25 protein-coding genes (2 of these 25 cut by a window edge) are annotated in these 57,671 nt (G+C 71.9%); 15 read left to right on the top strand and 10 right to left on the bottom strand.

The window, feature by feature from the left end; genetic code table 11:
• From ACFZAX_RS25660 to ACFZAX_RS25650, 3 genes are all read right to left on the bottom strand, one after another.
• On the bottom strand, positions 1-1,404 hold the 5' portion of the coding sequence (locus ACFZAX_RS25660; RefSeq protein WP_390964505.1) for a GH92 family glycosyl hydrolase. 972 nt of this gene lie to the left of the window's left edge; 1,404 of the gene's 2,376 nt are visible here — the first part of the coding sequence; the start codon lies at positions 1,402-1,404; the stop codon falls past the left edge of the window.
• Between the two features lie 167 nt (positions 1,405-1,571).
• Complete coding sequence (locus ACFZAX_RS25655; RefSeq protein WP_390964504.1) at positions 1,572-3,134, bottom strand: mucoidy inhibitor MuiA family protein; 1,563 nt, start codon at positions 3,132-3,134, stop codon at positions 1,572-1,574.
• Positions 3,135-3,142: 8 nt separating this feature from the next.
• Positions 3,143-5,173: a DUF4139 domain-containing protein gene (locus ACFZAX_RS25650; protein ID WP_390964503.1), complete on the bottom strand. Its 2,031-nt coding sequence runs from the start codon at positions 5,171-5,173 to the stop codon at positions 3,143-3,145.
• Between the two features lie 946 nt (positions 5,174-6,119).
• Between ACFZAX_RS25650 and ACFZAX_RS25645 the strand changes: the two genes are divergently transcribed.
• The 9 genes from ACFZAX_RS25645 (at position 6,120) to ACFZAX_RS25605 (ending at position 24,163) form a co-directional block, all read left to right on the top strand.
• Positions 6,120-9,884: a LamG-like jellyroll fold domain-containing protein gene (locus ACFZAX_RS25645; protein WP_390964502.1), complete on the top strand. Its 3,765-nt coding sequence runs from the start codon at positions 6,120-6,122 to the stop codon at positions 9,882-9,884.
• Positions 9,885-10,161: 277 nt separating this feature from the next.
• Positions 10,162-16,560: an RHS repeat-associated core domain-containing protein gene (locus ACFZAX_RS25640; protein WP_390964501.1), complete on the top strand. Its 6,399-nt coding sequence runs from the start codon at positions 10,162-10,164 to the stop codon at positions 16,558-16,560.
• 837 nt (positions 16,561-17,397) lie between these two features.
• Complete coding sequence (locus ACFZAX_RS25635) at positions 17,398-17,865, top strand: hypothetical protein (RefSeq protein WP_390964500.1); 468 nt, start codon at positions 17,398-17,400, stop codon at positions 17,863-17,865.
• Between the two features lie 590 nt (positions 17,866-18,455).
• Positions 18,456-19,196, top strand: coding sequence for a DUF1684 domain-containing protein (locus tag ACFZAX_RS25630; protein WP_390964498.1), 741 nt, complete (start codon positions 18,456-18,458; stop codon positions 19,194-19,196).
• 51 nt (positions 19,197-19,247) lie between these two features.
• Positions 19,248-20,768, top strand: a complete 1,521-nt coding sequence (locus ACFZAX_RS25625; protein ID WP_390964496.1) for an ABC transporter substrate-binding protein — start codon at positions 19,248-19,250, stop codon at positions 20,766-20,768.
• On the top strand, positions 20,768-21,733 hold the full coding sequence (locus tag ACFZAX_RS25620) for an ABC transporter permease subunit (protein ID WP_390964495.1): 966 nt from the start codon (positions 20,768-20,770) through the stop codon (positions 21,731-21,733). Before ACFZAX_RS25625 ends, ACFZAX_RS25620 begins: the two co-directional genes overlap by 1 nt.
• On the top strand, positions 21,730-22,605 hold the full coding sequence (locus ACFZAX_RS25615) for an ABC transporter permease subunit (RefSeq protein ID WP_390964493.1): 876 nt from the start codon (positions 21,730-21,732) through the stop codon (positions 22,603-22,605). The genes ACFZAX_RS25620 and ACFZAX_RS25615 overlap by 4 nt, the downstream gene beginning before the upstream one ends.
• Entirely contained in the window at positions 22,602-23,402 is an 801-nt protein-coding gene (locus tag ACFZAX_RS25610; protein WP_390964491.1) for an ATP-binding cassette domain-containing protein, read from the top strand. The genes ACFZAX_RS25615 and ACFZAX_RS25610 overlap by 4 nt, the downstream gene beginning before the upstream one ends.
• Positions 23,399-24,163 (top strand): ATP-binding cassette domain-containing protein, encoded by a 765-nt coding sequence (locus ACFZAX_RS25605; RefSeq protein WP_390964489.1) that lies wholly within the window; start codon positions 23,399-23,401, stop codon positions 24,161-24,163. The genes ACFZAX_RS25610 and ACFZAX_RS25605 overlap by 4 nt, the downstream gene beginning before the upstream one ends.
• Positions 24,164-24,178: 15 nt before the next feature.
• Here the strand turns inward: ACFZAX_RS25605 and ACFZAX_RS25600 are convergent, their stop codons facing one another.
• On the bottom strand, positions 24,179-26,944 hold the full coding sequence (locus ACFZAX_RS25600; protein WP_390964488.1) for an AAA family ATPase: 2,766 nt from the start codon (positions 26,942-26,944) through the stop codon (positions 24,179-24,181).
• Positions 26,945-27,396: 452 nt separating this feature from the next.
• On the opposite strand from ACFZAX_RS25600, the gene ACFZAX_RS25595 reads away from it, so the two are divergent.
• Positions 27,397-28,539, top strand: coding sequence for a helix-turn-helix domain-containing protein (locus tag ACFZAX_RS25595; protein ID WP_390964486.1), 1,143 nt, complete (start codon positions 27,397-27,399; stop codon positions 28,537-28,539).
• A 115-nt stretch (positions 28,540-28,654) separates the two neighbouring features.
• Here ACFZAX_RS25595 and ACFZAX_RS25590 read toward each other — a convergent pair whose 3' ends face one another.
• The 4 genes from ACFZAX_RS25590 to ACFZAX_RS25575 form a co-directional block, all read right to left on the bottom strand.
• Positions 28,655-29,383: a DUF1275 family protein gene (locus tag ACFZAX_RS25590; protein WP_390964485.1), complete on the bottom strand. Its 729-nt coding sequence runs from the start codon at positions 29,381-29,383 to the stop codon at positions 28,655-28,657.
• The gene (locus tag ACFZAX_RS25585; protein WP_390964654.1) at positions 29,364-29,903 is read right to left on the bottom strand and encodes a DoxX family membrane protein; all 540 of its coding nucleotides are present in this window, start codon (positions 29,901-29,903) and stop codon (positions 29,364-29,366) included. The genes ACFZAX_RS25590 and ACFZAX_RS25585 overlap by 20 nt, the downstream gene beginning before the upstream one ends.
• A 49-nt stretch (positions 29,904-29,952) precedes the next feature.
• Complete coding sequence (locus ACFZAX_RS25580) at positions 29,953-30,615, bottom strand: isochorismatase family protein (RefSeq protein WP_390964484.1); 663 nt, start codon at positions 30,613-30,615, stop codon at positions 29,953-29,955.
• A 121-nt stretch (positions 30,616-30,736) separates the two neighbouring features.
• Positions 30,737-32,617, bottom strand: coding sequence for an amidohydrolase family protein (locus ACFZAX_RS25575; RefSeq protein WP_390964483.1), 1,881 nt, complete (start codon positions 32,615-32,617; stop codon positions 30,737-30,739).
• Positions 32,618-33,107: 490 nt separating this feature from the next.
• Here ACFZAX_RS25575 and ACFZAX_RS25570 point away from each other — a divergent pair, with 490 nt between their 5' ends.
• Entirely contained in the window at positions 33,108-33,686 is a 579-nt protein-coding gene (locus ACFZAX_RS25570; protein ID WP_390964482.1) for a ferritin-like domain-containing protein, read from the top strand.
• Positions 33,687-33,820: 134 nt separating this feature from the next.
• Positions 33,821-34,543 (top strand): alpha/beta fold hydrolase, encoded by a 723-nt coding sequence (locus ACFZAX_RS25565; RefSeq protein ID WP_390964480.1) that lies wholly within the window; start codon positions 33,821-33,823, stop codon positions 34,541-34,543.
• 288 nt (positions 34,544-34,831) lie between these two features.
• On the opposite strand, the gene ACFZAX_RS25560 is transcribed toward ACFZAX_RS25565, so the two are convergent.
• Complete coding sequence (locus tag ACFZAX_RS25560; RefSeq protein ID WP_390964479.1) at positions 34,832-35,533, bottom strand: hypothetical protein; 702 nt, start codon at positions 35,531-35,533, stop codon at positions 34,832-34,834.
• 156 nt (positions 35,534-35,689) lie between these two features.
• Positions 35,690-36,598 (bottom strand): phosphotransferase, encoded by a 909-nt coding sequence (locus ACFZAX_RS25555; RefSeq protein ID WP_390964478.1) that lies wholly within the window; start codon positions 36,596-36,598, stop codon positions 35,690-35,692.
• 769 nt (positions 36,599-37,367) lie between these two features.
• On the opposite strand from ACFZAX_RS25555, the gene ACFZAX_RS25550 reads away from it, so the two are divergent.
• The 3 genes from ACFZAX_RS25550 to ACFZAX_RS25540 form a co-directional block, all read left to right on the top strand.
• Positions 37,368-37,586: an MbtH family NRPS accessory protein gene (locus ACFZAX_RS25550; protein ID WP_390964477.1), complete on the top strand. Its 219-nt coding sequence runs from the start codon at positions 37,368-37,370 to the stop codon at positions 37,584-37,586.
• Positions 37,587-38,206: 620 nt separating this feature from the next.
• Positions 38,207-52,732, top strand: coding sequence for an amino acid adenylation domain-containing protein (locus ACFZAX_RS25545; RefSeq protein ID WP_390964476.1), 14,526 nt, complete (start codon positions 38,207-38,209; stop codon positions 52,730-52,732).
• Positions 52,729-57,671, top strand: the 5' portion of a protein-coding gene (locus ACFZAX_RS25540) for an amino acid adenylation domain-containing protein (protein ID WP_390964475.1). It continues 2,680 nt past the right edge of the window; only the first 4,943 of its 7,623 coding nucleotides appear in the window; the start codon lies at positions 52,729-52,731; the stop codon falls past the right edge of the window. The genes ACFZAX_RS25545 and ACFZAX_RS25540 overlap by 4 nt, the downstream gene beginning before the upstream one ends.

Raw genomic sequence — 57,671 nt, 5'->3', positions numbered from 1 at the left:
GTACGTCGGGTTGCCGTCGCGTCCGCGGAAGAGCGACTGGTCCGCGGGGACCTCGTTGGCGTTCTTCCAGAGCGCGTCGAAGAGCCGGCGCGAGGTGTCCTTGTCGAGCAGACCACGGTTGTAGAGGTCGACGACCCAGGGGGTGACGGGGTCGCCGCTCATCACGTTGGTCTCGCCGCCGCCGAGTCCCCAGCGCGGCACCCAGCCACCGTCCTGGTAGATGTGCAGCACGGACTTCGCCATGTCGGTGGCCTTGTCCGGATTGACCAGGGCCACCAGCTGGTTCTGCGAGCGGTAGGTGTCCCAGAGCGAGAACATCTGGTAGTACGTGGAGTCCGCGCGGTGCACCTGGTCGTCGAAGCCGCGGTAGCGGTTGTCGACGTCGGAACCGATCGACGGGTGCAGCAGCGAGTGGTAGAGCGCGCTGTAGTAGGTGCGCTGGTCGGCGGTGGTGCCACCGGCCACGCGCATCCGGTTCAGCTCGTCCTTCCAGGCGTCGTGCACGCCGTTCCGCGCCGTGTCGAACGACTTCGGCTGCTCGGCCTTGCGGTTGAGGCGGGCGCCGTCCACCGAGGTGTAGGAGAGGCCCACCGAGGTGCCGACCCGGTCGCCCTCGGACGGGTCGAACGACAGCCAGGCCCCGGCGCGCCCGGTGCCACGCGTCGCTTCCCGGGCGCCCGGGGTGAGGGCGTCGTCGGTCCAGGTGCCGAACGTCGAGAACTTCCGGTCGAACTTGGCACTGAAGAAGATCCGGTAGCGCTCCTTGCCGGTCTCGCCGCAGAAGTTGCCGCCCTGGAGCCAGCCCTCGACGGTGTCGTCGCCGACCACCTTGATGTCACCGGCATAGGTGCTGCCGTTGCTCTGGCCGGTCTCGATCAGCACGTTCTCGGAGTCCGAGCCGGCCGGGAAGGTGTAACGGTGCTGGCCGGTGCGCTCCGTCGCGGTCAGCTCGGCCTCGATGCCGTTGTCGAGCTTCACGCCGTAGTAGCCCGGCGAGCGGGTCTCGTCGTCGTGGCTGAACTTGGCGCCGTACTGGGCCGGGTCGGACGAGGTGACCGCGCCGGTGGTCGGCATGAACCGGAAGTTGCCCATCGTCTGACAGCCCACGCCCGAGAGGTGCGTGTGGCTGAAACCGAGGATGGTGTCCTGGGCGTAGTCGTACGAGGCGTACTTGTTCAGCTGCGTGTCGGGGCTCAGCTGCACCATGCCGAACGGTGCGGAGGCCCCGGGGAAGGTGGTCCCGTCGCCGTTGTTGCCGATCGACGTGTCGACCAGCGTGGTGGGGTCGGCTGCGAACTTCGCTCCTTGCGGCCGGGAGTTCGCCACACCGGAGGTGGCGGAGGCCGCGACCATCGTGGTGGCGATCAACAGGACGCCGCATACGCGTTTTTTCAGCGCTTTCATCGCATTCCTCTCGTACGACAACGTTGTCAAATTCGAGCCCGATGATCTTTGCCTTTCGGGCATGGTGCCGTCAACCCGCGGACGGCTTGGTTCCGTTCCGCTTCCGGCCGGCTGCCGCGCTGCTCAGGCGCTGCCCGCGCCCTGCCCACGCCCTGCTTCCGCCGTGCTCAGATCCCGGTGACCTTGGCGCTCGCCGACACCTCGTAGACCAGGGTGACCGTGCGGTGGCCGCCGGGCGCGAGAGCGACGTCCCAGCGGGCGATGCCCTCGGCGTCGATCACGTCCGGGGCGGGGGAGCACGCGTCCTTGCGCAGGTGCACCTCCACGGCGGAGACCTCGGAGACCGGGACGCGCTCCCGGAGGGCCACCACCCGCTCGTCCCGCTCCCCGGGAGCGGAGAACCGCGACAGGTGCAGCCGCACGGTGCGGGTGACCACGGTTCGCTGGGTGATGCCGGTGGTGTCGCGGGACTCCTCGGCCTCCCTGACCACGCGGAAGTCGTCGCGGCTGCCGAAGGCCAGCTCCACGGGGCCGCCGGGGGCGGTGAAGTCCAGCGTGCCGCGGCCGTTGAACCCGCTCGCGCCGATCAGGTCCACGGGGCCGGCGAGCAGCGCGTGGCCGGAGAGGTTGTCGAACCGCACCACCTGGGTGACGAGCGGGGACAACTCCGGCGAGCAGGCGTACTCGTCGCACACGGCGGCGGTGAACGTGGAGAGCGGTACGCGGTGGGCGCGGCCGTCACCGGGGACGGAGACCCGCGCGGGCGCTCTGAGCACCCGCGTCTCGCCGCCGTCGTCCACCCCGGGGAGGCCGACCACCGGGACCGGGCCGAGCGTCGCGATCTCCTCCTCGCGCAGTTCGACCTCGACCGTGCGGCGCTCCGCCGCCGGGCGGTCCCGCAGTGTCAGCCGGTCCTCTGCCAGCCGGGGCGGTACGCCGGCCGACGCCGAACGGGCCGTCGACAGGGTCAGCGGTACGTCGGACCAGTCCTCGCCCGTACGCTGCCAGACGACCGCGTCCGTCTCCAGCGTCAGGGAGCCTCCGTCGAGCACGGCCCGGTAGGCGGGCCGCCACAGCGCACACGGGGTGAGGTGGGTCAGGCGCAGCCCGGCCGGCCCGGCCGCCGTGGCCTCCACCGTGAGTTCGACGTGGCCGACGAGTTCGGCGGGTTCCTCCTCCGTGAGGGCCATGACCCGCTCCGCTTCGGCGTGTTCCTCTTCGAGTGCGGCCAGCTCGGCCCGCACGGAGCGGAGTTGCTCCTCGCACGTGTCGCGTTCCTCGTCCACGCGGTCCAGTTCGTGGGCCCAGCGGGACGGTTCGCTCTTCCCGTGGCCGGCGCCCTCGCCGATCTCCCGCAGCAGATCGGCGGCGAGACGGCCGAGGAGGTCGAGCCGGGTGAGCAGGCGGGCGCGTCGCCGCACCAGAGCCGGCCGCTCCTCTTCGAGGGCGCGCACGCGGTGACGCAGCGGAGAGTCCTCCCCGGTGAGCGGCTCCGGTCCCCGCGGTGTCCAGGTGCGGACGATCCGTACGTCGAGGACGGTCGCGGGGTGCCGGGCGGCCAGTTCGGCGTGGAGACTCCGGTCGACGGCCAGCGCGCTGACCGGGCCGAGACGGAGCCGCTGCACCCCGGCTTCCAGGTCGAGCACGACGGCGCGCTCGACCTGGGCCCGGTCTTCGAGGCACGTGACGGCGGTGACCGGGAGGGGAAGAGAATTCGGGGCCGTGGACATGGCGGGTGTCAGCTCCTGCGGTTGCCGCCGACCAGGGACTTGCCGGTCGGGATGCGGATCTCGTAACCGCCGTCGAGGGCGGCGGTGGCTCCTGCGGGCAGGTCCAGTCGCCAGACACGGGTGCCCGGCGCGTACCGGTCGGGCCCCGCTCCGTCCACGGGCGCGGCCCAGCCGGCCCGCTCCTCGATCCGGACGTCCGGATCGGAGGTGACGGGCACCCGCTCGTGGACCTCCACGCGGACGGGGATCGGGAGCCCGTTGGCCAGTTCCACGCGGACCCCGTGGTTGAGCACGGTGGTGTTGCCGCGCAGGCCGGAGGTCGACTCGTGCAGGTTCGTACGACGGGTGACACGGACGCCCTCGGCCGGCCCGAGCCCCACCCGGCGCACACCGCCGGGTGCGAGCGTGGGCAGCGCGGCGGTCAGCAGAAACCCGTCGTCGACGGTGACCTCCACCGGCCCCGCCAGCAGCGCCTGGTCGGTGGCGTTGGAGAGCAACAGCGTCGCGTAGACGGTCTGTTCCACGGACGGCACGCAGAGGTACTCGGCGCGCAGACCGACGGGGATCTCGCCGACGGTGACGGTGTGCCAGGTGCCGTCGGACGGGACGTCGGCCCGGGCGACGGCGTCGAAGCGGTGGTCGAAGGAACCCGCAGACTCCCGGGGACGCACGGCCTGTCCGGGCGGGGGCAGCGAGGCCACCGCCTCGGCGCGGCGGCGGTGCTCGGCCACCACCGGGTCGAACGGCGCGTCGCCGAAGAGCCGGCCCCGGCGGTCGCCCTGCTCGTCGGGGCCGGAGAGGACGAGGCCCTCGTAGTCGAGCTCGGTGCTACTGGGCCGGGGAGGACCGGCGGGCGGCGACGGGGGCGGGGGAGGTGCCGCGGCCGGAGCCCGGGCGCCGGGCGCCACGGGAGCCGGGCCACCGGGAGCCCCGGCGGCCGGAGCCGCAGGCGCCGCCCCGTAGGACAAGCCTCCCGGGGCCGGGGGACCGCCGTGCTTCGCCCGGGACCGCGCCGGCGCGGACAGTGGTGGCGGGGGCGGCGGTGGGGCGGAGACGAACCCGGCCGGGGCGCCGCCGACCATCAGCGAGGCCGCCCGTGCGGTGACGGGCGTGGCCGGGCGGGGGCCCGCCGCGTCGTACCCGGAGAAGAGTCCGGCGAGCCCGGCCGGAGGCTCACGCCACCCGGCCGGGCCGGGGGAGGGCTGACTGCGGCCGATCCGGACCGAGCGGAGCCTCGGAAGGTCGGTCCGGCGCCGGAGATCAGCGGTGGCCAGAGCGATCCGCACACCGGTCCAGTCCTCGCCGGTCCGCTGGGCGACCGAGGCGCGCAGCACCAGACGGCCGCTGCCGTCGCCCTGCCGGTACGCGAGCCGGTAGGCCGGCGCCCAGACGGCGCCGGGCACGCCGTACTCCAGCTCCAACTCCGCCTCGCCGGTGCCGTCGAGGGTCAGGACCGCGCAGACCGTGGTCTCCACGCGCGCCGAGGGCCCGTCGGTCGAGGCGCGGTCGAGCCGGTCGGCGGCGACCTCCACCTCGTGCTCCGCCACGCGCAGGGCTTCCTCCAGCCCGGCGAGGCGCTGGTGCAGTCCCGTCAGGCGTTCCTCGACGAAACCGGCCAGTTCCAGCCACGCGTCGACCGGGGTACGGCGGTGCTGGGGGTCGTCGCGCTTGCGCGGGGGAGGTACCGGGCGGAGCGCCCCGACCTCCTCGATCCGGCCCAGCACGCGGTCCCGGCGCCCCCGCGCCGCCTCGCACGCGTCCCGCAGCCGCTCGACCTGGTCCCGCAGGCTCTGGGGCGTGTCCGGGCCGAGCCGTCCTGCCCCGGTCTCCACCCTGGCCTCGGTGACACGCAGCCCGGTGGCGCCCAGGACCCGGGCCCGCAACGAACCCGGATCGACAGTGCGGGGCAGCCCCGTCACCCGTACCCGGCCGTCGGGCGGGACGTGGCCCCGCGTCAGGCGGCGGCAGACCGCGCCTTGGGCGTACACCACGACCGAGTCGAGGGTCGATTCCCAGCCCAGCGTCGATTCAGCCGTCATCCGCTCCGCACCCCCGCCGTGTTCATGCCGAGCGCAGCTTACGCCGGGGCTGTCGGTGCGTCAGCGGGGATGCGGAAGGAGCGTCCGGGGCAGCGTGGTTCGTCGTCGACGAGTGCTCGCGCCGGCCGGGCGTGGAGGCTCGGCGGGCGCGGCCGGCGGGGCGAGGGCGGGGCGCTCCCCGGCGGACGGGATGGCGCCGAGCGGTGAGGGCGGCCGGGTGGCGGCATGACTTCCGTGCCGCACCGGTCGTGTGCCGAAGGCTCTGGATGGCCGTGCCAGGAATTGATCCGTCCTCCTGGCCCGAGGGCTGTCCCGCAATTCCTGCGGGGACCGCCCTCGGGCCCGTCGGCGGGAAGCCGGTCGATGTGTCGCCCCGTCGGGTAAACCGCCGGTGGCCGCGACAGGTCTTCGGGAATTCTGGTGTCGGCACGATCGCGGGTCGCGCGGGAGGGCATCGCGAAACCTTTCATGGCGCTTGTTCCGGCGCGCGGAGGTGACGCGGACACCGTGAAGAACCCGCTCCGGTGCCGTACGGGACGGAACCTTCAACACCCTCTCTCATCAGTGGATTCCGACTCCCATGCCCCTCCTTCGCCTGTGGTGGGCCATCGGCTCCGGACTTCGTTCTCCGATCCGATCCGTTCCATTCCCCGGTGCCGCCCTCCCGTCGCCGGGCGAATGGAACGCACTCCACCGGTGATTAACCCTCTCTTCTCCTGGTGTTGGCCGCTCATATCCCTTGTGGGATTCCGTGCGTGCGGATTCGGGGGTGACAATTGGTGCACCGTCGGGGGTACTCCCCATTCGTCGCATAGATCTTCTTGTCATATGCATAAAGTGCTGTTCTTATGCTCGTTGCACATGCGGGGGTGTGTGAAGTGTGACGACGAGGGGGGAATTGGTGTACGTGCGTTCGAGGAGACAGGGGCGGCCGAGGGGCTCGCTGGTGGTGCTGACTGCTGCCGCGCTCCTGCTGGGCCCGTTGCCCGGGGCGGCGTGGGCGGGCCCTCGTACCGGGCCGGTGGCCCAGGACGTCGCTCCGCCGGGTGAGGCCGCGCAGGCGTCGGCGGAAGCAGAGAAGTCCGGCGAACGGGTCGAGGTGGTGGGGGAGCGGTCGCAGGACACGACCGTCTACGCGAACCCCGACGGCTCCACGTTCACGCTGGAGCAGTCGGCGGTGCCGGTCCGGGTGGCGACGTCCGACGGTGGCTGGCGGACCCCGGACGCGACACTGGTGCGCGGGGCCGACGGAAAGGTCGCGCCGAAGGCCGCCGCCGTGGCGATGGAGTTCTCCGGCGGCGGTACGCGGGATCCGCTGGTGCGGATCGAGAAGGACGGCGCGTCCCTCGCGCTGGGGTGGCCCGGGACGCTGCCCGAACCGGAACTGGACGGGGCGAGCGCGCTGTACCGGAACGTCCTGGACGGCGTGGACCTGAAGGTCACCGCGTCCACCGAGGGGTTCCGTCACGTGCTGGTCGTCAGGACACCGGAGGCCGCCGCGCAGCCGGGGCTCGAACAGATCGACTACTCGCTGCGGACGTCGGGACTGAACGTCACCGAGAACAGCGGCGGCGGGTACGACGCCGTCGACGCCGACGGCAACTGGGTCTTCCGCGCGCCGAGGGCGCAGATGTGGGACTCCGCCGGTCCTGAGACCGCCACTCCAGCACCTGACGGGGCGATCAAGTCGACCGCCGGAGCGCAGAGTCCGGCTCGGTCTTCCGTGACCCGGGCCGGTTACGCCCAGGAGACCGCTCGCGACACGGTCCAGGACGTGGCCGAGGGCGCCGCGGCGGACTCCGGCGGTGACGGGACGGGCGTGGAGCCCGCGGCCGGTGACACGACGAAGCCGATGGACGTCTCGGTCGGTCAGGACGTGCTGACGGTCACCCCCGACGCCGGGATGCTGGCGCACACGGCGGCGGAGGACTTCCCGCTGTACATCGACCCCACCGTGTCGTGGGGCGAGGCGGAGCGGACGTTGCTGCGCTCGGACGGCTACGAGTCGTACGGCTGGGGCAACGGGGACGACGGCCAGGGCCAGGGCGTCGGCAAGTGCGGTACCTGGGGCGGGTATTACTGCGGCCCGGGGTACACGCAGCGGCTCTACTTCGAGTTCGCGCCGGACAAGCTGAAGGGCAAGCGCGTCCTCGACGCCACCTTCCGGGCGACCGAGCCGTGGGCGTTCCAGTGCGACCCGCGCTGGGTGCAGCTGTACCGGATGGGCAACATCTCCTCGTCCACCACGTGGGCGTCCCGGCCGACCGCCATCGACCTGATGGGTGACCGAAACGTGTCGGCGGGACGCGGCTCCTCCTGCGATCCGGACACCCCGGCGGCGCCCATCGAGTTCAACGACGACCCGAACGAGACGTACGAGAACCTCACCCCGACCGTGCGGGACTTCGCCGAGGGCAAGTTCTCCCGTCTCACGCTGGCGCTCAAGGCCAAGGACGAGACCGACACCTCGGCCTGGAAGCGCTTCCGCAACGACGCCGTCCTCGCCGTCACCTACGTGGGCCTGCCGGCGGTGCCGACCAACCCGGCCGTCGCCTCCTCGTGCGAGACGACGGAGGCGGACCCGAGCTGGATCTCCGACCCGACGCCCAGGTTCAGCGCACAGGTGCAGGCGGCGGCCGGAGGCGAGAGCGGAGCCGGCCTGCGGGCCCATTTCTACGTGCAGCAGAAGACCTCCGCCGGGTGGACGACCGTGGCGACCGAACCCGTCAGGCCGTCGAGCGGCTTCGTGGCGGACAACGCCACGGTCGCCGTGGACGCGCCGATCGCACTCGCGCAGAACTCGCCCTACCGGATGGCGGTGTTCACCCGCTCCTACTACAACAGCGGGGCGAACCAGATCGAGAGCCACAGCACGGTGACGACCAAGGGCTGGTGCTACTTCACGATCGACTCGACCCGGCCCAAGGCGCCTGCCGTCAGCACGCCCTCGGGAGCGGTGTACACGGTGTGCCCGGAGGACGGTGACGGGTGCGGGGCCGCGACCGGTGGGCCCGGTGCGGCGGGTCAGTTCACCTTCACCAAGAACTCCGCGGACCCCAACGTCGTGGCGTACGAGTACAAGCTCGCGACCGACAAGGCGTGGACGAAGATCTCGGCGACGACCTCGGTCACCCGGAGCGTCAAGCCCGCCCTGTCCGGTGTGCAGGTCCTCTACGTACGCGCCGTGGACAACGTGGGCACCGGTCAGTCGGGCGAGACCACCGCGGTCCGGTTCAACGTCGCCGAGGGCGAGGGGCCTGTCGGGCTGTGGCACTTCGACGACGGTGCCGCCGGCTCCACGGTGACGGTCGCGGCGGACAAGGGAACCGCGCCGGGAAGCCGGCACGATCTCACGCTGCACGAGGCCGGTGCGGGCTGGTCGTCGCTCGCTCGTCGAGGAGCGGGCGACAGGTCGCTGTGGCTGAACGACAACACCAACGCCACCCAGCAGACCGGCTGGGCCGCGGCGACGGGTCCTGTGGTGAACTCGCAGTCCTCGTTCACCGTTTCGGCCTGGGCCTACCCCACGGACGACAAGGCCTTCCGGACGGTGCTCTCCCAGACCGGCAGCGACAACCGGGGCTTCTCGCTCTACTACTCGCCCAGTATCGGCCGCTGGGTGTTCCTCATGCACTGGTACGTGGGCGGGCAGCGCCAGTACATCGGCGCCGGCGCCGACCTGTCGCCCGGCATCACCCTGAAGGCGTGGACCCATCTGGCGGGTGTCTACGACGGCGAAGCGCACACGATCAGCATCTTCGTGAACGGCCGGCGCCAGGGCGCTGCCGTCGCGGTGCCGCAGGAGGGATGGCCCACCTCGGTCGACGGCGGCTTCCAGATCGGCCGCGCCGGTGGCTACAACGGCACGTTCAACAACTACTGGAAGGGCCGTGTCGACGAGGTCGCTGCCTACCAGTCGGCACTGCCGGACGCCGAGGTCGCCAAGGTGGCCAAGCTCTTCGGCACGGACGGGAGTTCGCGGTCGACCGCGCTGGTCGCCGCCTGGCAGCCCAAGGGCAGCACCGGCACAGCGGCCCTCGCGGACACGACCAGCCTGTACGGCCGCAGCCTGCAGCTCAACGGCGGTGCGTCCGTCACGGACGACGCGATCGTGCTGGACGGGGTGGACGACTCGGTCACCGCCGCGGGGCCGGTCGTGGACGACCGGGAGTCCTTCACCGTGACCACCGAGGTCGAACCGGACACGGCCGTCCTGAACTCCAAGGGGGACGGCTACGCGGTCCAGGTCCTCGGGCAGCGAAGCGCGGACGGATCGGCCTGGGGTCTGTGGTATCAGCGGTCCGGCGTCGAGCAGTACATGGACGAGGAGACGGGAGAGCTGCTCGACCGTCCCACCTGGTTCTGGCGCTTCGGCCGTCTCAACAGCGACGGGACGTTCACCGCGGTGGACTCCGACGAGGCGGCGTCCGACGGAGCGGTCCGCCTGACCGGGGTCTACGACGCCCAGGAAGGGACGATCCGGCTGTACCTCGCCTCCACGCAGAACGGCGAGGACACCGCGTACACGGCGGTGATCGGGTCCGGTGAGCTGGCCGGGGGCAAGGGCTACGTCGGCGGCACCTGGGGTCACTACCTGGCCGGCCGGATCACGGACATCCGCGTCTGGGCAGGCGCGGCGGCCGACAGCGACCAGGTCGCCGGCCTCGTCGGTATCGCCCAGGACGACGAGAGCGACGACGTGACCGGATGAGCCGACGTGCGGCCGGTCCCCGAGACGGGACCGGCCCCACGCCCGTGCGTGTCATTTTCCGGCGCGGTCGTACGGACAGGGGATGCACCCCCGGGCGACCGCGCTCACCACGCCTGCGGCGCGACAGCCGTACGGCGCGATCTCCCGCTGCCCTCGTGCGAGGGCAGCGGTCCATTCCACTGGTTCTGTGACCCTATGGGGGCTGCTGGTGTTTGTCGGACGGGGCTCTCGCCCCAGGCTCGGGCGCGCCCTTGCCAGATACGTACTGTTCCTGGCGGTGACGGGTTCGCTGTCCGTCGTCGGCCTCACGCCGGTGGCTCAGGCGCAGGGAACCTCGCACGATCTGAAACCGCTGTGGGAGCGGAAGATCAGCAAGACCGAGGCGGTGACCGGTTTCGACGCCAAGACGGGGAGCCGGACGGCCGCTTCGGGACGGAAGCGGAACGCATCCCAGTCCGAGCAGGCGAGGATCGAGCAGAAGGCGGCCTGGCCCGGGGGCGGCGAAGGCCGTCTCACCGTGGGCGCGGCGGGCAAGACCTCCGCCACCGAGGTCGGCGGACTGCCGCTCGCCCTGCACGTACCGAAGGCACACGGGGACGGCGGCAAAGCCGCACCTGCGCTCGACGGCGGACCGGTCCGGGTGAAGGTGCTCGGCCACCGGGCGGCAACCGGCCTGGGGATCAAGGGCGTTCTTCTGACGGCTCAGGCGCCGGAGGCCGGTGCAGGGGAGATGAGCGTCGGATACGGCGCGTTCGCCTCCGCCTACGGAGGCGGCTGGTCGGGGCGGCTCGGGCTGGTCAGCCTGCCCGAGTGCGCGCTGACGACGCCCCAGGAGGCTCAGTGCCGGGTCGCCACGGAGATCGCGTCGGCCAACGACGTCTCCGCGCGGACCGTCACCGGAGCGGTCACCCTCTCGGCCGGCGTGCCCACGGTGCTGGCGCTCGCCGCGACGGCGTCGGCCGAGTCGGCGTCCGGTTCGGGTACCTACGAGGCCACCCCGCTCTCACCTGCGGCCACCTGGGAGAGCGGAGGATCCTCGGGGTCGTTCACCTGGTCCTACCCGATCGCGACACCCCCCGCCCCCGGTCCCTCCCCGTCGCTCTCCCTCGCCTACGACTCGGGCTCCACCGACGGGAAGACCGCGTCGACGAACAACCAGTCCACCCAGGTCGGTGAGGGCTTCGACCTGTCCGCGAACTCGTACGTCGAGCGGACCTACGGGTCGTGCGACGACGACGGGCAGACGGACAAGAACGACCTGTGCTGGAAGTTCGACAACGCCAGCCTGGTGCTCAACGGGAAGTCCACCGAACTGGTCAAGGACGACACCACGGGTGTCTGGCGGCTGAAGAACGACGACGCCTCCACGGTCACGCTGACCACCGGAGCCGACAACGGCGACGACGACGGCGAGTCCTGGACGGTCACGACCGGCGACGGAACCCGCTACGTCTTCGGACTCGACAAGCTGCCCGGCGCCGGCACAGAGCGCACCAACTCGGTGTGGACCGTGCCGGTGTTCGGTGACGACTCCGGCGAGCCGGGCTACGACAAGGGCAGCACGTTCGCGGACCGCGCGGTGACCCAGGCATGGCGGTGGAACCTCGACTACGTGGAGGACACCCACGACAACGCGATGTCCTACTGGTACACCAAGGAGACCAACTCCTACGGGAAGAACGGCGCGAGCACCGCGACCGCCGGCTACACCCGCGGCGGCTACCTCAACAAGCTCCAGTACGGGCAGCGCGCCGCCTCCCTCTTCTCCGGGGTGACGTCCGCCAAGGTCGACTTCGTCTACGCCGAGCGCTGCACCGCCTCCGACTGCGCCGAACTGAAGGACGCCACCGCGCCGAACTGGCCCGACGTCCCCTTCGACTCGATCTGCGCGTCGGGCGCCACCTGCAAGGCGACCGGCCCGACGTTCTTCTCCCGCAAGCGACTGACCCGCGTCGACACCTCGGTCTGGTCGGCGGGCACCAGCGCCTTCACCCCGGTGGACTCCTGGGACCTCACCCAGGAGTACCTGGACGGCGGGGACATCGGTGACTCCACCGACCAGACCCTGACGCTCAAGAGCATCAAGCGCACCGGCAAGAACGGCACCGCGATCAGCATGAACCCGGTGGCCTTCACCTACGACATGCGCCCCAACCGGGTGGACGGCGACCGGGACGACATCCTGCCGCTGACCAAGCCCCGCATCCGCACCGTCACCTCCGAGACCGGGGCCATCACCGACGTGACCTTCTCGGGCCAGGAGTGCGTGCGCGGCAGCAGCATGCCGACGGCCGAGGACAACGACACCGCCTCCTGCTACCCCCAGTACTGGCACGTCAACGGAGCCAAGGAGGCCACCGTCGACTGGTTCCACAAGTACCGGGTCACCGACGTCGTCACCAGCGACGAGCACGGCCCCGGCGAGACGATGGAGACCCACTACGCCTACTCCGGGCCCGCCTGGCACTACAACGACTCACCGTTCACCCCGGCCGACGAGCGCACCTGGTCCGTCTGGCGCGGCTACCGCGACGTCACCGTCACCCAGGGGTCCGGCTCCGGCCGGTCCAAGGTGACCTCGGTGTACCTCCAGGGCATGGACGGCGACCGGCTGCTCGGGTCCGACGGCAAGCTCGCCCCCACCGCCCGGCGCAGCGTGACCGTGCCGGGCACGGACTTCGACGCGCTGGACGTCGCGGACCAGAAGGACAGCGAGCCGTACTCCGGCGCCCTGCGCCAGCAGACCACCTACAACGGCGCCCTGCCCGTCTCGACCACCGTCTACGACCCCTGGGCCAAGAAGACCGCCACGCAGCACAAGTCGTACGCCGACACCGAGGCGTACTTCGCCCGCACCGGCAAGGAGACGGCCTACACCTACCTGACCGCCTCCGGGACCTGGCGGGGCATCTCCACCAGCACCACCTACGACGACTACGGCATGGCGACCAAGGTCGACGAAACGGGTGACACCGCCAAGACCGGCGACGAGACCTGCACCCGCACCTGGTACGCCCGTAACGACAGCCTCGGCATCAACTCCCTCATCTCCCGCACCAGGGTGGTGGGACGAGCCTGTTCGGTCGCCGAGGCCGATCTCTCCCTGCCGGCCGCCGCGGCGACCGCCGGTGACGTCGTCTCCGACACCGCCACCGTCTTCGACACCCCGAACACCACCGCGTGGAGCGCGTCGCAGACCCCGACCCTCGGCGAAGCCACCTGGACCGGCCGGGCATCCGCCTACCCGGCGGCCGTCTCCGGCAGCGAACGCAGCCCCTCGGCCTGGCAGACCCTCGGCACGTCGACCTTCGATGTGCTGGGGCGCCCGCTGATCACGACCGACGCGGGCGGCAACGCCACCACGACGACCTACACTCCCACGACCACCGGACCGCTCACGCGGACCTGGACCAAGAACCCGAAGCTGTACAGCACTTACACGTACACCGACCCGGCGCGCGGACTGACCACCCAGGTGTTCGACGTGAACGGCAACATCACCGAGACGGCCTACGACGCCCTGGGACGTACGACCGCGGTCTGGCTGCCCAACCGCAGCCACAGCGCGAACCAGAGCGCGAGCCGGGTGTTCGCGTACTCCGTGTCCAACACCGCCCCGTCCTGGTCCTCGTCGGGCACCCTGAAAGCGGACGGCACCACCTACTCCACCAGCTACACACTGCTCGACTCCCTGCTCCGTCCCGTCGAGACACAGACGCCCGGCGCGACCAGTGGCCGCATCCTGACCTACACCCACTACGACAACCGCGGTCTGGCCACCGAGACCTACGCCGACATCTACGATTCCGCCGCGCCCTCGGGCACGTACACACAGCTCGAATACGGTGAGGCACCCAGCCTCACGACCACCGGCTACGACGCGGCGGGGCGCGCCACCAGCACGACGTTCCGGGTCGGCGGCGAGCAGAAGTGGCAGACCACGACCACCTACACCGGTGACTCGACCGCCACCACCGGCCTGACCGGCGGATCGGCGACCCGCACGATCACCGACGCTCTCGGCCGCACCGTCGAGACCCGCACGTACGCGGGCACGTCGACCGCCGACAGCGAGTACAGCACCCTCACGGGCCCGGACTACAGCAGGACCCGCTTCACCTACACCCCCGGCGGCAAGCAGAAGACGGTCACCGGACCGGACGGCGCCGCGTGGTCGTACACGTACGACCTCTTCGGCCGCCAGGTCACGGCGAACGACCCGGACAAGGGCGCCACCACCACCGGGTACACGGCACTCGACCAGGTGTCCTGGACGAAGGGGGCGACCGGACAGGCCGTGATCCTGAGCTACGACGTGCTGGGCAGGGTCAGCGACACCTGGAAGGCGTCCGCGGGCGCGAACCTGGCCGACGCCTCCGTGCTCGCCGCGCAGAAGACGGCCGCCAACACGCTCACCCACACCACCTACGACACGGCCACCCTCGGCAAGGGCCTGCCCGCCGTCTCCACCCGGTACGTCGGCGGGACCGCCGGCAAGGCGTACGCGCAGAGCATCACGGCGTACGACTCCCGTGCCAACTCCGTCGCGACCAGCCTGACGATCCCGTCCGACGACGCGCTGGTGACCTCGGGCGCCCTCGCGTCCAGCACACTGAAGTTCACCTCCGCCTACAACATCGACGGCACCCTCGACCAGACCACGGAACCGGCTGCGGGCGGCCTCGCGGCGGAAACCGTCGAGCACGACTACTCCAGCCAAGGGCTGGCCACCACGCTCACCGGTGGCGGCAAGGGGATCGTCCTGAACGCGACCTACACCGATCTGGCGCAGCTCTCCACCCTCAAGCTGGGAGTCTCCGAGGCAACCGGCACCAACAAGGTCGACGTCGCCAACGGCTACGAGGACGGCACCCACCGGTTGCTGCAGACCCAGGTCCACGCGACGTCCCACGCCTACGACGCCATGAACGTCCACTACACCTACGACACCACGGGCAACATCACCCGGATCTCCGACACCACCACTCTCGGCGGCACGGCGGCTGCCGACACCCAGTGCTTCGGCTACGACGGCCACCAGCGACTGACGGAGGCCTGGACCCCCGCGAACGGGGACTGCGCCACCACCGGCCGTACCACCGCCAACCTCGGCGGCGCCGCCCCCTACTGGACCAGCTACACCTACACCGCCGGGAGTCAGCGGAACACCGAGACCACGCACACCGCCGACACCGCCACGACCACCACTTCCTGCTACCGGGGCGGCACCACCCAGCCGCACACGCTGCTCGCCACGGTCACGTCGGGCACCTGCACCGGGGCCACGGCGGAGTACGGCTACGACGCGGAGGGCAACACCACGTCGCGGCCGGACGGCAGTACCACGCAGAACCTGGACTGGGACGCCGAGGGCAAGCTGTCCCGGCTGACCGAGAACCCGGCGGGCGCAGCCCGCGCCACCGACTACCTCTACGGGGCGGGCGGAAACCTCCTCCTGCGCCGCAGCGCCGCGAGCGACGGTGAGACCGTCCTCTACCTCGGCGCCACGGAGGTCCACCTCAAGTCCGGCAAGAAGTGGGCCGCCCGCTCGTACTCCTTCGCCGGCTCCACCGTCGCGGTGCGCAGCAACCAGACCGGTTCGGAGAAGATCAGCTACCTCGCGGGGGACCAGCACGGTTCCGCCTCGGTCGCCATCGTCTCCGACACCCAGGCGCTGACGAAGCGCTACCTGACGCCGTTCGGTGCCCAACGCGGCAGCGGAGTCAGTTGGGTCGACGACAAGGCGTTCCTCGGCAAGTCCGCAGACGCCGATACGGGTCTGACCCACGTCGACGCCCGCGAGTACGACCTGCTCGTCGGCCAGTTCATCAGCGTGGACCCGGTCCTGGACACCACCGACGGGCAGAGCCTCAACGGCTACGCCTACGCCGGCAACAACCCCGCCACCTACTCGGACCCCACGGGCGAGCGCCTGGCCGACTGCGTGGGTGGATGGAACGAGTGCGGGCCCGTCCGGTCGAGCAGCGGGAACAACGGCGGCAACACCCACAACAGCCCGGGGACCGGCAGTGCCAAGGGGGGCCCGGCCTCTTTGAAGTCGACGGGCAACGATTCCCCGAGGACGCCGAATGGGAACGCGCCTTTCAACTCGCGGAAGCAGACGCCAGGCGAGTACAACTACTTCACCAACCAGGTCCTGCCCGAGTACGAAACTCTGATCAAGTTGGCCGAGGCCGCTGGGTGGAGTCTGACGGCAAAGCTCTGGAGGCACTACCGTGATGCCGACGGAACGAACTATGATGTGGACTTCAATTACCTCAAGGACGACCCCGCATTGCGCAAGGTTGTCCAGGGGCAGCTCGATGACTGGCAGGCGGAGGCTTTGACCACCTGTCGGTCGGGCGGGGCCTGCGAGTTCACGGCGGATTCCAAGTGGCTCGGCGTAGATTTCGCGGCCAAGGATAATCATTTCGGTATCGGGCACGCGCAGATCCGCGTCACTGGTGAGGCCATGTCGGACGGAAAATCTGTCGGAATCCAGTTCAACGTCCAGGTGTACAAGGACTGGAATTTCGACAAGGGGAAGACTGCTCTGGGGGTCAACTTGGGTAGATACGCGGCCATGCACGAGTATGGATACGGGCAGGATTTCGCGATGACATCGAGCAGTCCGACGTACGCCTACAACGAGGTGTACGCGAACAGCTGGGGATGACCCGACAGGTTCGACAGGTTTTCCCCGGGCCGACATGCGGATCCCGTAGTCGGCCCGGGGGCCGATTTATCATCGTCCGCCACCGGCTCGGTGGATTAGGGACGCAGGGTGAAGGTGAAGTGTGATTTTTTTTCGGCTCCTGGTCCGGCTCGGTTGCATCATCGCGTCGGCGACCGCGCCTCTGGCAATTTTCTCCTACCTCCTTTTCGGTGTTTTCGAGGCGCAGTCGGGAGTGGGCGCGCAGGACGAGGGCCGGTGGGCAGACGCACTGGAGGTCGCCCTTCCCGCAGCGGCCGTCGAGTTGGGTATCACTGTGGTCGTACTGCTCTGGGCCAAGGCGATGAGCAGTAATCCGGCCGCACGGTCCGCCCGTGTCGTAGCAGTTGCAGTGGCTGCTGTGTGCGCCAGTGTCCCGACCTCGTTCTTCGTGGGCCTGGTGGCGTGGCCCGTGGTCCTTTTGAGCTGTGTTTTGCCTGCCAGTCTCGCAGCCTCCGCCCTCATGCGGTCCTCAGTTGCAACCGCAGCACCCGGCCGAGTGTGACTCCGGAGGGCCCGAAGTAATCGGCCACGTAAAGTCTCGGATCAAAGCCATCGTGTCGATCGGTGCCGGCAAGCGCGTCACCACGTCCTGCCGCGCCGACCTTTCGGAAAGTGGAACCTCGGCAGAGGCGAGAGCAAGTACGGGGCCCCTTCGACTGGTTTGCAGATCTTCACGGGTATGGGTACGCGCAGGCTGCGGCGTGCTCGGTACCAGCAGCGAGCACGACTTCTGGCGCGGGGAGCGAAATGGGAAATCGAATCGGTCGAGTTCGGCTGGTGTGCAGAATTGTCCTGCCCGTGTTCGTCGCTGTGTCCTGCTGGGGCTGCGGTGCGACCACTCGCGCAGAGACGGGCAAGAATTCTGCAGCGCGGGATGACTCCCGTATGTACGCGGGGTGCACGCATGGGCGCAGTCTGGAAAAGGTCGAGAAAGTGTACGGTCTCGACATTCCTGACGCAGTGGCCAACCTGCGCTTCTGTGAGCAGGAGGACTGGTCGGGCTCCGAAGGTGAAATGCAGTTCGACGCATCCCGGGAGGAATGGGGAGAGTTCCTCGCCGATTCCGGTCGCCCGGGGATCGAACTGGTGAAAATCACCCCGTCGTCGGAAGGCCGGGAGTGGCAGAAGATCCCGAAGGGAGTGAAGGTGGGGTACGGAAGTTATGACAACGTGGTCGACGACTGCGACAGCAGCGTCTACATATATGTCCAGGAGCTGCACACCGACGCGCTTCGGGTGTTTCTGAAACTCGTCTGCGCGTCGTGACGGAGTACTCGTAGGCGCCGTGCGCCGCGCCACCGCGCGGCGACGGCCCACCGGTCCGACCGATGGGCCGTCGCTGCGGGACCTCGCCGACCGCTACGGCAACCCCGGTGGGCCGTTCCTGACGGACGGTCCTGGCGGTGATCGCCAGGGCCGCCCCTCCCGCCTCGCCGAAGACGATCGGGGAGAAGAGGGGCGCGATTGCGCCCGGCGCCACCGCGGTGACGCGCCCAGCGCACAGCGATGACGCGGCCCCCCGCCGGGGCGCCCCGCCGCGGGGCCCGGTCGGCTGGTCGCCGTACGCGCCCTGTCTTCTCGCTCCTCGGGACGATCCCCCGGGTGTCGATCGGGTGCTGATCCGGGAGCCGACCGGCCGGTACGCAGGAGGCGTGCAAGTTCCCTTCCCGGAAAACGGCTTGGGTTGTTCCGTCGGTGGCAGGACTGGAATGGCGGCTTCCGTGACCGGGACGGCCGTCTCACCATGTGGATCGAAGGTTTGACATTAGGGGGACTTATGACCAATAAAGGTGATGCTTTGGCCATGCATTCACCTCCTGTAGTACCGGAGGGTGAGTGCTGCCCCGCCTAGACGAATGAGTACTGCCGTGTCCGACTCCACCCCCGCCCGCGCGACCGTCGACCCGGCGGAGGCATGGGACGCCTGGCGTGCCGAGCGCCACCGTGCGCTCACCTCCCCGATGGGCAACCTCGCCCTGGTCGAGACCCGCTGGGCGCCCACGGGGGAGACCCCGGACGTGGAGGCCGCACGCGCGGACGCGCCGGACACCGTGACCGTCACCGAGGTCCGGCGCACCGACCTGGTCAGCGGCGAGCCCGAGCGGGGCCTTCGGTTCTGGGACGCCGACGCATCCGCCATCCGCGCCTTCGACCGGGTCGACACCTTCGCGTACGACCCCGCCCTGGTGCTGGAGGCCACGTACACGCCCGTCCCCGGCGCCCGGCGCGTCGCCTTCGAGCACATCCGGGACAACGGCGGCAGCCGCGACCTGGTCGTCCCGGGCGACATCGCGCTCACCTTCGACGGCCGCGACTACACTCTCAGCGCCTTCGACGACGACGGCACCCTGCTGCTCGTCTTCGGCGACCCGACCAACGGCGACTCCACCTACGGCGCCGGACGCTTCCTCTTCGTGCGGCGCACGGAGGACGAGAACCGGGTCGTCCTCGACTTCAACCAGGCCTTCGTGCCGCCCTGCGGGTTCTCCGATCAGTACAACTGTCCGATGCCGCCGCGGCAGAACCGCTTCCACCTGCCCATCGAGGCCGGCGAGAAGCTCCCCGTCTTCCGCGACGGCTTCGACGCACAGCACTGATCGCCAGTCCCCACCACCCCGCAGCTCCACGCACCGAAAGAGCCCTCACCCATGAGCACCAAGAAGAACGTCGTGTTCTCCACCGCGACCGTCGCCGCTCTCGCCGTGGCCCTGACCGCCTGCGGCGGCAACGGCGGCACCAGCGCCTCGGGCGGCGGCACCTGGAACAAGGACGCGGTCGTCAACATCGGCTCCCTCTACGAGCCGCAGAACCTCGACAACACCGCCGGCGGCGGCCAGGGCGTCACCGAGGTGCTCAACGGCAACGTCTACGAGGGTCTGTTCCGGCTCACCGACGACGGCAAGGTCGACAAGCTCCTCGCCGAGGACTACACGACCGGCGCCGACGGTCTCACCTACACCTTCACCCTCCGCGACGGCGTGAAGTTCCACAGCGGCAAGGCCCTCACCAGCGAGGACGTCAAGTACAGCCTGGAGAAGGTGCTCGCGGACGACTCCCAGTCCGCCCGCAAGAGCAACCTGGAAGTCGTCAAGGACGTCGCCACCCCCGACGCGCGGACCGTGAAGATCACGCTGTCCCGGAAGTCGGTCTCCTTCGTCTACAACCTCTCCTACGTCTGGATCATCAACTCCCAGGCGAAGAACCTGAAGACGACCGAGGACGGCACCGGGCCGTACACCCTGAACAAGTGGACCCGCGGTTCCGCGCTGAGCCTGAACCGCTTCGCCGGCTACTGGGGCGACGCCGCCGCCAACAAGCAGGTGGTCTTCCACTACTACAAGGACGCCACCGCGCTGAACAACGCGCTGCTGACCAACGCCGTGGACGTGGTCACCAGCGAGCAGTCGCCCGACGCCCTGGAGCAGTTCAAGAGCAACGGCTCCTACAAGGTCAACGACGGGAACTCCACGACCAAGCTGCTGCTGGCGTTCAACGACAAGGCCAAGCCCTTCACCGACGTCAAGGTGCGCCAGGCCGTCTCCGCGGCCATCGACGACAAGAAGCTCCTGGAGTCCGTCTGGGGCGGCTACGGCAAGCAGATCGGCTCGATGGTCCCGCCCACCGACCCCTGGTACGAGGACCTCACCTCCGTCAACGCCCACGACGTGACGAAGGCCAAGAAGCTGCTCGCCGAGGCCGGTTACGCCAAGGGCTTCAGCTTCACGCTCGACACCCCCAACTACGACCCGCACCCGACCGCCGCGACCTTCATCAAGTCCCAGCTCGCCAAGGTCGGCATCACCGTCAAGATCAACACGATCACACCCGACGAGTGGTACACGAAGGTCTACAAGAACCACGACTTCTCGGCCACCCTCCAGGAGCACGTCAACGACCGCGACCTGGTCTGGTACGGCGACCCCGACTTCTACTGGGGCTACGACAACCCGCAGGTCACCCAGTGGGTCAGGGAAGCCGAAGAGGCGCCCGACACGGCCGCGCAGACCGCACTGCTCAAGAAGGTCAACGAGCAGACCGCCAAGGACGCCGCCAGCGACTGGCTCTACCTCTACCCGCAGATCGTCGTCGCGAGCACCAAGCTCTCCGGCTACCCGCTCAACGGCCTGAACTCCCAGTTCTTCGCCTACGACATCAAGAAGACGGGCTGATGGCGCGCTACCTGCTGCGCCGGTTCGCCTTCCTCCTGGTGTCGCTGGCCCTGGCGAGCGTGGTGCTCTTCGCACTGCTGCGCATGCTCCCCGGCGACCCGGCCAACGCACTCACCTCGGTCGGCGCCAGCCCCGAGCAGATCGCCGCGGCCCGCCACTCCATCGGCTCCGACCGCCCGCTGCCCGAGCAGTTCACCCACTGGATCGCGCAGATGGCGAGCGGCGACCTCGGCACCTCGTTCGTCAGCTCGCTGCCGGTGGGCCCCGAGATCAGTGCCCGGCTCGATGTCACCGTCCCGCTCACGCTGGCCGCGTTCGTCCTCGCCGTCCTGGTCGCCGTACCCGCCGGGTTCGTCGCCGCGTACAAGCGGCGCACCTGGTACGGAGCGCTGCTCAGCGGCGTGTCCCAACTGGGCATCGCGATCCCCGTGTTCTGGCTCGGCATGATCCTCATCGCGGTGTTCGCGCTGAACGCGGGCTGGCTGCCGTCCGGCGGCTTCCCGCCGGACGGCTGGGCCGACCCCGCCGAGGCGGTCCGCGCCCTCGTGCTGCCGGTCGTGACCATCGCCCTGGTGATGAGCGCCTCGCTGATCCGCTACGTACGCTCCGCCACCCTCGACGTGCTCGGCAGCGACTACCTGCGCACCTCGCGGGCGCTCGGCTCGTCCTTCGCCCGTGCCATGTGGCGGCACGGCCTGCGCAACGCCTCGGTCCCGGTCATCTCCATCCTCGGCATCGAACTCGCCTCGACGCTGCTCGGAGCCGTCGTCGTGGAGTCGGTGTACGCGCTGCCGGGCCTCGGCTCGCTCCTCGCCAACGGCATCTCCCAGCACGACTACCCGGTCATCCAGGGCGTGCTCTTCGTCTCCACCCTCGCGGTACTCCTGATCGGCTTCGTCGCCGACCTGGTCCAGCGGATCATCGACCCGCGGCTGCGCGGCCGACTCTCGGGAGGTACCCGATGACCGGGACCGACCTGACCACCCGGGTGGCCGTCGCGGCCACCGGGGCCAAGCGGCGCTCCCGCCGCTCCGCCAACCTGATCGTCGGCTGCGTACTCGCCGGACTGATCGTGCTGCTGGCCGTGGTGTCGTTCTTCTGGCTGCCCTTCGACGCGGAGGACACCTCCGGCGGACGGCTCGACGGACCGGGCGGCGGTCACCTGCTCGGTACCGACAAGCTCGGCCGCGACCTGTTCACCCAGGTGATGACCGGCTCCCGCATCGCCGTCGAGGCCGGACTCGGCTCGGTGGCCGTCGCCGCGCTCATCGGGATCACCCTGGGCGTGCTCGCCGCGTTCGCGCAGGGCTGGCTCGACGACACGTTCTCGGCGCTGCTGGACATCCTCATCGCCTTCCCGACGCTGCTGCTGGCGATGCTCATCGTCGCCGCGCGCTCGGCGACGCTCAGCTCGGCGGTCCTCGCGATCGGCCTGGCGCAGAGCGCGGTCGTGGCGCGTCTGGTACGCGTCCTCGTCAAGCGGGTCCTGGCACGCGACTACATCACCGCCGCCCGCACCTCCGGCACCTCCTGGCCGCGCACGGTCCTCTCCCACGTGCTGCCCAACATCTGGCCCACCCTCGTGGTCAACCTCGCCCTCCAGTTCGGACTCGCGGTCCTCGCCGAGGCCGGGCTCTCCTACCTCGGCCTCGGGGCACCACCGCCCAACGCCTCCTGGGGCCGCATGCTCCAGGAGGCCCAGGCCACCTTCACCACGGCACCCGTCGGCGCGCTCGCGCCCGGCATCCTGCTCGTCCTCCTCGTCATCGGCGTCAACCTCGTCGCCGACGGCCTGCGGGACACCCTCGACCCGGCCACCCGGCGGAGGCGCGCGTGACTCTCCTCGACGTGACGGGACTGACCGTCCGGACCGAAGACGGCCGGACCCTGGTCGACGACCTGTCCTTCACGGTGGCCGGCGGTGAACGGCTCGGCCTCATCGGCGAGTCCGGCTCCGGCAAGTCCCTGACCACCCTCGCGGTGCTCGGACTGCTCCCCGAGGGCATGACCTCGGCCGGCAGCGTCGTACTCGCCGGCACCCAGACGGTGGGCACCCCCGAGAAGCGCCTCACCGAGGTCCGCGGACGGGACGCCGCCATCGTCTTCCAGGAACCGCTGACCGCGCTCGACCCGCTGATGCGACTGGGCCGGCAGGTCGCCGAACCGCTCGCCCGGCGCACCGGCCTCAAGGGCAAGCCCCTGCGCGCCGCCGTGATCGAGGCCCTCGAACAGGTCCGGCTGCCCGAACCCGAGCGGATCTCCCGCGCCTTCGCGCACGAGATCTCCGGCGGACAGCGTCAGCGCGTCGCCCTCGCGATGGCGCTCGCCTGCGAACCCAAGCTGCTCATCGCCGACGAACCCACCACCGCCCTGGACGTCTCCGTCCAGGCGGAGATGCTGGACCTGATCGACGGCCTGGTGCGGGAACGGGAGATGGCCGTGCTGTTCGTCAGCCACGACCTCGCCGTCGTCGCCAAGGTCACCGACCGGGTCCTCGTCATGAAGGACGGGCGGGCCGTCGAGCAGGGTGCGGTCCACGACGTCGTGCACGCACCGCGCGAGGAGTACACCCGCACCCTGGTCGCCAGCGCCCGGAAGCTGGAATCCGCCCTGGACCTGAGGAGCGCGCGATGACGCCGGTACTGGAGCTGAAGGACGCAGCCGTACGCTACCGGGGCTCCGACGCCGACGTGGTACGCGACGTCTCCCTCGCCGTCGACGCGGGCGAGAGCCTCGCGCTGGTCGGCGAGTCCGGCGCCGGCAAGACGACCCTGCTCCGCCTGCTGCTGGGCCTCGCCCGGCCCACGGCTGGCGCCGTCCACTTCGACGGGGCCGACCTGAATCCGCGCGACCGCGCGCAGATGCGCCGCTTCCGGCGCAGCGTGCAGTGCGTCTTCCAGGACCCCTACTCCTCGCTCGACCCCAGCCGCCAGGTCGGCGCGATCGTCGCGGAGCCGCTGCGCTCCCTCGGCCTCGACAGCCGTACGACCGCCGCGCCCAAGGTCGCCGCGGCGCTGGAGGCCGTCGGCCTCCAGGCGGACGCCGTCGACCGCTATCCGCACGAGTTCTCCGGCGGTCAGCGCCAGCGCATCGCCATCGCCCGCGCCACCGTCTGCGACCCGCGCGTCCTGCTCGCCGACGAGCCGGTCAGCGCGCTGGACGTCACCACCCGGGTGAAGGTCGTCGACCTGCTGGCCGAGCTGAAGGAGGACCGGGGGCTCACGATGGTGATGGTCTCCCACGATCTGTCCGTGGTGGCCACCCTCTGCGAGCGGACCGCCGTGCTGGAGCGCGGGCAGATCGTCGAGCAGGGCGCCACCGCCCAGGTGCTCGGCGCTCCGGCGCACCCCTACACCCGCCGCCTCATCGACAGCGTGCCGCGCCTGCCCGTGTGACCCCTGCGGGAGCGGTCAGTCACGGCCCAGCACGTCGCGGAGCTGACCGCGCGCGGTGACCCCGAGCTTCGGGAAGATCTTGTGCAGGTGGAAGCCGATGGTGCGGGGCGACAAATAGAGCCGGGCGCCGATGTCCCGGTTGGTGAGCCCGTCCGCGGCCAGTTGGGCGATCTGGAGCTCCTGGGGCGTCAGGTCGGCCGCCGCGTCAGGAGCGGTCACGGCCGTCACGGCCACGCCCGCCGCACGGAGTTCGGCGGAGGCGCGCTCGATCCACGGGCGCGCGTCGAGCCGTTCGAAGAACTCCAGGGCGGTGCCGAGCAGCGGGCGCGCCTCGGCGCTCCGCCGGTGGCGCCGCAGCCATTCACCGAAGTCCAGGTTGACCAGGGCGTGCTCGAAGGGCCACTGGACGGCGGCCGGGTCGGCGAGCGCCGCCCGGAAGTGGGCCTCGGCGCTGCCGGAGTCGGCGAGCAGGGCCCGGGCCCGGTGCAGGACCGCGTTGAGCCGGACGGAGCGTGAACCGCTCAGTGTTCCCTCGGCGGCCCTGAGGACGGTGCGGGCGTCGTCGGCCTGCCCGGCCCGCACGGCCGAGGCGGCGAGATCCGCGACGCAGTACAGGGACGCGTGGTAGTGCACGGGCAGCGGATGGAAGTCCCGGGTGAAGGTGCGCCGGTACTGCTCGTACGCCGTCGAGTGGTCGCCCTCCGCGAGGGCCGCCATGGCGAGCGCCCGCCGGTGGGCCACGTACAGGCCCGGCAGCTTGCGCAGGTCGACGGTGCGCACGGCCCGGTCGGCCCGGGCGCGCGCACCCGCGTGGTCCCCGCGCGCGGCGCGCAGCGCGGCCTGGAGGAGCGGCGAACCCACGGCCATGTAGTCCGCGCCCGCCTCCGTCGCCATCCAGAACGCCTCCTCGGCGCTGGACTGGGCCGCGGTCCAGGCACCGCTCTCGAACAGGGAGTTGGCGAGCGAGAACGCGGCGGTCGCGTTGGCGCCGGCCGTCGCGGCCCGGCGCAGATGGTCCATGGCCCGCCCCAGGAGGCGGACGGCGTGGTCCGTCTCGTCCAGCGCCCAGGCCGCGCCGCCGAGCACGATGGTGTCGGACAGCCCGCCCTCCGACACGGTTTCCAGCGCGTGGTTGAAGAGCTCCATGGCCCGGTCCCGGGCGGTGAAGGGAGCGCACGAGGCCAGCACCCAGATGCGGTCGACCTTGTGCGGTTCCCCCGCGATGAGGTCGGTGATCCGCAGGAGTTCGGTCCGGTGGAAGGGGTTTCCGGACCGGTAAGCGGGGGTCGCGGCCGTGCCCGCGGCGTCCAGGGCGAGGCCGGGGTGCTCGGCGGCCATGGATTCGGCCACCGGCAACAGATAGGCGATGGAGTCCTCGTACCGGAGCGTCACGGCCAGGGACCAGCCCGCGAGTGTGGAGGCCTGGGCGAGGACCTGCGCGTCCTCCGTCAGCGCGGCGACCCGGGAGGTGATCTCGTTCACCCACTGCGGATGTCCCCCGTGCGTGGCCGACCACGCCGCGGCGAGCAGGCGGCTCGCGCGCTGGTCCCGGTCCGGGGTGAGCTCGGCGGCGCGCTCCAGCGCCGCCGCCGCGGCCGCGTACCCGCCCCGGTGGCGTGAGCGCTCCGCGCTCGCGGCCAGGGCGTCGGCGACCTCCGCGTCCGGACCGAGCGCCGCCGCCGCGAGGTGCCAGGCACGGCGGTCGGGTTCGTCGGTGGAAGCGGCGGCGAGCACCAGATGGGCCTCGCGGCGCTCGGTGAAGGTGGCGGCCTGGTAGATCGCGGAACGTACGAGGGGATGGCGCAGCCGCACCTCGCCGCCTTCGACCCGCACCAGCCCCGTCCGCTCGGCGGGCAGCCACACCTCGGGGCCGTCCATGCCGGGAACTGTGTGGAGCACGTCGGAGAGCTGGGCGGTGCCGGCCGCCGCGGCGAGGAGCAGGGCCCGCCGTGTCGCCTCGGGGAGGGTGGGGAGCTCGGCGGCGAATATCTGCTCCAGCCGGGCGGTGAGGGGGAGCGAGTCGATCGCCCCCCGGTCACGGCGGCTGGGGTCCTTCGCGAAGGCGCGGGCGAGCTCGATGAGGGCCAGCGGGTTCCCGGACGCCTGCTGGAGGATCTGGGAGCGGGCCCTGCCTCGGGGTGGGTGTGGTTGGGCGTTCAGCAGGAGCACGGAGGCGGCCCGGTCCAGCGGACCGGCTGTCAGGTGCGGGAAGACGCGGTCGAACCGCTGCGGAACCGTTTCGTCCCGGGCGGCGAGCAGCAGGGCGGCGGGTTCGCCCTCCAGCCTTCGGGCCACGAAGGCGAGGACCTCCAGGGAGCCGAGATCCAGCCACTGGGCGTCGTCGACGACGAGCAGCAGCGGTCGCTCCGCGGCCGCCTCCGAGAGCAGGTTCAGTACGCCGAGCCGGGTCAGCATCGGGTCGAGCCGCTGCGAGGGTTCCGCCTTGGCCGTCCCGAACGCGAGGTGCAGCGCCTCGGCCTGGTGGGCGGGCAGTCGTCCGATTCCGCCGAGGAGGGGGTGGAGCAGCTGATGGATCCCCGCGAAACCGAGCTCCCGCTCGCCCTCGGCGCCCCGGACCCGCAGCACCAGCCGGCCGATGGAGGCGGCGTACGAGGCCGCCCGGTCCACCAGGGTGCTCTTGCCGGCTCCGGGCTCGCCGGTCAGCACCAGCACCTTCGAGCCCGTGCCGTCCGCCGTGTCGACCAGCTCGAAGATCCGGGCCAGCTCGGCTTCCCTGCTCAGGATCTCCGGCTCGGCGACCGTCTCGGTACCGAGATCCATGGTGCTCTTCCCTTCCCCGCGAACCACCCGCCCCGAGGGGCGCGGAGCGACGTACGTTGACAGGCCGCTCCCAGGCATCCTGCCAGGTCGCGGGCGTGAAGCGACGGGCGGAGTCCCGTGGGGGCGCTCACCGGCACATGACTGGTCACATGACAGAAGCGCCGTGCTCCGTCCCCCTGACAGCATCCGAAGCACCCGGACACCACACCTTGAGCGTGGCCCGGAGACACCCGACGGACGAGCGCGCGGACGTGCGTCGCGCCGCGTCCCGGTCGTGCGGACGCCCCGGCCGCATCGTCGAGGTGCCGACGATCACATGGATGACGGAGAGATCGAGCGTGAGGAACGCAGTGCACACCCAGCAGAACGCCGAGGCCGAGGGAGGCCGCGGCTCCGGGAGAGGACGAGTCACGGCCGGCGCGGACCGGCCGGCCGACAGGTGCTGCCGTTCCGTGGCCGAAGACGCACCGGCGGCGGAGCCGGCCCACCTCGCGGACGCCTCGGCCCGCCCCGGCCTCTCCCTCCCTTCCGTCCCTTCCCTTACTCCGGCCCCTTCTCAAAGCCGCCCCCGTCTGACGGTGCTGGGCCGGCGTTCTCCCGGAGCCGCGGTCGAGGGCCTGCGGATCTCCGTTCTGGAGTCCCACGGTCCGTACGACCGCTACGGATCCCGCGCTTCCGGCGACTTCCGTGATGCCGACGGCTCCGGCCGCTCCCGCGGGTTCGTCAAGCCACGTCACCAGCAGCTCTCCGTGCCGCCGTGGCTGACGGACTCCGGCGACGCGGAGACGCTCCACGTCGCCCAGCACGTCCACGGCTCGGCAGCCGTCACACACGGCGGAGCCGAAGTCTTCCTGGAGCCGGGTGACATCGTGTTCTGCGGGCCCGGGACGCTCGCCTCCCCGCGCCCCGGCGACGCGTACCGCATGACGGTCTTCCACGTACCGCGGCACCTTCTGACGATCACCGACACCGACCTGCGCCGGGTTCTGGGGGTACCCCTGCGCTGCGCGGAGGGGGTGGGGGCACTGGTGTCGCACTCCCTTTCGGTACTCGCGGAGGTCAGGGAGACCCACCACTCGCGGCCCGGTGAGCGGCTCGTCGCCGACGCGGTGGAGATCCTCGCCGCGCTCGTCGTCGACGCCGTCGGAACGGAGCGCCCGGACTCCCCGGACCCCGGCACACGGATGGCGGCCGCCATCCGGAACCACATCGATCTGCATCTGACGGACCCCGATCTGTCGCCGCGCTCGATCGCCCGCGCCCACCACATCTCCGTCCGGTACCTGCACAAGCTCTTCGAGGACGAGGGCACCACGGTGAGCCGGTTGATCCGCCGCCGCAGACTGGAGGCGTGCCGCCGCGAACTGGGCCGCACACCGCGCCGCAGGCTCACCGTGGCCGCCGTGGCGCACCGCTGGGGCTTCGTCAGCCCCTCGCACTTCAGCCGGGCCTTCCGGGACGCGTACGGCATGTCTCCCAGCCAATGGCAGTCCTCGGCGTCGGCGGCGCAGCAGCCGGTGTTTCCCGGCCGCACCCAGGCCTCCGCCGGTAACCGGAGCCGCCCGGCGGAAGGACAGCGGGTCCTCTCCGCGTAGGGCGTGTCCCACGGCCCCGGTCCACCGCCACGCACGAGGAGCGCGTACGAGGAGCGCGTACGAGCCGGACGCGGGCATCTCGGCCCGCGTCCGGGCAGAACGGCTCGGCCCAGGTTCAGGCCGGCTCGGTCCAGGCCGCGGCCTGGGCCGAGAGGCGGCGGGTGACCACGGACGTCACCACGAGGAACGCCAGGGCGAGGGCCAGGGTGACGGCGAGTTCGGTGCGCAGCGCGGCGCCGACGAGCGCGCCGAGGAACATGGCCAGCACGGACAGGACGCGCCGTCCCGGCCGGGGCGCGGCGCCACCGGCCGGACCGGAATCCGCGGCCAGTCCCGTCAGCGTCAGGGTCAGTACGGTCGTCGTCAGGTCGGGAACGCCGAGGCGGCGGGCGACCGCGTTCTGCATGCCCATGGCCAGGCCGAGCAGGACGATCAGGGTGTAGCGGGCCCAGGAGGTCACCTCGCCGTGGGAGACCGTGACCGCGACGAGGGCTCCGAGGACGAGCACCGCCTGGAGCGCCGTGGTGAAGGCCAGCAGCCGTCCCCGGTGCGCCGCGAACCGCGAGCCGAACCGGCCTCCGGCCAGTGCGCCGGTGAGGAACGCGGCCATCGACACCAGGGAGGCGAGCACGGACAGGCCGTCGGCACCCGCCAGGGCGAACCCCAGGAACACCACGTTGCCGGTCATGTTGGCGACGAAGACGTGCCCGAGCGACAGGTAGCTCACGGCGTCGATCAGGCCGGTGACCACCGTCAGCGTCAGCATGAGGGGCGGCAGCGGGCCGTGCCGGTCCCCCTTCGGGGGAACCAGTGTGCGAGCCGCGTCAACGAGCAGGGTGCGCATGCGGAGTCGCTCCTTCCGGGGCGGCGGGGTGGACTACGGAGGGGCGGTGCAGCACCGCCCGGGTGAGCAGGCCGCTCGCCGGGCCTGCCACGAGGGCCGCGATCACGACCCAGAGCGGCCAGGTGGCCAGTCCGAGCAGACGGTCGGCCGACCAGCGGCCGGGCCCGGTGAGCGCGAGCGCCCCCGAGGCGACGACGAGAACCATCGGGTACTCGTATCCGTCGTTCTGGACCCACAGCCCTTTGTGCCATTTGACGGTTCCGGCGACCGTCATCACTCCCATGGCGGCCATCGCCGCCAGGGGAGTGAGCGCACCGGCCGCCAGGAACAGGCCGGCGCCGATCTGACTGCCGCCCGCGGCGAGCGCGGTGAGACGGCCACCACGGAATCCGTCGCGGCGGAACTCCTCGGTCCCGCCCGCGAACCCGTTGCCGCCCAGCCGGAAACTGACCTTCTGCACCCCGTGTCCGGCGATGAGGAGTCCCACCACCAGACGGAGGGCCAGGAGCCCGGTGTCCATTGCGTTCATGCCTGTTCCTGACGTTTCGTCGATGTCCGGATGGAGCGGATCAGCCGGCCGCGTGCTCGCCGATGACGGCCTGCGCGTAGACGACCCCGAGTCCGTAGGTGCCGCCGTGCTCCTTCACCACGTCCATGACCGGCAGGTACGTCTCCGTACGCGCCCAGTCGCGCTGGAGCTCGAGCAGCACCTGCACCCAGGTGACCGGGACGGCGCCGGCCTGGACCATCCGCTGGACGGCGTGCTCGTGGGCCTGAGGGGTCACGCCGCCGGACGCGTCGGCGACGACGTAGACCTCGTACCCCTGCGCCAGCGCGGAGAGGGTGGGCAGGACGACGCAGACCTCGGTCCACAGACCGGCGATCACGAGCTTCTTGCGGCCGGTGGCCTTGACGGCCTCCACGAACGCGACGTCCTCCCATGCGTTCATCGTGGAGCGGTCGATGATCTTCTGCTCCGTGAAGACACCGGCCAGCTGGGGCATGAGCGGGCCGGAGAAGGACTCGGCGGCCACCGTGCTCAGCACCACGGGGACGTCGAAGACCTTCGCCGCCTTCGCCAGGCCCAACGTCGCGTTGATGATCGCGGTGCGGTCGCCGCTGCCCGTACCGAAGAACATCTGCGGCTGGTGGTCCACGAAGAGCACCGCGCAGTTGTCGGGGGTCAGCAGGGCGTCGCTCGGGACGGCGGTGACCTCGGAGATGTCGGTCATGGGAGAACCTTTCCAGCGGTGGGACGCGCGCGGACGGCTGCCGGCGCGCGAGCGGGTGATGCGGTGGTGCCCCGGGAGGGGCGGCTCGTGACCGGGCCCCTCCCGGGAGATCAGGGGCAGATCAGAGCGAGAAGCAGGGGTCGAAGACCGGGCTGTCCGTCTCGGGAGCCAGACCGCGACGGGCGCGCCACTGGCGGTGCTGCTCGGACTCGGCGACGGCCTGACCGAGCAGTTCGGCCTGGCGGGCGCCCGACGGACCGGTGCGCGGGGCGGCCTGGTAGCCGCCGAAACGGGTGACGGGGCTCCACGCCGGGCTGACCGGCGGCAGCTCCTCGTCCAGCCCCTCGTACTCGGCGGTGGCGTAGACGATCCGGCCGCCGACGACGGTCAGCAGCGACTCGATGTGGGCGATGTCCTGGTCGGGCACGTCGAAGTAGTCCTCGGAGAGGACCGCGAGGTCACCGAAGCAGCCCGGCCGCAGCACGCCCTTGACGTCCTGCTCGCCCGTCAGCTCCGCACCGGCCCGGGTGAACATGTCCAGCGCCGTCGCTCGGTCGACGCGGTTGAGCGCCGGACGCAGAACCACGTCGCCGACGGTGCGCCCGGTGACCAGCCAGTGCAGGGCGATCCACGGGTTGTACGTGGAGACCCGAGTGGCGTCCGTGCCGCCGCCGACCGTCAGTCCGCGCTCCAGCATGGCCCGCACCGGAGGGGCGTCCGCCGCGACGCCGGGACCGTAACGGCGCAGGAACGCCTCGCCCTGGAACGACAGACGGTTCTGCACGGACATGGCACCGCCCAGCGCGGCGACCCGGTCGAGGCTGTCCGTCGAGACGGTCTCCGCGTGGTCGAACAGCCACCGGTTCCCGGCCGGGAAGAGACCCTCGGCGGCAAGCTTCTCGAACACCGCGAGGTCCCGGCGGATCGTTTCGTCGTACGTGGCGTGCAGCCGGAACCCCCAGCCGTTCTCCATGAGGAGTCGCACGGCCTTCTCGAACTCGACCTCGTAGTCCGCGGAATGTTCCGGACGCGGCTGGGCGAAGTTCTCGAAATCCGCCGCGGCCCAGGTGAGATTCTCGCCCGCGCCGTTCAGACGCAGCCATTCGTCCCCGTCCTCGGCGCGCGTCATCTCGATCCAGCGCGTGAGGTCGTCGATTTCCTGGCCCGCCGTCTGCGGGAAAAGGTGGTAGGCGATCCGCAGCGACAACCTGCCTTCCTCGGCCAGCTCGGCGACGGTGCTGTAGTTCTCGGGGAAGTTCTGGAAACCGCCGGCGGCGTCGATCGCGGACGTGAGGCCGAACCTGTTCAGCTCCCGCAGGAAGTGAAGGGTGGAGATCTTCTTGTCCTCACCCTCCAGCACCGGCGCCTTGGCCAGCGTCGAGTAGAGGATCAGCGCGCTCGGCGCGGCCAGCAGCATGCCCGTGGGCTCCCCGTCCCGGCCACGGACGATCTGCCCGCCCTTCGGATCGGGGGTGTCCCTGGTGTGCCCGGCCGCCTTGAGCGCCGCCCGGTTGAGCACCGCCGACTGGTACAGGTGCAGCACGAACACCGGGGTGTCCGGTGCGGCGGCGTTCAGTTCCGCGACGGTCGGCAGGCGCCGTTCGGCGAACTGCTCGACGGACCACCCGCCGACCACCCGCACCCACTGGCCCTTCGGGGTCCGGGCCGCCTGCTCCCGGAGCATCGCCAGACCCTCGCGCAGGGTACGGACGCCGTCCCAGCGGAGTTCCAGCACATAGTTGAGCCCGCCCCGGATCACGTGCAGATGGGAGTCGTTGAGGCCGGGGATCATCCGGCGGCCGAGTGCGTCGACCACCCGTGTGCCCGGCCCGACGAAAGGCGCCACGTCATTGTCGTCGCCGACGACCGTGATGACGCCGTCGCGGATCGCGAGGGCCCCGGCCTGCGGGCGACCAGGGTCGCCGGTGTGGATCTTCGCGTTGCGGACGACGAGGTCTGCAGCGTTTTCGGTGGCGCTGGGGACCAGCCCTCCGACCGGCATGGTGGACACCTTTGGACAACCTCCTGCAGTGGGAACAGCCAGTGGGAACCGTGTTGCATTTCCGTGCTTTTCCGCACGTGCCGATATCCGCACCCTCGTGCGCTTTGATCGCCGGAGTGTGAATTCGGGGGAGTAAAGGGGGGATCAACCTTCCGCCGTGTTCGTGGAGAAGGTGATGTCCGATCGCTCCGTCAGGAGATTAGGAGAGGTCGGTACGCACGCGTGTTCCGGCAGCGCACCCGGTGCGTTCCGAGAGTGCACCGGTTTCATTCCCGGCACGCCGTGTGCGCTGACGGGCATCACCGCATGCACTGCGGGACTCGCGCCGTCGGCCCGGACGTCTAGCGTCGCCGGAGTGCGGGCGGCGCGGCACAGCACTTCACGACTCGCGGCACCGCACGCACTTCACGACGTGCGGCACCGCACGCACTTCACGACTCGCGGTACCGCAGGCACTTCACGACGCAGCACGGCATCGCAGGAGGAACCCATGACCAACCCGTCCCCGTCCCTGAGCAGCAGCCAGCCCTGGCTGCACCAGAAGGGCGAAGTGATCCAGGAGTTCGGCACGGTCAAGCAGTTCCCGATCGGCCTCACCTACGAGGCGCGGATGTACTCCTGCCAGCGGCTCAACAGGGTGCTGGCCGACACCCAGATCCTCTACGGCCTATACAAGAAGCACCACTGGCTGATGCGTGGCGCGACCTTCTACCAACTGCACCTGGTACTGGACAAGCACGCGGGTGAGCAGCTCGAACTCGTCGACACCATTGCCGAACGCGTCCAGTCCCTGGGCGGGGTCGCCGTGGGCGACCCCCGGCACGTCGCCGAGATCACCTCGATCCCGCGGCCCCCGGACGGGGCCGAAGAGGTACCGGCGATGCTGTCCCGGCTGCTGGAGGCGCACGAGACGATCCTGGTGGACGCCCACGACGCGGCGGCCAGGACCATCGAACTCGGCGACGACGGCACCAACGACCTGCTGGTCTCGCAGGTCATCCGGACCGGGGAACTGCAGGCGTGGTTCCTGGCCGAGCACCTGGTCGACACCCCACTGGTCCGCGCCTGACGCGGTCCCCGTGAGCGGCCTCTCCGCCGAGGCCTGCGCCGGCGCCCCGCCCCTTTTCTTTTCCGTGACCGCACGGCCGTACCCCGGTCCGCCGGTCATCCCTGTCCCTGCCACGGTTCACCAGGAGTTTTCCCATGTCCCCCTCGGCCGGTCCCACCGTCGTCCTGATCCACGGCGCCTTCGCCGACGCCTCCAGCTGGAGTTCGGTGATCGAACGCCTCCAGCAGGAAGGCCTTCCCGTCCTGGCGCCCGCACTGCCGCTGCGCGGACTGGAGAGCGACGCCGCCTACATCCGTAGCGTGCTGGACAGCGTTTCGGGCCCAGTCGTGCTCGTGGGCCACTCCTACGGCGGCTCGGTCATCAGCATCGCCGCCTCCGGCGCCCCGCAGGTCAAGGCCCTCGTCTACATCGCGGCCTTCGTGCCGGACATCGGCGAGAGCGCGCTGGAACTCACCGGGAAGTTCCCCGGCAGCACCCTGGGAGAGGCGACCTCCACCCGGTCCTACCCGCTTCCCGACGGCGGTCAGGGCGAGGAGCTGATCATCGAACAGCACCTTTTCGAGCAGCAGTTCGCGGCGGGAGTGCCTGCCGCGACCGCCCGGGTGATGTCCGTGGGCCAGCGTCCGATCGCCCTCGCCGCGCTCCAGGGCAAGGCCACCGCAGCCGCCTGGAAGGAGATCCCCAGCTGGTACCTCGTGGCCACCGAGGACCGCAACATCCCGCCGGCCGCCGAGGAATGGATGGCCGAGCGGGCCGGCGCCCACACGGTCAGCGTCGTCGCACCCCACGCGGTCTCCGTGAGCGACCCCGCACCCGTGACCGACCTGATTCTGCGTGCCGTCCGCTCGACCGGCTGAGTGGCTGATCGGTTGGCTGTCCGGCTGTCCGGCTGACCGAGGGACCGGCTGTCCGGCTGAGCCGACCGGCTGTCAGGTCACCCGGTCAGCCGGCGGGCGCCCGGGTGGTGTCCCGGCCGTGATCCGCCGGACACGGGCGCCGTGTTCGCCGCGTTGCACGTTCCCGCGACGACCGCCCGCTTCGAGCCGACCGCCAGGCACGAACCGGAACGGTCGCTGGTGATGGTCCGCCGGCCCTCCTCCCCCGCCCGTGGGCGTCTCCGGCGCGCACCGCATCGCCGTGCGCGCTCAGCTCGTGAGGGCTTGCTCGATCCGCTCGAAGTCCTCAGGGCTGAAGTTGCCCCGGCTGAAGTGCACGCTCCGGTTCTGTTTCGGCGTCACCACATGCGGATACGACGCCAGCTCCGGCACGGCGATCTTCCAGATGGCCGCGATGCGCCCGAGGATGATCACCGCGTCACGGGACATGGCGCGGCGCACCAGGTGGAAGGCGAAGAACTGGGAGGGCAGCGTGTACGGGATCGGCCGCCACGATGGCGAATGGTAGCCGTGGAACTGCACGGCAAGGATCTGCCGGGCGAGTTCGTCGTGACGGTGCCCCTGCTTCGTCAGGCCATTCAGGGTCCGGGACCACCACCGGAGTCCTGGATGGTCCTTGTCGGGGTGCGTCAAGAAGTGGTTGGGGGTCCCGCCGGCGTTCGCGATGTGCTGCAGGGTTCGCTCGGTCACGCCGGGCCGGGCGTAGGCGGCCGGGTCTGCTTCGCTCACGCCTGGGTTGGCCAGCAGCACGACCAGCGGCGCGTCGTGGAGACCGATGAACGGTTCCGGCGGGAGTGTCAGGTTGAGCTGGTACCGCGCGTGCGAGGGGCGGACTTGCGTATCGGCGAGGGCTTGCAAGTGCGGCAGGTCTTCGGGGACCGCGTACGGTGCGTTCCTGGTCGTGCGGGTCCACGGATTGAGCACCTGATCCCCCGCTGTCCGGGTCGTCATGGCAGGCAAGCCTACGAGCATCCTGCGAGCCGACCGTCACCGTGCCGGCCGGCCATCGGCGCAGGGGACCCGTTCCCATCCTGATCGGGTGGCGAGTTCGAGCGCGACGACGGCACGGACAGCGGCTGTCATCCAGGTGTATCCGTCCGGGACTGGTCACCGCTCGCCGGCAGCCCTCAGGATCGCGCGGAGACGTGAGAGGCATTCGTTGACGAAGGCGGGACAGGTGGCCCAGTAGTACGACACTCCGCTGATTCCGACGGCGATGGCCCATGCCCGGGCCCGCAGCCAGGTCTCGTGGTCGAGACTCATGGCGTCCCAGTACGCCTGTCGGGCTGCGGGGGGAAGGTCCCACAGAGGCGAGTGCTCGGCGTCGGGGAAGCCGACTGAGAGGGCTCCGAAGTCGATGACTGCGTGCAGCTTTCCCCGCTGTACCAGGAGGTTGCTGGGTTTGAGGTCTCCGTGGAGCCACACATGGTGGCCGGAGGGCTCGGGCAGGGCGAGCGCGCTCTGCCACAGGTGTCGCAGGTACGTGATGTCGAGGTCAAGGCCCTCGATCGTTGAACAGTTGTCGAAGCACTCGCTGATCCACCGGTCACACGCGCGCAGCCCACCTCCGCGGTACCAGCTGAGCTCGCCCTCACGAGTGGCGCCCATGAGAGGGGCCGAGTGCAGGCTGCGCACGATCGCCGCCAGGTCGGCCCCGAGCGCGGGCCAATCCGTGACCGATCCCAGGCCGGCTTCCTCGCCGTCGATCCAGCGGTACACCGACCAGGCGAGCGGAAACGCGGAACCCGGGGTGCCGACGTGTACCGGCTCCGGGACACGACAGGGAACGTGTGGTGCCAGCCGCGGCAGCCACGTCTGCTCTTTGCGTACGGCCTTCGCGTTGTCCGGGGTGCGTGGCAATCGCATCAGCAGCTGATCGCCAAGCCGGTACATCCTGTTGTCGGTGCCCTCGCCGGCCTGTGAGAGGGGAAGAGCGGCCCACTGCGGCTGCTGCTCCAGCAGCAGCGACCGGACCACCGCTTCATCCACACGGATCTCGTTCTCGTGAAGTGTCACGCTGCGAGCCTTGTGCTCAGGCCACGACGCCGCCAGTGATTTTCCGAGGCAGTCGCCGCTCGGAACGCGATCCGCCTTGTCGTGTGAGACCGAGTGAGAGCGTCAGCGCAACAGGACACTCAGCGGCGGAGTCCGGAAGTACCACCCCACCCGTGGTTGACATCAGCATCGGGACGTTGCTTCGCCGTCCCCGTCCGAGGTGCCGTGCCGGGCGCCGGCCGCTTGACGGGAAGAGGTGAACACGACCCAGGTGCCGCCTTTTCGCGCCCGGGGCACGGGCAATCGCGCGGCGGACGGGGCGCGTGCCCGGCGCACGGTAGCTCGGTCGGATCATTCGGCGCTACGGCATCTGCGGGCGCGCGGGGGGCGCTTCCGTGAAATGACGGGGCTCAAATTCAGTGATACCCGCGCAAGAGGGGCATGGGGTGACTGAATAGTTTCGCAGGTGATCACTTGGCATATGTCCAGGGCGGGATGTGTCACCTCGTCGGATTCAGGGAGTGCGGGGTAATGGAGCGAATAGGGACTTCGGTGGCCGTGCATCCTCTAATGTGATTGGCATGAACGGGTGAAGTCGGGTGTGGCCCTGCCCCGGTAGTGAAGGTCCATCGAAGGAGAGTGCGATGCGTCGCCGATCTCTGCGGGGCCGCAGTGCCGGGTAAAGGTCGGGGGCCGGCGAGGCCTCGCGGCGGGAATGGTCCGGCGCGAGGTGCCCGGGAATGTCTGATGAACATGTCGCAGAGAGCGCGAGAACAAGTGGGGGACGGCCGTGACCAATCCTTTCGATGACGAGTCGGGACGATTCGTGGCGCTGGTCAACGACGAGGGTCAGTACTCGCTGTGGCCCGCGCGGATCGAAATCCCGGGCGGCTGGCGTGCCGTCGGGCCGGAGGGGTCGCGTCAGGAGTGTCTGGACGCGATCGAGGCCGCCTGGACCGACATGCGGCCCGCGGGCCTGGTGAGGGCGATGGAGGCGGCGGCCGAGTAAGGCTGTCCCGTCCCCCCGCGCTTCCTGGCGCATGCGTGACGGATCACGGAACACTCCCTGCTCCGGTCGCCTGGGCGAGGGGCGTGCCCTTGGACCGGCGGGGTGGACGGCGCTTCGGTATGTCGTCCGGCCCGTCATCCTGATCGATTTCTTTCCTGTCCGGACCGGATGATGTCCGTCGGTGTCCATTCGCGTCCATCGGTGTCTGTCGGTGTCCATCGGTGTCCATCGGTGTTCGCCGACGTCCCACGGCGGCCCACACGACGACGCGCGGGGCCTCGACGGGGCGTGTTCGCATGAAATCGATCGGGGTGTGGCCGGTATTCGATCCGTGAGCGGCTGCATTGCTTCCTGTGCCGCCGTACGGATCGCGGGGTCTCGCAGAAGACTCCGGAGATTCGTCTCGTGGCCCCTTCGGTGGAAGAGGGGCGCCCCGGGGTGCACGCCGGATGAACGCGCCCGGCACGGGCGACCTCGGTGAATTCCTCCTCCACGGGGTGCGCCGACTCTTCTTTCCGCTTCGGCGGTCCTCTCTGCCGACGATGTGTGCACCGGCGCGGCGGGTTCGCCCGCGCCTTCTCCGTCGTCCCCGAAATCTCTCCCCAAAGGTGTCGACCGGCATGCATGAAAACGACTTGAACCCGTCTCGTTCGATTCCCGCAGATTTCTTCGAACTGACCGTCGCGCAACAGGGCGTGTGGTACGGCCAACTGGTCGAACCGGAGAGCCCGAAGTTCAACATCGCCGAGTGCTTCGAGATCCTGGGCGATCTCGACGCGGGTACGTTCGCCGCCGCCGTCGCCCGCACGGTCGCCCTCTGCGACAGCCTCAACGTCGAGTTCGTCGTCCACGACGGTGCCGTACGCCAGCGGGTCGTGCCGCCGTCCCGGGCCACCGCCGACCGGCTCCGCCTGGTCGACCTCTCCGGCGCCGACGACCCTGCCGCCGCGGCCGAGCGCTACCTGGCCGACGACATGGCCACCGTCGACCGGATAGACGCCCCGCGCCACACCCTGGCACTGCTGCGCCTCGGACCCCGCCGGCACTACTGGTACATCCGCTTCCACCACATCGTCGTCGACGGCCTCGGCGGCGCCGTCTTCGCCCGCATGGTGGCCGACCTCTACGCACGCGCCCTGCGCGGCGAGAACATCGCCGAGGCTGAACTGCCCCCCGCCCCGCTCGCCGATCTCCTCGCGGACGAGGCGGCCTACCTCGGCTCCGACCGGTACGAAGCGGACCGGGCCCACTGGACCTCCAGGTTCGCCGACCGTGCGGCGGACGCCGCCGGTTCCGGCGGCGGGGCCGGCGCGCGGGGCGGTATGCCGCTGATCCGCCGCCGTACCGACGTCCCGGCGCCCGCCACTCCCACCGGCGCGGACGGCGTGAACCTGCACACCGGGGAGACCCTGCCCGTCACCGTCCTCGACGACCTGCGCCGGCTCGCCGCCGCCAACCGCACCACCTGGTCCGCCGTGCTGGTGAGCGCGGTAGCCGCCTACGTCGGCCGGGTCACCGGCACCCGGGACGTCGTCGTGGGCCTCGCCTCCAACGGCCGTCACGGCGGACTACGGCACATCGTCGGCATGACCGCCAACATCCTGCCGCTGCGGCTGGAGATCACCACCGACATGACGGTCGGCGCGCTCGTCCGCGCCGTCGCCGCCGAGATGCGCGGCGCGCTGCGCCACCGGCGCTTCTCCCGCGAACAGCTCGCCCGCGAACTCAACATGGCCGACGACGCCGCACGTCTGACGGACGTGGTCGTCAACATCATGGGGTACGCGTACGACCTCGACTTCGGCGGCAGCCCCGCCACCTCCCGCCTGCTCTCCATCGGCCCGGTCGACGACGTCTCGCTCTTCGTCTCCGAACGCTCCGAGGGAACCGGCCCGTTGATCGGATTCGACGCCAACCAGGAGCTCTACCGCCCCGAGGACGTGACGCTGAGCCAGCGCGCCGTCATCTCCTTCCTGAAGGCCCTCGCCGGCGCGGACAACGAAACCCCCCTGCACGAGCTGCCGTTGATCGACTCCGAGGCCGCCGCGGAACTCCTCGCCCACGGCTGCGGCGCCGACCTGGAGCTCCCGGAGCCTGCCACGAGCCTGCCGCAGGCGTTCGAAGCGCAGGCGCGTCGCACCCCGGACGCCCCCGCGGTGGTGGACGGTGCCGTCACGCAGACCTACCGGGAGCTCGGGCACCACGCGGCGGAGATCTCCGGAGCCCTGGCGGGCTGGGGGCTCGTCGCGGAGGACGGGGTCGGTGTCCTGGTGGACCGCTCCGCCGCGGTGGTGGCCGCCACCCTCGGGGTGGCCGGCGCGGGCGCCGCGTACGTACCGATGGACGCCGCATGGCCCCCGGAGCGCCTCGACCGTGTCGCGGGCGTCGCCGGGGTCCGTGCCCTGGTGGTCGACGAGGCCGCCGCCGGACAGAACTGGGTGAAGGTGACCGCGGCCGCCTTGCCCGTCGTCGTCGTCGACACCCACGGCCGGGTACTGCGCGGCGCGCCACCGCGTCCCGGACGGCTGCCGGACGTGACGCACGCCGACCGGCTCGCCTACGTGACGTTCACCTCCGGCTCCACCGGGCTGCCCAAGGGCGTCGGCGTCACCCACGCGGACGTCCTCGCGCTGAGCGGCGACTCCGCCTGGCGGGACGGGGCGTGCGACGCCGTGCTGCTGCACTCGGCGTACGTCTTCGACGCCTCCACCTTCGAGATATGGGTTCCCCTCCTGCACGGCGGCAGGGTGGTCGTCGCGCCCCCCGGCGTCCTGGAAGCCCCCGTCCTCACCGGCCTGGTCGAGCGCTACGGAGTCACCGCGCTCTTCCTCACCACCGCTCTGTTCAACGTGGTGGCCGAGGCGGACCCGACGGCCTTCGCGGGCCTGCGGCTGGTCGCCGCGGGCGGCGAGGCCGCCACACCGGACCTGATGCAGCGGGTGGCCGCCGCCGCGCCCTCCACCCGGGTCCTGCACGTGTACGGGCCCACCGAGACCACCACCTTCGCCTCCCGCCACCGGGTCGCCGCCGACGCGGGCGGGCTGCCGCCCATCGGCCGCCCGCTCGACGGGATGCGGCTCCACGTCCTCGACGGTGGCCTCGGCCTGGTACCGCCCGGCGTGGTGGGTGAGCTGTACGTGTCCGGGCGCGGCGTCGCACGCGGTTACCGTGGCCGCCCGGCGCTGACCGCGGCCCGGTTCGTCGCCGACCCGCACGGTCCGCACGGGGCCCGCATGTACCGCACCGGGGACCTCGTACGCTGGACCGCGCGCGGCGAGATCGAGTACGTCGGACGCGCTGACGGGCAGGTCAAGCTGCGCGGGTACCGCATCGAACCCGCGGAGATCGAGGGCACCCTGCTCGCCGACCCGGGCGTGGTGGCCGCCGGCGTCCTGGTCCGCGAGGACATACCCGGCGACCGCCGCCTCGTCGCGTACGTCGTGCCCGCCACCGGCACCCGGCCGGACCACACCGCGCTCGCCCGCCGGGTGGGCCGCGCCCTGCCCGCGTACATGGTGCCCTCCGTGTTCGTGACGCTCGACGCGCTCCCGCTCAACCCCAACGGCAAGCTCGACCGCCGCGCCCTGCCCGCACCCCCCGCCGCGGCCACCACGGGGCGTGCCCCGCGCACCGCGTACGAAGAGGTGCTGGCCGGCCTGTTCGCCGACGTGCTGGGCGTCGCCGCCGTCGGCGCCGACGACAACTTCTTCTCCCTGGGCGGCCACTCGCTGCTCGCCACCCGCCTCACCGGCCGGGTGCGCGCCGCCCTGGGCGCCGAACTCGGCCTGCGTACCCTCTTCGACCACCCGACCGTCGCCTCGCTCGCCGCCGTCCTCGACACCGCCGGCTCCGCCCGGCCCGCCCTCACGCCGCAGCGGCGGCCCGAGGCGGTGCCGCTCTCCTACGCGCAGCAGCGCCTCTGGTTCCTCAACCGGGCGGAGGGCCCCGGCGACACGTACACCGTCCCGCTCGTCCTGGAGCTCGACGGCCCGCTCGACACGGAGGCCCTGCGGGGCGCGCTGGCCGACGTGGTGGCCCGGCACGAGAGCCTGCGCACCGTCTTCGCCGAACACGACGGCGTACCGCGTCAGGACATCCTCGACGCGGCCGTCGCGGCGGAGCTGGTCCCGCTCGTCGTCCGGCGGCCCCCGGCCGGGGAACCCGGCACCGGAGCGGAGGCAGCGGCCGGAGCATGGGCCGAGGAAACGGTCCGCCACCTGATCGCCGAGCCCTTCGACCTCACCGGCGACCTCGCCGTCCGAGCCCACCTCCTCCAGGAGGCGCCGGGCCGCCACCTCCTGGTCCTCGTCCTCCACCACGTCGTCGCCGACGGCTGGTCCCTCGCCCCCCTCGCCCGCGACCTCGGCGCCGCCTACCGCGCCAGGACGGAGGGCACCGGCACCCCCGACTGGCCCGCGCTGCCGGTGCAGTACGCCGACTACACCCTCTGGCAGCGCCGGCTGCTCGGCGACGACACCGACCCGGAGAGCCTCGCCGCGATCCAGCTCGCCCACTGGCGGCAGGCCCTGCGCGGCGCACCCGACCTGATCGACCTGCCCCTCGACCGGCCGCGCCCCGCCGTCCCCGGCCACCGGGGCGACGCCGTCCCCTTCGCGCTGCCCGCGCCCGAGCACGCCGCGCTCGTCCGGCTCGCCCGCGCCGCCGGCTGCACCCCCTTCATGGTGCTCCAGGCGGCGCTGGCGGTGACGCTGCACGCGCACGGCGCCGGCACCGACATCCCGCTGGGCACGGCCGCGGCGGGCCGCTCCGACGAGGCGCTCGGCGACCTCGTCGGGTTCTTCGTCAACACCGTCGTGCTGCGAACGGACCTCTCCGGCGACCCGACCTTCCGTGAACTCCTGGAACGAGTGAGGGAGTTCGACATCTCCGCCTTCGGCCACGGCGACCTCCCCTTCGAACGGATCGTGGAGGCCGTCAACCCCGAGCGCTCCGGCGGCCACCACCCGCTCTTCCAGACCATGCTGGTGCTCCAGAGCCAGGAGCGGACCACTCTGGACCTGCCCGGCATCACCACCCGGGACCGGTCCCGGCACACCGGGATCAGCAAGTTCGACCTGACGTTCTCGCTGACCGAACTGGACGCCCCTGGAAGCGAGTTCGCCGGCATCGGAGGCTACCTGGAGTACGCGGGCGACCTCTTCGACGCGGCGACCGCCCACGGTCTGAGTGCCCGGTTCGCCCGCGTGCTCACCCTCGCCGTCGCCGATCCCGACCGCCACGTCCGGGACCTCGATCCGCTCGGACCGGCCGAACGGGACCGGATTCTTGCCCGAGGCCGCGGCAGGAACCGCCCATTGCCCGCCCTCACCGCCCCCGAGGCGGTCCGCGAACAGGCCGCCCGCACCCCCGGCGCGGTCGCCGTCCGCGACGAGCTGACCAGCCTCACCTACGCGGAGCTCGACGCCCGGGCCGACGCCCTCGCCCACACCCTGCGCGAGCGGGGGGCGGGCCGCGAGGACCGGGTGGCCATCGCCGCGCCGTCCTCCGTCCACACCGTCGTCGCCATGCTGGCCGTGCTGCGGGCCGGCGCCGCCTACGTACCCGTCGACCCGCAGTACCCGGCGGCCCGCATCCGCCACATGCTCGACGACGCCCGGCCGGTCCTGCTGCTCACCACCGCCGGCACCCGTGCGACGCTGCCCCCGTTCGACCTGCCCTGGCTCGCCCTCGACGCACCGGCGGACCGGGCCGCTCCGCACACCCCGCACACGCCCCACCCGGACGACCCGGCGTACGTCATCTACACCTCCGGCTCCACCGGCCGCCCCAAAGGGGTGGTCGTGACCCACGCCGCGCTCGCCAACCACATGGCGTGGCTGGCGGACCATCTGGACCTCACCGGCGAGGACCGGGTGCTCGCCCGCACCTCCACCAGCTTCGACGCCTCCGTGTGGGAACTGTGGCTCCCCCTGATGAACGGTGCCGAAGTCTGCGTCCTGCCGCCCGGGGCCAACCGCGAACCCTCCGAACTCGTCGACTGGATGCGCCGGTTCGATGTCACCGTCGCCCAGTTCGTGCCCTCGCACCTGACCCACGTCCTCGCCGAGGCGGCCCACGGAGCGCCGCTGCCCCGGCTGCGCACCGTGCTCTGCGGCGGCGAACCCCTGCCGCGCTCCCTCGCCGACGGGATCGCCGCCCGCTGGGGCGCCGAAGCGCACAACCTGTACGGCCCCACCGAGGCGACCATCGACGCGACCGCGTACCGCGTGGACCGCGCCCGGACCGCCTCCCCGGCCGAGACCGTTCCGATCGGCCGGCCCGTGGACACCATGCGCGCGTACGTCCTCGACGGCCTGCTGCGCCCCGTACCGCCGGGCGTCACGGGCGAGTTGTACCTCTCCGGACCCAACCTCGCCCGGGGCTACCTGCACCGGCCCGGCCTGACCGCCGAACGCTTCCTCGCCGACCCCTTCACCGCCGACGGCACCCGCATGTACCGGACCGGCGACCTCGTCCGGTGGAACGGGCAGGGACTGCTCGACTACCAGTCACGCGCCGACGACCAGGTCAAACTCCGGGGATTTAGGATCGAGTCGGGCGAGGTGGAAGCCGCGCTCCTGGCGAACTCCGGCGTCACCGGCGCCTGCGCGGTGATCCGCGAGGACACCCCCGGCCGACGCCGCCTCGTCGCCTACGCGGTGACCGACGACCCTGCCGTACGCCCCCTCGCCCTCCGCGACGATCTCGCCGAGGCACTCCCGCACCACATGGTCCCCTCCGTCGTCGTCGTGCTGGACGCCCTGCCCCTGCTGCCCAACGGCAAGGTGGACCGGCGCGCCCTGCCCGAACCCGAACCCGATCCGGAGACCGGCGGACCGGCCGCACCGGGACGGCTCGGCCCCCGGGAGGAACTGCTCGCCGGGATCTTCGCCGACGTGCTGGACCGGCCCCGGGTCGGCCCGCACGACAGCTTCTTCGACCTCGGCGGACACTCGCTCCTCGCCATGCGCGTGGTGAGCCGCGTCCGCGCGGTACTGGGCGCGGAGATCGCCGTACGCACCCTCTTCGAGCACCCGACCGTCGGGGGGCTGGCCCGCGCTCTCGACCCGGCGGCCCGGACCCGGCCTCCCGTGGTGCCGGCCGAGCGCAGGCCTGATCCGCTGCCGCTCTCCTTCGCCCAGCGGCGCCTGTGGTTCCTCAACCGGCTCGAAGGTCCCAGCTCCACCTACAACATCCCGCTCGTACTCGAACTCCACGGCACCCCGGACACGGAGGCACTGCGCACCGCCCTCGGGGACGTCGTCGGTCGGCACGAGTCGCTGCGCACCCTCTTTCCCGAACGGGACGGAACGCCACACCAGTTGATCGTCGGCGCCGGTGACGCCACCCCCGCACTGCCGGTCGTGGACGTGGCCCCCGACGGCCTGGAGGAGGCCGTCTTCGACGCCGTGCGCCTGCCCTTCGACGTCACCGCCGACCTGCCGCTGCGCGCCCTGCTGCTGCGCGCCGCTCCCGACCGGCATGTCCTGCTGCTGGTGGTGCACCACATCGCGGGCGACGGCTGGTCGCTCGCCCCGCTCGCCCGCCACCTGGGCGAGGCCTACCGGGACCGCCTCACCGGCCGGGAGCCCGCATGGGCGACGGGCCCTCTGCTCCAGTACGCGGACTACACCCTCTGGCAGCACGCCGTCCTGGGCGACGACACCGCACCCGGGAGCGCGCTCGGGCGGCAGCTGGAGCACTGGCGCACCGCCCTCGCGGGACTGCCCGGCCTGATCGACCTGCCACTGGACCGGCCACGCCCGGTCACCGCCGATCCGCGCGGGGACGTCCACGCCTTCGACGTACCACCCGAGCTCCACGCACGACTCCTGCTCCTGGCGAGGGAATCGGGAAGCAGTCTCTTCATGGTGCTCCAGGCGGCGGTGGCCGCCCTGCTGCACCGGCACGGCGCGGGCGACGACATCCCGCTCGGCACGCCCGTCGCCGGCCGCACCGACGAGGCGCTGGAGGACCTGGTCGGGTTCTTCGTCAACACCCTGGTCCTGCGCACGGACCTGTCGGGCAGCCCCAGCTTCCTGGAACTCCTCGTCCGGGTGCGGGAGTTCGACCTCGCCGCGTACGGGAACCAGGACGTGCCCTTCGAGCGGCTGGTGGAGAGCCTCAACCCCGTCCGGGCCCGCGACCACCACCCCCTCTTCCAGACCATGCTGGTCCTCCAGAACCAGGAGACCGTCCGCCCCGACCTCCCCGGCCTCACCGTGGAGGACCGGATCGTCCACAACGGGCTGAGCAAGTTCGACCTCACCTTCGCGTTCACCGAGGAGCACGGCGGCGGCCTCTCGGCCGGGATCGAGTACGCCACCGCCCTCTTCGACCGGGATACCGTCGAAACCCTCGCCGCCCGGCTCGTCCGCCTCCTGGAGCAGGTGGCCGCCGACCCCGGCCGCCCGCTCGCCGCCCACGATCTGCTGACGCCCGGCGAGCACACCCGGGTCACCCGCTGGGGCACCGGCCGCCCGCTCGGCGAGCCGGCACCGGACACCACCCTGCCCGCCCTCTTCGCGGCTCAGGTCCTCCGCACACCGGACGCCGCCGCCGTCGCCGACGGCGCCACCACCCTCAGCTACGCCGGGCTCGACACGCTCTCCGCCGAACTCGCCGGGGCGCTCGCCGGACTCGGCGTCCGGCCAGAGTCCGGGGTCGGCGTGCTGCTCGCCCGGTCGCCCGCCGTGGTGACCGCATCCCTCGGCGCGGTCCGCGCCGCGGGCACCTACGTCCCCATGGACGCGCGCTGGCCCGATGAGCGGCTCGACCAGGTCGCCGGGGTGGCGTCGCTGCGAGTCCTCGTCGTCGACGAAGCCGCCCTCGCCTCCCCCTGGGTGACCGCCACCGCCGGCCGGCTGCCGGTCCTGGTCGTGGACCGGCTCGGCCGGGTCCTGCGCGGCGGCCCCGACCGGCCGGGCCGCCCGGTCGCCGTACCGGGGCCGCAGGCACTCGCCTACACCATGTTCACCTCCGGCTCCACCGGTCTGCCCAAGGGCGTCGGCGTCACCCACGCCGACGTGGCCGCCCTCACCGAGGACTCTGCCTGGCGCGAGGGCGCCGCCGACGCCGTGCTGATGCACTCGGCGTACGTCTTCGACGCGTCCACCTTCGAGATCTGGGCCCCGCTCCTGCACGGCGGCAAGGTCGTCGTCGCACCGGACGGCGTGCTGGAGGCCCGCACCCTCGGCGACGCCGTCGAGCAACACGGGGTGACCGCCGTCTTCCTGACGACGGCGCTCTTCAACGTGATCGCCGAGACCGCGCCGGAAGCGTTCCTGGGGCTCCGCCTCCTGTGCGCCGGAGGCGAGCTCGCCTCCCCGGACGCCATGCAGCGCGTCGCAGGGGCCACGCCCGGCCTGCGCGTCCTCCACGTCTACGGACCGACCGAGACCACCACCTTCGCCACCCGCCACCACGTGAGGTCCGGCCTCCCGGCCGGACCGCCGCCCATCGGCCGCCCGCTGGACGGCATGCGGCTGTACGTGCTCGACGGCTCCCTCGGCCCGGTCGCACCCGGTGTCGTCGGCGAGCTGTACCTCGCCGGGCGGGGAGTGTCCCGGGGCTACACCGGACAGCCCGCCCTGACCGCCGGCCGCTTCGTCGCGGACCCGTACGGCCCGGCCGGAACCCGGATGTACCGCACCGGCGACCTCGTCCGCTGGACCAGGGACGGGCAGATCGCCTACGTCGGCCGCGCGGACGGACAGGTGAAGCTGCGCGGCTACCGCATCGAACTCGGCGAGATCGAATCCGTCCTGGCCCGCTGCGAGGGGGTCGCCGACTCCTTCGCCGTCGTCCGCGAGGACACCCCCGGCGACCGGCGCCTCGTCGCCTACGTGGTGCCCACCGTCCGGGCGCTCCCCGCCCCCGCCGACCTCGCCCGTGCGCTCGGCCGGTTCCTGCCCGCGTACATGGTGCCCTCCGCGTTCGTGCTGCTCGACGCGCTGCCGCTGACCGTCAACGGCAAGGTCGACCGGCGGGCACTGCCCGCACCCGTCCACGGGGAGCAGCACCGGAGGGCCGGCGGCGGCACGGCCCGCAGCGCCCGCGAGGAGATACTCTGCGGACTCTTCGCCGACGTGCTCGGGCTCGACGGACTCGACACCGAAGGCGACTTCTTCGCCCTCGGCGGCCACTCCCTGCTCGCCACCCGCCTCGCCGCGCGCATCCGCACCGTGCTCGGCGTGGAGGTCCCCGTCAAGACGCTCTTCGAGCACTCCACCCCGGCCGCCCTCGCCGCGGCGCTGGACGGCGCCGAGCAGGCCAGAAGACCCCTGGAGAGAACCGGGGAACGCCCCGACCCGCTGCCGCTCTCCTTCGCGCAGCAACGCCTCTGGTTCCTCGGCCGGCTGGAGGGCCCCAGCGCCACGTACAACGTGCCGCTGGTGCTCCGCCTCGACGGCCCGCTCGACACCGGAGCCCTGGAGAGTGCCCTCGCGGACGTGGTCGAGCGCCACGAGAGCCTGCGTACCGTCTTCCCCGAGTCCGACGGCGTCGCCCGGCAGCTGGTGCTCGACGCCACCGGCGCCGACCTCGACCTGACGCCCCGCGACACCGACCCCGCCCACCTCGACGACGTACTCACCGCCGAGGTGACGCACCCCTTCGACGTGAGCGCCGAACTACCCGTGCGGGCACGGCTGCTGAGACTCGCGCCCGACGCCCACGTCCTGGTGCTGGTCCTGCACCACATCGCCGGTGACGGCTGGTCCCTCGCGCCGCTCGCCCGCGACCTGGGCGAGGCGTACCGGGCGCGGGTCGCGGGCGAAGAACCGGGCTGGGCCGAACTCGCCGTCCAGTACGCCGACTACACCCTCTGGCAGCGCTCCCTGCTCGGCGAGGAAGGCGATCCCGCCGGCCAGGGCGCCCGCCAACTCGCCTTCTGGCGCACCGCCCTGGCCGGCGCCCCCGACCTGCTGGAACTGCCCTGCGACCGGCCGCGGCCGGCTGTACCCGCCCACTGCGGAGACGCACACCCCTTCGCCGTCGGCCCCGACACCCACCGGGCGCTCGCCGACCTCGCCCGGGCCCGGGGCAGCAGCCTTTTCATGGTCCTCCAGGCCGCCCTCTCGGTCCTCCTCTCCCGCCACGGCGCCGGCGAGGACATCCCGCTGGGCACCGCGGTCGCCGGCCGCACCGACGAGGCACTCGACGACCTGGTCGGGTTCTTCGTCAACACCCTGGTGCTGCGGGCCGACCTGAGCGGCGACCCGACCTTCGGCGAAGTCGTGGACCGGGTACGCGACTTCGACCTGGCCGCCTATGCCCACCAGGACCTGCCCTTCGAGCGGCTGGTGGACGCCCTCAGCCCCGTCCGCGCCCAGAACCACCACCCGCTCTTCCAGACCATGCTGGTCCTCCAGAACCAGGGCGACGCCGCGATCGACCTGCCCGGTCTGACGGTGACGGAACACCCCGTGCACACCGGCATCAGCAAGTTCGACCTGACCTTCACCTTCACCGAGACCCACGACGCGTCCGGCCGGCCCGCCGGTCTCCGTGGTGTCCTGGAGTTCTCCACCGAACTCTTCGTCCCCGCCACCGCCCACACCCTGGCCGCCCGGCTGACCCGCCTCCTCGCCACCCTCGCCGCCGACCCCGGCCGGCGCATCCACACCGTCGAGGTGCTGGACCCGGACGAGCGGCGGAAACTGGACCGCGTCGCCCACGGACCCACCCGCTCCCCGGCCGCTCCCACCGCCCCCGAGGCCTTCCGCGCACAGGCCGCCCGTACCCCCGCGGCGATCGCCGTACGCGCCGGCGGAGACGGCATCACTTTCGCCGAACTCGACCGGCTGTCCGACGACTTGGCCTGTCATCTGCACGACCGGGGGATCGGCCGCGGCGATCTGGTCGCCCTGGCTCTGGAAGGCACCACCGACCAGGCCCTCGCGATGCTCGCGGTCACCAAGGCCGGGGCCGCCTATCTGCCCATCGACCTGGAGTACCCCGGGGCGCGCATCGCCCACATGCTCGACGACGCCCGCCCGGCGCTGCTGCTCACCCACAGCACCCGCAGCGCCGACGGCGCCCACAGCACCCGCAGCGCCGACGGCACCCACAGCACCGGGGGAACCGACGGCACCCACAGCACCGGGGGAACCGACGGCACCCACGAGGGGCACGGTGCGCGTGCCGGACGCCCCGCTCCCGCCCTGCCCCGCCTCGCCCTCGACGACCGGGCCGCCTGGTCCACCGGGCGCCCCGCGCCGACCGGCACCGGGCCCGGCCCGCGCGACGCGGCGTACGTCATCTACACCTCGGGCTCCACCGGCCGCCCCAAGGGCGTGATCGTCACCCACGCCTCCCTCACCAACCACATGGCGTGGATGGCGGACCACCTCGGTCTCGGCGGCGACGACCGGGTCCTCGCCCGCACCTCGCCGAGCTTCGACGCCTCGGTCTGGGAGACCTGGCTGCCGCTCCTGCACGGCGGCTCCACCTGCCCCGTGCCGCCCGCCCTCAACCACGACCCCGCGGGGCTGCTGTCCCGGATGCGCGCCGAGGGCGTGACCCTCGCCCAGTTCGTGCCCTCGCACCTCTCCGTCGTTCTCACCGAGACCGGCCCGGACGCGGCTCCCGGTACCCTGCGGGCCGTCCTCTGCGGCGGCGAACCGCTGCCCCGGGCACTGGCGGCACGCGTCGGCCGGGAGTGGCGGACGGAGGTGCACAACCTCTACGGGCCGACCGAGGCCACCATCGACGCCACCGCCCACCACCACACGCCCGCCGGAACGGACGGACCGGCGGGGGAGGGGAGCGTGCCGCTCGGCCACCCGGTCGACAACACCCGCGCCTACGTGCTCGACGCCGGTCTGCGACCGGTGCCCACCGGGGTCACCGGGGAACTCCACCTGGCGGGCGACGGACTCGCCCGCGGCTACCTGGGGCGCCCCGGCCTGACCGCAGCACGGTTCGTCGCCGACCCGTACGGCCCTGCCGGAAGCCGGATGTACCGCACCGGCGACCTCGTCCGGCGGGACGCCGACGGTCTGCTCACCCACGTCGGGCGCGCCGACGACCAGGTCAAGGTGAACGGGTTCCGCATCGAACCGGGGGAGATCGAGGCCGCCCTCACCGCGCTCGACGCCGTCGCCACCGCCTGCGTCCTGGTCCGCGAGGACCGGCCCGGCGAGCGGCGTCTGGTCGCCTACACCGTCCCCGACCCGCGCGTCGGCGCCGCCCCCACGGAGCGTGAACTCCGCGCCCGGCTCGCCGAGTCGCTGCCGCCGTACATGGTGCCCGCCGTCTTCGTGACCCTGGACGCGCTGCCGCTGCTGCCCAACGGCAAGACCGACCGGCGCGCCCTGCCCGCCCCCGCCCGGCCCGCCGCCGAACGTCCGGGCGGCCGGCCGCGCACCGCGAAGGAACAGGTGCTCTGCGAGGTGTTCGCCGCCGTCCTGCGCGCACCCGCCGTCCGCACCGACGACGACTTCTTCGCCCTCGGCGGCGACAGCATCCTCTCCATCCAGCTCGTCAGCCGGGTCCGTGAGGCCGGCCTGCGGGTCACCCCCCGCGACGTCTTCGTCCACCGCACCCCGGAAGCCATCGCCGCCGCGTCCACCGCGCTCGACCAGGGCGCCGAGCCCGGCCGGAACGCCCCCGCGCCCACCGGGCGGGGGACCGGCACGATGCCGGCGACGCCCATCGTCGCCTGGTTCCTGGAGCGCCCCGGCACAAAGGACGGCTACAACCAGTCCGGGGTCCTGCGCACACCGGCGGGAGCCCGGACCGACACGCTGACCGCCGCCCTCCAACTCCTCATCGACCACCACGACATGCTCCGGCTCCGGGTCGACCGCCCGGCCGGGGGCGAGGCCGTCCTCGAAGCGCTCCCGGCGGGCTCCGTCCTCGCCCGCGACCGGTTCACCCGGATCGACGTCACAGGTCTCGGCGACGACGCCGTCCGCGCCGCCGTCACCGAGGCGGGTGAGAAGGCCCGCGCACGGCTCGGCCCCGCGGAGGGGAACGTCGTGGAGGCCGTCTGGTGCGACGCCGGACCCGGTGCGCGGGGACGCCTGCTCCTCGTCGTCCACCACCTGGCCGTCGACGCCGTCTCCTGGCGCATCCTCGCCGCCGACCTGGCCACCGCCTGGCGGGCCGTCACCGGAAAACCCGGACCGGGGGCGGTGCTCCCGCCCCCCACCACCACCTTCCGGCACTGGGCGCACCTCCTCGCCGCCCGGGCGCACGACCCCGCACGTGAGGCGGAACTCCCGCTCTGGGAAGCGATGTCGGGCACCCCCGACCCGCAGCTGGGACACCGCCCGCTCGACCCCGCCCGGGACACCGCAGGCCGCACGCGCACCCTCGTCACCCGGCTGCCCGCCGCTCGTACCGAGCCCCTCCTCACCACGGTCCCCGCCGCCTTCCACGCCGGGGTGGACGACGTGCTGCTCACCGGTCTGGCTCTCGCCGTGAGCGCCTGGCGCACCGAACGCGCCTCCGGCGGAGCCGGCCCGGTGGGAACAGGTGTCCTGGTCGACCTGGAGGGCCACGGCCGGGAGCAGATCGACGAGCGCCTCGACCTGTCCCGTACCGTCGGCTGGTTCACCAGCCTCTACCCGGTCCGCCTCGACCCAGGCCCCCTCGACCCCCGTGCCCCCGGGCGTTTCGACGCCGCCCTTGCCGAACGCGCCCTCAAGCGCGTCAAGGAACAGCTGCGGACCGTCCCCGACCACGGAGTCGGCCACGGCATGCTCCGCCGGCTCAACGCGACGACCGGCCCCCGGCTGGCCGCCGCCCCCGACCCCCAGATCGGCTTCAACTACCTCGGCAGGTACGAGGGTTCGTCCGAAGCGGCGGGATCGGCCGACTGGGAGGTGCTGCTCGACGGGGGCGGGCCCCGTGCCCAGGACCCCGCGATGCCCGTCCACCACGTGCTCGACATCAACGCGCACACCGAGGACGGCGTGGGAGGCCCGACCCTGGTGACCCGCTGGACCTGGCCCGTCGACCTCCTTGCCGAGGACGCCGTGGAAGCCCTGTCCGACGCGTTCACCCGAGCCCTGAGCGCGCTCGCCGCGCACGCCGAGCGGCCCGAAGCGGGTGGCTGGACGCCCTCAGACCTTCCCCTGGTCTCCCTGGACCAGGCCCAGATCGACCGACTGCAGAACAAGTGGGGTGGACGCAAGTGAACGGGTTCCAGCTGGAGGACGTACTGCCGCTGACGCCGTTGCAGGCAGGCATGCTCTTCCACGCGCTGTACGACTCCCACGCCGTGGACGTCTACACCGCGCAGTTCGTCTTCGACCTCGAAGGCACCCCCGACGTCCCTGCGCTCCGCGCCGCCGTCGGCGGTCTGCTGCGGCGGCATGCCAATCTGCGGGTCGGCTTCCTCCACGAGGACCTGCCCGAGCCCGTGCAGGCCGTCGCCGCCCGGGTGCCGGTGCCGCTGGAGGAGGTGGACCTCACCGGCCCCGACGGTCCCGCGGCGGCCGAGGAACGCCTCACCGTCTTCCTCGCCGCCGACCGCACCCGGCGGTTCGACCTCGCCACCCCGCCCCTGATGCGCTTCACCCTGCTGCGCACCGCCCCGCGCCACCACCGTCTCGTCATGACGGCCCATCACATTCTGCTCGACGGCTGGTCGATGCCCCTGCTGGTGCGGGAGTTGTTCGAGCTGTACGCGACCGGGGGCGACGACTCCGCCCTGCCCCGGGTGGCCCCGTACCGCACCTACCTCGCATGGCTGGCCCAGCAGGACCGCGCCGAAGCCCTCGACGCCTGGCGCACCGCGCTGGCCGGGATCGAGGCCCCCACCCTGCTCGCCGGTCGCAGCGGTCCCGGCGGTCGCGGCGCATCCGCCTCCGCCGACCGGCTCTCCGCCGATCTGCCCGAGACGCTCGTCCTCGACCTGGACGAGGACACCACCACCCGGCTGCGCGAGACGGCCCGCGCCCACCGGCTCACCCTCAACACCCTGGTCCAGGGCGCCTGGGGGCTGCTGCTCACCCGGCTCACCGGTCGCGCCGACATCGTGTTCGGCACCACCGTCTCCGGTCGTCCGCCGGAGATCCCCGGCGTGGAGTCGATGGTCGGGCTGTTCATCAACACCGTGCCGGTACGGCTGCGCCCCGCGGCCGACGACACCCTGGCCACTCTCCTGACCCGCCTCCAGGAGGAGCAGGGGCGTCTCCTCGGAGCCCAGTTCGTGGGGCTGACCGAGATCCGCGAGGTCACCGGCCTGGGCGAACTCTTCGACACCCTCGCGGTGTTCGAAAGCTATCCCCTGGACGCGGAAGCCCTGCGCACCGCCCAGCGGGGGCTGCCAGGCCTCGCCGTCACCGGCTTCAGCGGCACGGACGCCGCCCACTACCCGCTCACCCTCACCATCGCCCCGGGCGACACCCTGCGCATCACCTTCGGCCACCGCGCCGCCGTCCTCGGCCACGACGAGGTGGCCCGCACCGCCGCCCGGATGTGCCGGCTGCTGACCGTGATGGCGGAGGGGCTCGACCTGCGCGCCGACGCCGTGTCCGTCCTCCTGGACGGCGAACGCGAGACGCTGCTGGCGCAGGCCCAGGGCGCCGGGCTCCCGCCCGGCGCCACGGGGACGAGCGTCCCGGAGGCCGTGGCGCGCGTCGCCGCCCGGCAGCCGGACCGGGTCGCCGTCACGGGCGCCGGCGAGGAGCTCACGTACGGCGAACTCCTCCACCTTTCCGGTGAACTGGCCGGGGCGCTCACCGGACTCGGAGCCGGTACGGAGAGGGGCGTCGGCATCCTCCTGGGCCGCTCGACCGCCCAGATCGCCGCCTCCCTCGCGGCCCTGCGCGCGGGCGCCGCCTACGTACCCCTCGACCCGCGCTGGCCCGCCGAACGTCTCGCCCGCGTCGCGGAGGTGTCCTCCCCGTGCGTCCTCGTCGTCGACGAGACGACCCGCACGCACCCCTGGGTACGCCAACTCCCGCCCGGCACAGCGGTGGTGACCGTGGACCCGGCCGGCCGGGTGCTGCACGGGGGCCCGGACGCCCCCGGCGCGCTCCCCTCCGGCGCGCTCCTCTCCTGCGGGGGCGGGGCCCGCCTCGCCTACGTGATGTTCACGTCCGGCTCCACCGGGCTGCCCAAGGCCGTCGGCGTCACCCACGCCGACATCACCGCCCTCGCCGCCGACCGGACCTGGGGCGACGGCGCCACCGACGCCGTCCTCGTGCACTCGGCGTACGCCTTCGACGCGTCCACCTTCGAGATCTGGGTGCCCCTCCTCAGGGGAGGCCGCGTCGTCCTCGCCCCCGACGGAGCCCTCCAGCCCGCCGCGATCCGCGACCTGGTGGCTCGGCACGGCGTGACGGCGGCGTTCCTGACGACCGCCCTGTTCAACGTCGTCGCCGAGACCGACCCCGGCGCCCTCGGCCTCCTGCGGCTGGTCGCCGCCGGCGGCGAGGCCGCAGCGCCCGGCGTCCTCCAGCGGGTGGCCGCCGCCCACCCCGGCACCACCGTCCTCAACATCTACGGGCCGACCGAGGCCACGACGTTCGCCACCCGGCACCGCGTCCGCCCCGGTGACGCACCCGACGGGGCGCCCCCGATCGGCCGGCCGCTCGACGGCATGCGCGCCCACGTCCTGGACACGGCCCTGAGCCCCGTACCGCCGGGCGCCGAAGGGGAGTTGTACCTCGCGGGGCCCGGCGTCGCGCGTGGCTACCTCGGCCGCCCCGGCCTCACCGCCACCCGCTTCGTCGCCGATCCCTTCGCCGGTGACGGAGCCCGCATGTACCGCACCGGCGACCTCGTGCGCCGCGATCCGGACGGCGCCGTGCACCACCTGGCGCGGGTGGACCAGCAGATCAAGCTGCGCGGCCACCGCATCGAACCAGCCGAGATCGAGGCGGTGCTCCGCGCCGATCCGTCCGTACGCGCCGCCTGGGTCCTGGTCCGGGAGGACCTGCCCGGCGACCGCACCCTGACCGCCTACGTCGTCCCCGCCCCCGGCCGCACCCCCGACCCGGGCCTGCTGGCCGCGCACGTCGGGCGCCACCTGCCCGCCTTCATGGTGCCGGCCGCCATCCAGCTTCTCGACGCGCTCCCGCTCACCCCCAACGGCAAACTCGACCGCCAGGCCCTGCCCGCACCCGCCCGGCAGACCGCACCGGCCGGACGGCCGCCGCGCGGCGCCCACGAGGAGATCCTCGCCGGGCTCTTCGCCGACGTACTGGGTGTGGACCGCGTCGCCGCCGACGACAACTTTTTCTCGCTGGGCGGGCATTCACTGCTCGCCACCCGGCTCCTGGGACGGGTCCGCACCGCACTGGAGACCGAGGCGGACATCCGCACCCTCTTCGAGAACCCCACCGTCGCCACGTTCGCCACCGCCCTGGAAGACGCCCGCCGCCCCGCCCGTCCCGCCCTCGTCCCACAGGAACGCCCCGCGACCCTCCCGCTCTCCTACGCACAGCAGCGCCTGTGGTTCCTCCACCGGCTCGAAGGCCCCTCCGCCACGTACAACATCCCCTTCGCCGTGCGCCTCGACGGGCCGCTCGACACCGAGGCCCTGCGCCAGGCACTGCGCGACGTCGTCACCCGGCACGCCTCCCTGCGCACCGTCTTCCCGGAGCGCGACGGCGCCCCGTGCCAGCACATCACCGACCCCGGTGACCTGCGGCTCCCACTCGTCGTGGAGGCCGCCGACGAGGGGAAGCTCGCCGACCGCGTCCGGGCGTGCGCGACCGAGCCGATCGACATCGAACACCGCCTGCCCGTCCGGGCGACCCTGCTGCGCCTCGCCGAGGACGCGCACGTCCTGGTCCTGGTGATCCACCACATCGCGGCCGACGGTTCGTCCCTGGCACCCTTCGCCCGCGACTTCTCCGCCGCCTACCGGGCCCGCCTGCGCGCCGAGGCCCCAGCCTGGACGGAACTCCGCGTGGACTACGCGGATTACGCCCTCTGGCAGCGCCGCCTCCTCGGCGGTGGAAACGGCGCCCCGGAAGACCTGTCGGCGCGTCAGTCGGCCCACTGGTCGGCGGCGTTGAAGGGATTGCCGGAGGTCGTCGAACTGCCCTGGGACCGTCCGCGCCCGCCCGTGTCCCAGCACACCGGCGCCACCCACGCCTTTGCCGTCGACCACGACACCGCCCGACGGGTCGGCGAACTCGCCCGCGCCACCGGCAGTACCGTCTTCATGGTGCTCCAGGCGGCCCTCTCCCTCGTCCTCTCCCGCCACGGCGCCGGGGACGACGTCCCGCTCGGCACGGCCGTCGCCGGCCGCACCGACGAGGCGGCCACCGACCTCGTCGGCTTCTTCGTCAACACCCTCGTGCTGCGCACGGATCTCTCCGGCGACCCGACGTTCCTCGAACTCATCAACCGCGTCAAGGAGTTCGACCTCTCCGCGTACGCGCACCAGGACGTGCCCTTCGAGCGGCTGGTCGAACTCCTCAACCCCGCCCGCTCGCAGAACCACCACCCCCTCTTCCAGACCATGCTCGTCCTCCAGAACCAGACCCCCGCCGCCCCCGTCGACCTGCCCGGCCTCACCGTCACGCCCGTGCCCGTCGAGACGGCCGTGAGCAAGTTCGACCTCTCCTTCACCTTCACCGAGACCCACGACGCCGACGGGACGCCCGACGGCATGGCGGCCACCGTCGACTACGCGACCGAACTCTTCGACGCGGCGACCGTGCGGGGCCTCGCCGAACGGCTGGTCCTGCTGCTCGGCGCCGTCACCACCGATCCGGACCGCCCGCTGACCACGTACGAGGTGCTCACCGCCGCCGAGCGTGCCCGTCTCACCGCCTGGGGAACCGGCCCCGCGGACGACCTGCCCGGCTCCACCGTTGTCTCGCTCTACGAGGAGTGGTCCCGGCGCACCCCGGACGCGCCCGCCGTCCGCGACGCCCGCACCACCCTCACGTACGCCGCACTCGACACCCGCGCCGAGGCCCTCGCCCGTCGGCTCACCGCCCTCGGCGTCGGCCCCGAGGACCGGGTGGCGGTCGCCCTGCCCCGCACCCACGAACTCCTCGTCGGCCTCCTCGGCGTCCTCAAGGCGGGGGCGGCGTACGTGCCGCTCGACCCCGACTACCCGGCCGACCGTCTCTCCTACATGCTCGAAGACGCCGGCCCGCGCCTGCTGCT

The sequence above is a fragment of the Streptomyces sp. NPDC008125 genome (genome assembly GCF_042957125.1).
GTDB lineage: Bacteria > Actinomycetota > Actinomycetes > Streptomycetales > Streptomycetaceae > Streptomyces.
This window is presented reverse-complemented; position numbering and strand designations above follow the sequence as displayed.

Bases quoted from the DNA above. Each gene is read 5' to 3' on its own strand.
- ACFZAX_RS25655 (WP_390964504.1), bottom strand. From the start codon at position 3,134: ATGTCCACGGCCCCGAATTCTCTTCCCCTCCCGGTCACCGCCGTCACG.
- ACFZAX_RS25650 (WP_390964503.1), bottom strand. From the start codon at position 5,173: ATGACGGCTGAATCGACGCTGGGCTGGGAATCGACCCTCGACTCGGTC.
- ACFZAX_RS25630 (WP_390964498.1), top strand. From the start codon at position 18,456: ATGAGTACTGCCGTGTCCGACTCCACCCCCGCCCGCGCGACCGTCGAC.
- ACFZAX_RS25625 (WP_390964496.1), top strand. From the start codon at position 19,248: ATGAGCACCAAGAAGAACGTCGTGTTCTCCACCGCGACCGTCGCCGCT.
- ACFZAX_RS25620 (WP_390964495.1), top strand. From the start codon at position 20,768: ATGGCGCGCTACCTGCTGCGCCGGTTCGCCTTCCTCCTGGTGTCGCTG.
- ACFZAX_RS25615 (WP_390964493.1), top strand. From the start codon at position 21,730: ATGACCGGGACCGACCTGACCACCCGGGTGGCCGTCGCGGCCACCGGG.
- ACFZAX_RS25605 (WP_390964489.1), top strand. From the start codon at position 23,399: ATGACGCCGGTACTGGAGCTGAAGGACGCAGCCGTACGCTACCGGGGC.
- ACFZAX_RS25600 (WP_390964488.1), bottom strand. From the start codon at position 26,944: ATGGATCTCGGTACCGAGACGGTCGCCGAGCCGGAGATCCTGAGCAGG.
- ACFZAX_RS25590 (WP_390964485.1), bottom strand. From the start codon at position 29,383: ATGCGCACCCTGCTCGTTGACGCGGCTCGCACACTGGTTCCCCCGAAG.
- ACFZAX_RS25585 (WP_390964654.1), bottom strand. From the start codon at position 29,903: ATGGACACCGGGCTCCTGGCCCTCCGTCTGGTGGTGGGACTCCTCATC.
- ACFZAX_RS25580 (WP_390964484.1), bottom strand. From the start codon at position 30,615: ATGACCGACATCTCCGAGGTCACCGCCGTCCCGAGCGACGCCCTGCTG.
- ACFZAX_RS25575 (WP_390964483.1), bottom strand. From the start codon at position 32,617: ATGCCGGTCGGAGGGCTGGTCCCCAGCGCCACCGAAAACGCTGCAGAC.
- ACFZAX_RS25570 (WP_390964482.1), top strand. From the start codon at position 33,108: ATGACCAACCCGTCCCCGTCCCTGAGCAGCAGCCAGCCCTGGCTGCAC.
- ACFZAX_RS25565 (WP_390964480.1), top strand. From the start codon at position 33,821: ATGTCCCCCTCGGCCGGTCCCACCGTCGTCCTGATCCACGGCGCCTTC.
- ACFZAX_RS25560 (WP_390964479.1), bottom strand. From the start codon at position 35,533: ATGACGACCCGGACAGCGGGGGATCAGGTGCTCAATCCGTGGACCCGC.
- ACFZAX_RS25545 (WP_390964476.1), top strand. From the start codon at position 38,207: ATGCATGAAAACGACTTGAACCCGTCTCGTTCGATTCCCGCAGATTTC.